Source organism: Lederbergia galactosidilytica, assembly GCF_017873565.1.
In the GTDB taxonomy this organism is placed as follows: domain Bacteria; phylum Bacillota; class Bacilli; order Bacillales; family Bacillaceae_C; genus Lederbergia; species Lederbergia galactosidilytica.
In genome coordinates, this window is record NZ_JAGGKH010000011.1 from 1 (window position 1) to 57,671 (window position 57,671).

Below are 57,671 nucleotides of genomic sequence, written 5' to 3' on the forward strand. Positions count from 1 at the left end.
CACGGTGGACACCCTTGCCTTAAGCTAACGGTTCCTACTGCCAAGCCTGTAGTGGACTTTCACCACCAAGTTATAGCCCATGCCGGGCGCACTAAAAAAAGAGCTTTCCCATTTAAATGAGAAAGCTCTTTTAATAAATTTTTTACATAATATGAATAGGTGTACCAAGAGCTACTTCTGCAGCTTCCATCGTAATTTCACCTAAAGTAGGATGAGCGTGGATTGTCATAGCAATGTCTTCAGCAGTCATTCCTGCTTCAATCGCTAATCCTAGTTCAGAAATAACATCAGAGGCGTTAGTACCAGCAATTTGTGCACCAATTACTAAACCATCCTCTTTACGAGTGATTAATTTCATGAAGCCGTCTGTGCTGTTAAGAGATAACGCTCTACCGTTGGCAGCAAAAGGAAACTTAGCGGCTTTGATATCAATACCTTCATCCTTAGCTTGTTGTTCAGTGTAACCAACTGTTGCAAGTTCAGGCTCAGAGAATACAACAGCAGGCATACCAATATAATCAACTTCAGAAGGTTGTCCAGAAATAGCTTCTGCAGCAATTTTTCCTTCATAAGAAGCTTTATGAGCTAATGGTAGTCCCGGAACAATATCACCAATCGCATAAATATTATTCACAGAAGTGCGGCATTGTTTATCTACCTCAATTAATCCTCGGTCATTTAATTTAACTCCAACTTGTTCAAGACCAAGTTCGCTTGTGTTTGGCTTTCGGCCCACAGTAACAAGAACGTAATCTGCTTCTACTGTTTCTTCTTTACCACCAGCTTCATACGTAACTTTAACACCGTCTTTAGTCTCTTCAACACCCTTAGCCATAGCCTTTGTTACAACATCAACATTTTTCTTTTTCAAACCTTTTTTAACAATTGATGTCATTTGCTTTTCAAAACCACTTAAGATATCGTCAGCACCTTCAAGGATAGTCACTTCTGTTCCAAGATTGGCATAAGCAGTACCAAGCTCAGTACCAACATAACCTCCGCCAATGACAACAAGTTTTCCAGGTCGCTCTTTAAGATTTAATGCTCCTGTCGAATCAAGAACACGATCAGAGAACTTAAAAGTAGGTAGTTCAATTGGGTGTGATCCTGTAGCAATAATAGCATTTTTAAAAGTATATGTTTGAGCTGATTTCTCATCCATTACACGAATGTTATGATCATCAACGAAATAAGCTTCCCCTTTAACAATCTCAACCTTATTACCTTTTAGTAATCCTTCTACACCACTAGTGAGTTTCTTAACTACACTACCTTTCCACTCTTGAAGTTTTGAAAAATCAAGACTAACTTTTTCAGTTTTGATTCCAAATTCTTCAGACTCCAGTGCGTTTTCATAGCGGTGAGAAGCTGAAATCAAGGCTTTAGAAGGAATACATCCTACGTTCAAACAAACACCGCCAAGATTCCCCTTTTCAACGATGGTGACTTTTTGGCCAAGTTGAGCGGCACGAATTGCCGCTACATACCCACCTGGTCCAGCTCCAATGACAAGTGTATCTGTTTCAATTGGAAAATCTCCTACTACCATTTCTTACCCCTCCATTAATAAAAGTTCAGGATCGTTTAGTAACCGTTTCATGTGGTTAAGTGCATTTTGAGCTGTTGCTCCGTCAATCATTCTGTGGTCAAAGCTTAAGGATAGAGCTAATACAGGGGCCGCAATAATCTCTCCATCTTGGACAACTGGTTTTTCTGCAATACGGCCAATTCCTAGAATAGCTACCTCTGGATGATTAATGACAGGTGTAAACCATTGGCCACCAGCAGAACCAATATTAGAAATTGTACAAGAAGCACCCTTCATCTCATTAGGAGCTAACTTCCCATCCCTTGCTTTCACAGCTAATTCATTAATTTCCTGTGAAATATTAAAGATTGATTTTGCATCTGCATTTTTAACAACAGGTACTAGCAGCCCTTTATCTGTATCTGCTGCAATACCTATATTGTAATAATGCTTATGGATGATTTCTCCAGCTTCATCATCAAGTGAAGTATTAAGTGCTGGATATTCACGTAGCGCACTTACTAGTGCCTTAACAACATATGGTAAGAATGTAAGCTTAATATCTTTCTCAGCAGCAACAGCCTTGAACTTCTTACGATGTGCAACTAGTTTCGTTACGTCTACTTCATCCATTAACGTAACATGAGGAGCGGTATGCTTAGAATTAACCATAGCCTTCGCAATTGCTTTACGGATACCACTCATTTTTTCGCGAGTTTCTGGATATTCTCCTTCAGGAACAGCTACAGACGCCGCTTTTGCTTCTTCTTTTACTGGTGCTTCAGCTTGTTTCGCTTCTGGAGCTCCACCTTGCAAGAAGGCATCAATATCTTCTTTTAGTACGCGGTTATTCTTACCAGAGCCATTTACTTGTTGAATATTAACGCCTTTTTCACGCGCATATTTTCTAACTGACGGCATGGCAATCACACGTCTATTTGGATCTACGTCAACTTCCACTTGAGTTCCAGCGCCCGTTGCTTCTGAATTTTGATCGGCTTGAACTTCTGCTTTTTGAACATCTTGACCAGCTTCAGCCGTAGATTGAACATCAGCTTCCGTTTTTTCGTCTCCATGATCCCCTTTAAATTGTAAATCTTCATAACCTGGAGCATCAAACTTAATTAAAGTTTGGCCTACTGTAGCTGTTTGTCCTTCTTCCACATAAATTTCTTCTACCGTACCTGCGACAGGAGAAGGAATTTCTACAACAGCTTTGTCGTTTTGAACTTCACAAAGCGTATCATCTTCCTCAATTTTGTCACCCGGCTTTACAAACCATTTAACTATATCGCCTTCGTGAATTCCTTCACCAATGTCTGGCATTTTAAATTCAAATGACATGGTCTTCACCCTCCTGTTAATTCTTTGTTAAAGATAATTTTGTTTTATGTTTGATTGGTACATTGTTGCTATATTTAAACAACGGGTGGAATCGTTTATATCCAGCGTCTAACGCTATTCATCTTTGTTGTTAAAAGTCTAGTACCTTTTTAGCTGTCTCCATAATATCTTTATGGTTTGGTAACCAAACTGCCTCAGCTTGAGAGAATGGATATACAGTATCAGGCGCTGTTACTCTCAAAACGGGAGCTTCGAGACTAAGAATAGCCCTTTCTGTAATTTCCGAAACTACATTCGCAGCAATACCAGCTTGTTTTTGTGCTTCTTGGACAACAATTGCACGATTTGTCTTTTCAACAGAAGCAATAATGGTCTCTATATCAATTGGGCTAACAGTTCTTAAATCAATGACCTCAACAGAGTGGCCTTCTTTTTCAAGCTCTTCTGCCGCTTTTACTGATTCATGTACCATAGCTCCATAAGTCACAATCGTTAAATCGGAACCTTCGCGTTTTACGTCAGCTTTTCCTAGTGGAATTGTATATTCTTCCTCTGGAACTTCTTGACGGAATGAACGATACAATTTCATATGCTCCAAGAAAATAACTGGATCGTTATCGCGGATAGCAGAGATCAACAATCCTTTTGCTTCATAAGGAGTGGACGGAATCACAACTTTCAATCCAGGTTGCTGTGCCATTAGCCCTTCAAGACTATCTGCGTGTAATTCCGGAGTATGAACACCACCACCGAATGGTGAGCGAATCGTAATTGGTGCATTTTTAGTATTACCGGAACGATATCTCCATCTAGCCATTTGGCCATTTACAGAATCCATTACTTCATATATAAATCCGAAAAATTGAATTTCGGGTACAGGTCGAAAACCTTCTTCTGCTAAACCAATCGAAAGACCGCCAATCCCCGACTCAGCAAGTGGTGTATCAAATACACGATTTTCACCAAATTCTTTCTGAAGCCCTTCAGTTGCACGGAATACACCGCCATTCACGCCAACGTCTTCACCGAACACAAGTACATTTTCGTCGTTGCGCAATTCAGTACGAAGCGCATCCGTGATAGCTTGAATCATTGTCATTTGCGCCATGGCTTACTTCGACTCCTTCTCTTTATAAATTTCATATTGCTCCTGCAAATTATTTGGTAATTCCTCAAACATATTTGAAATTAGGTCAGTTACCTTTTGCTTAGGAGTTTCATCAGCTTTTTTAATCGCTTCTTTGATTTCTTCCTTCGCTTGTTCAATCACTTCATTTTCTTTTTCCTCGTTCCAAATTCCTTTTTCAACAAGGAAATTACGAAGTCTTACAAGAGGATCTTTTTTCTCCCATTCATTATCAGTATCTGAAGTACGATAACGTGTAGGATCATCTCCTGCCATAGTATGTGGTCCATATCTGTAACATAATGTTTCAATTAGAGTTGGCCCACCACCGTTTACAGCACGGTCTCTTGCTTCTTTTACAACTGCATAAACCGCTAATGGGTCCATACCATCTACTAAAACTCCAGGAATTCCAACCGAAACGGCCTTTTGTGCAAGAGTTTTAGCAGCTGTTTGCAATTCCCGTGGTGTAGAAATAGCATATTGGTTATTTTGCACAATAAAGATCGCAGGTGCACCATATGCTCCAGCAAAGTTCATTCCTTCATAGAAATCTCCTTGAGATGTTCCACCATCCCCTGTGTATGTAACGGCCACAGTCTTTTTATTGCGTTTTTTCATTCCGAGCGCTACACCTGCAGTTTGCACATATTGCGCCCCGATGATAATTTGTGGTGAAGTCGCATTAACATCTTCAGGGAATTGGTTCCCGATAAAATGTCCTCTGGAGAATAGGAAAGCTTTATATAATGGTAGCCCATGCCAAATAATTTGTGGTACATCACGATAACCTGGCAAAATATAATCATCTTTTTCTAAAGCGAAATGAGAAGCAATTTGAGATGCTTCTTGACCTGCTGTTGGAGCATAGAACCCAAGTCGTCCTTGTCTATTAAGAGAAATACTTCTTTGATCTAGAATTCTTGTATACACCATACGGCGCATTAATTCTTCTAACTGCTCATCAGACAAATCAGGCATTAAATCTTTATTTACAACCTCGCCTTTTTCATTTAAAACCTGGACCATCTCAAATTGACTTTCAATTTTTTCGAGCGTCTTTTCAGCATCGAATTGTGCCTTCTTTGAAGCCATTGAAGCCACCTATCCTTTCTATATTGATATTTTGGAATGGATTAAAAGAGATTGTCATATTATGACAGCATTTAACACCATTTTAATTTTTCTTAGTATAAGTTTTCCACAATTCTATAAAGAATAACAAAAAATGAAGATTATGCTGTAAAAACAAACTGTATTAATCCATTTCACAAAAAAACTAAAACAACTTTTCACTTTTTCAGTTTACATGAAAACACATATTGCGTCAATAAATCTGCACAAAACAGAAAAGCATGAGGTACTCTTGAGTTAACCTGTATTATAATTTCCAGTTCAACTGTTATATATTTGTTTCCCTCTATGTTCTGTTATAGATTAGCTATTCTCATACATCGAACCTTATCGGAGTTGAGTATAACAAAGAAAAACAGGAATACGGGTAATCGCTTCCTGTTAATCTTCGCTGTCAGTAGTAATTTTAAATCCGGCCTTGTTGTAGAAGTCTAGTTTTTTCTCATTAAATTCTTCAGTTTTTTCATTAAATGTATCATTTGCATCTCGAACTTTTTCATACGCGTTATTGGAAGTTTCGATTTGTTCCTCGAGCTTTTCCATAGATAATTCTTCATCTTTCATGAGTTCATAAATCTTTTTATCTTCAGAAAGCCCTATAAGATAGGCTGAATAAAGCGTATCATAAGCACTGTAACGATCATCCATTAGAGTCGCCAGTTGTTGTGCTTCTTCCTTTAACTCTCCATCTTTAATTTTGTCCAACTCTGCCTTTGCCTTTTTAAATTCTTCTTTTGATTTTCCAAGAGCCTCTTTTTCCTTTTTTATGAGGTTTTCTCGTTCGTCTAAATTTGTCAAAGCTTCGTTAGATAATTTTTGAATTTGATCGAACTCTTTCATTCCTAGTTCCATAATCTCATCAAATAAAGCTTTTTCTTCCGATTCTAATTTGTTCATTGGCTTTTGCTGTTTTTCAAATGCGTTTTCTTGTGCTGCTGCATCTTCCATTATTTGATAGACATTTTCCTCCGGAGATGAGCATGCTGCAACCATAGTAGCTAATAAACCAATGGCCAGAAAAGTAATCAGTTTCTTCATCAAAACCCTCCTAACATCTTCCAATAAAACTATACCCTTATAACTAGAATTTGACAACTTTCTTGAGAATAAATAAGATTAATTTAGGCCAACAGGATGTTGGTCAGAACAGCGTTGCGCCAGGACGGCGTGAGTTTAGCTGTTCATCATATATATTTTTTGACTTGACTGGGGGAAATGGTTTTATGATTCGAATGAAAGATATTGTGAGAGAGGGCCACCCGGTTTTAAGAGAAACCGCACAAGAAATCAAAATGCCTCCATCGCAAGAAGATATTCGCATTTTAAAAGAGATGCAACAGTTTTTAGCTAATAGTCAGGATCCGGAATTGAGCGAAAAATATAATCTACGTGCTGGAGTTGGTCTTGCTGCTCCACAAATTAATATATCTAAGCGAATGATCGCGATTCGACTTGAAGAAGAGGATGGAAAGGAATATCTCTATTCCTTAATAAACCCGAAAATTATCAGTCATTCTGTCGAAAAGTCTTATTTGACTGCTGGGGAAGGCTGTTTATCCGTTGATCGAGATGTTCCCGGTTATGTCCCTCGCCATGCACGTATTACATTAAAAGGCTATGATATTGAGCGGGAAAGAGAAGTAAAATTAAGATTAAAAGGAATGCCTGCAATAGTGTTTCAACATGAAATGGATCATCTAAATGGTATTATGTTTTATGATCACATTAATGAAGACGATCCTTTTAAAGCACCTGAAGGAGCTATTCCAATTGATCGTTAGTCAACTCCTTTCATCAAAGACTGCTATCCACTTTGATGAAAGGAGTTTTTTACAGAAGAATCAATAACCTACTTTTTTCACTAGTTACCCACCTGTATTTATACCGTTACGTACGTAAAAACAAGCCAATGGGGTTGGCATTATACCAATCATATATTGTCTACAGTACGAAAACTTTATAATTTCATACTAAGCCAATGTCGAACTGATTGATGCTAGTTAGCTAAAGAATTGAACTTGCTCTTAAAGCAAACCAACTTTCTTTAACCCATTTGCTATACCATCTTGGTTTACATTTGTTGTGACAACATCCGCAACTTCCTTCACTTTATCCAAAGCATTCCCCATTGCTACTCCCGTGCCAACCGTTTTTAACATCTCAATATCATTTAATCCATCCCCAAATGCATAAACTTCCTCCATCTCAAATCCTAATTTTTCGATAAGCTTTTGTATCCCTTTTGCCTTCGATCCACCTTTTGGAATAACATCAACCGAATTCTCATGCCATCTAATAAAATCAAATTCAGTAAAATCTTCTGTATATGCCTCCTCTTGTTTATTGACAAATAGTAGAGCTTGATAGATAGTGGTTTCCCAATAAAAATCCGTATGAAATTGTGGATGAGCCAAATGCAATGTTCCCAAACTTTCTTCAATACGTTGATCATAATCCACATTTGCTTTAAGGGTTGAACGACTCATATAAACAATAGGGTGGCCTTTCTTTCTTGCTTCACTTTCCAGTTTGCTAAGATCTTTAGGATCCAATGGATTTTCGTAGATTACATCGCTATTAAACATAACAAACTGTCCATTAAAGCTCACATACGACTCCATACCTAGTTCTTTTAAAAGGGGTTCTACCATAAACGGCGCTCTTCCTGTTGCTAATGCCGTGTACACACCTTTTTCCTGCAAACTAACAATCGCTTCTTTAGTAGACTGAGGTAATTCTTTATTCTCATCTAGTAAAGTTCCATCGATATCAAAAAATACAATTTTGCTCATTTCTTAGTAGCCTCCAATTTTTTCCTTCTGTTGGTGATGATAGTTTTTAACCAAAAGCATATAATAAATTTACATAAATTGCACAAAAAGGAACTTCAACTAGATAAGTTACTTTTACTTTCGGCTTTAATCGGTTAAAATAGAATTAAGGAGTGAACCACAATGTTGAAGAAGCTCAAGAAAAAGCTTTTAAAACAGTGGAAAGATTTGCTTAGAAAGAAAACGATCGCTTGACTTGTTCATTCACCTTCCAATCAAGCCCCTCTGAAATAGGAGGGCTTATTCTTTATTTTCAATAGAGCCTGCCATTAAATTGACATAAAAAAATCAAAGATATGCACTAAGGAGAGGTAAAAAATGATTTTTAAAGTTTATTATCAAGAAGAACTTAAAGAAATGCCGGTTCGAGAAAAAACAATGACTTTATATGTAGAGTCAACCAGTGAACGAGAAGTAAGAAAATCTTTAAAAGAGTTTCCATTTAATGTTGAATTCGTTCAGGTTTTAGAAGGGCCTTATTTAGAATATGAAAAAAATAGCCCACATTTTAAATTACAGGAGAATCATTCATAATGAAATTTGTAAAAAATGATCAAACAGCAGTATTTGCCTTAGGCGGTTTAGGTGAGATTGGAAAAAACACTTATGGTGTCCAATTTCAAGATGAAATTATCGTTATCGATGCAGGGATCAAATTCCCTGAAGATGAATTACTCGGAATTGATTATGTTATTCCGGATTACACTTATTTAGTGAAAAATAGTGATAAAATTAAAGGCTTGTTTATCACCCATGGGCATGAGGATCATATCGGTGGCATCCCATACCTACTTCGCCAAATTAATATCCCGATATACGCAGGCAAACTTGCGATGGGCCTAATACGTAACAAGCTTGAAGAACATGGTCTATTACGTCAGGCACAACTACATGAAATTCACGAGGACGAAATTATTAAATTCCGAAAAACGTCTGTATCATTCTTCCGTACTACCCATAGCATTCCAGATTCATACGGAATTGTTGTTAAAACACCACCGGGCAACATTGTCCATACTGGAGATTTTAAATTTGACTTTACTCCTGTTGGAGAGCCAGCAAATCTTACAAAGATGGCTCAGATCGGAAAAGAAGGTGTACTTTGTCTCTTATCTGATAGTACAAATGCCGAAGTACCTAACTTCACAATGTCGGAAAGACGTGTAGGGGACAGTATCGACGAAATCTTCCGTAAGGTTGATGGCAGAATCATTTTTGCAACCTTCGCTTCTAATATTCATAGATTACAACAAGTTACTGATGCAGCGGTTGCTCACGGTCGAAAAATTGCTGTTTTCGGGCGCAGTATGGATGCGGCGATTGAGATCGGACAAAATTTGGGCTATATTCAAGCACCAAAAGAAACTTTTATTAGCCCACAACAATTAAATCGACTGCCTGCCAATAAAGTTACAATTCTTTGTACTGGCAGTCAGGGTGAGCCCATGGCTGCTCTATCGAGAATTGCCAATGGTACGCACCGCCAAATTCAAATACAACCTGGCGATACTGTTGTATTTTCTTCATCTCCTATTCCAGGAAATACGATTAGTGTCAACCGAACTATTAACTTGCTATATCGAGCTGGAGCAGATGTTATCGCCGGATCACTAAACAATATTCACACTTCTGGTCATGGGGGGCAGCAAGAACAAAAATTAATGCTTCGTCTTATGAAACCAAAGTTCTTTATGCCTATTCATGGAGAATTTAGAATGCAAAGGGTGCATGCAAAGTCTGCGGTTGAATGTGATGTTTTAGAAGAAAACTGTTTTATAATGGACAATGGAGAAGTCCTTGCGCTAAGTAGTGATGAGGCGAATGTCGCTGGAAAGATTCCGTCTGGTTCCGTCTATATTGATGGTAGTGGAATCGGAGATATCGGTAATATTGTTTTACGTGATAGAAAGATTCTTTCTGAAGAAGGTTTAGTTATTGTTGTTGTTTCTATTAACATGGAAACTCATCAAATAGTCGCTGGCCCTGATATTATTTCACGGGGATTTGTCTATATGAGAGAATCTGGAGATCTTATTAATGAGGCGCAGAAAAATATTACAAATCACTTAAATAAAGTTATGGATCGAAAAACAACACAATGGTCCGAGATAAAAACAGAAATTATCGATACTCTCACACCATTCCTTTATGAAAAAACAAAAAGACGCCCAATGATTCTACCTATTATTATGGAAGTTTGATTATAAAGGGTATTCGGTGTTTCATATGGAAAATACAAAATGATAGCCACATTAACAAATCGTGGGTATTGATTTTAAGTAATTAGACAATCCTCCGCACAGAGTGTAAACAAAAGGGTTGGAAATCAAAATGATTTCCAACCCTTTTGCTATTCATACAGGATCATTCTATGAAAAAGAGCCATAAAAGCTCTCCTTATGGTTTCTATTACGCCATGGTTGGCGTTTTCCATGTCCAGCTGGCCAGCTTCTTAAGATGTAAGGCAGCAAAAGTCAGCATCGCCTGCATGGACATTTTTTTAAGTCCCCTAAGGGTGTCCATCGTATGCCATGCTTTTCCCGATCTAAGTTGAGCTCCTCTTAGAGCCTCTTCTCATAAGCTCGCGTCTCTTTACGAACAACCTTCTTCTCAAATTTTCTTTTATTCGCGCTGGCTTTCACATGGGTTGAATCAATAAAGACATGGTCGGGCTGAGAAGCCCGCGGTTTGCCACCTCGTTTAGAACTTTATAGAAGATCTGCTCGAATAGGTCTGTATCCGCAAATCGACGCACATAGTTTTAAGGATCTATGCTGGATCTCCCAATGGTTGAGTAAAGATCTTCGACTAATGGATAGATAAAGAAGAAATCAATAGCCGCATCCAGTTTGCGCACCAGATGGTCTTGAGGAACCAACTGCTCTATTGTCAGCATTTCTAGCTGTTCGCGTTCATTAATTTGATTCTTCGTCATCATATCCATCACCTCATTCAGTTAATAGAAAATACCGCTGATTGGAGCGGAGAGCGGCGACTCCAGCGGGAACAGCGCGAGCTGAAGACCCTGGCCTGAGCGCAGCGAGGGAAGCGGCTGAAGCCGTGCCTGCGGAAATCAACCTTTCTAGCTTTATCTCCATTTTAAAAGAAAAAAGACTACAGACAAACACCAAAAATCATGGTGTTTGTCTACAGTCTGAGCGGAGGATAATCCCCTGCTTTTGCATTATAAAAATCGTTTTTATATTTTTTCTGTCTACAGTAAAGTATAAAAACTAACTTAACACCTTTTTTTCAAAGCGATTAATGTCTGTATCTGCCCCAATAACAATCAAAATATCTTCTTGTTGTAAAGGAGCTTCGGCTGGTGGAGTGACGATAATTTCCCTTCCCCTTTTGATTGCTACAATATTTATCCCGTATCTTGCACGCACATCTAAGTCAATTAAAGAATGACCAGCTAATAATTCATTTACCTTAATTTCCACAATACTATACTCATCAGAAAGTTCAAGATAATCGAGGATATTTTTTGAAACAATATAATGGGCTATTCTTCTGCCCATATCTCGTTCTGGATGGACTACATGGTCTGCCCCAATTTTGCGCAGAACTTTTGCGTGATGATCATTTTGTGCTTTAACAGTAATAAAGCGAACCCCAACTTCTTTCAAGATTAGTGTCGTTAAAATGCTTGATTGAATGTCATCACCGATCGCGACAATAACATGGTCAAAATTCCTAATCCCTAAATTTTTTAGAACCGCTTCATCTGTCGTATCAGCAATGGCCGCATGAGTAGCAATCGATGCATATTCATTTACCCTTTCCTCGTCCTTATCAATGGCCAAAACTTCCATTCCTTGCTCCAATAATTCTGTACAAATACTTCCCCCAAAACGACCAAGCCCGATAACTGCGAATTGTTTTTTCATCTTTCTCCTCCCTTGCGCCTACAAAACAATCCTTTATTCCTTATTGTGATCTTTTGCATATGTCCAACCATGTTCTTGATAAACTTTTCCTTCTTTTAATAGTTTTCCTAAAGCACGTTTGAAGGAGCCTTTGCTCATATTAAAACGTTTCTTAATGTCCTCAGGTTGACTTTTATCTGAATATGGCATTGACCCATTACGCCCTAATAAGTAATCAAAAATTTGCATGGCATCTTGATCAATCCGTTCATGCGTCCGTGGCAATAATGAAATATTAATGGTACCATCTGTTTTTACATCAATAACTCGCCCATTGATCTCTGCTCCAAGCCGTGGTTCTTCTTCTCTTTCCGATTCATGGATAAATCCTATTAGCCCTTCATCAGTTATAACCGAAGAACCAGCGAGGAGAACGCGAAACACTCGCCCATTAATTGATCGATTTAAATAACTATTATCAGCCTCTTTTACATTTGCACGCATCACTTCATCTGTTGCTGGCAATCCAAATAAGCGATCTTTATTATTTTTAATTAAAGTACAGAAGAGTTTGTCTCCTTCCCTCGGCCAGAGATGCATAGAATCTGGTAGATCATCCAGAGAGATAAGGATATCCTTCTTTAACCCGATATTAATGAAAATACCAAGTCCCTCTTTCATTCCAACGACTTCAACCCAATCATATTTTCCTACTTGAATAGACGGAATCGTCTGTGAAGCAGACAAACGTCCTTGGTGATCTTGATAGAGAAAGACCTCTATTTCCTGATCAAGTTCAATCGAATCGTTTATTTCAAGATGATGCAAGAGCACATCCTCCTCACCATCTGATAAAAAATAGCCAAAAGGTGCTTCTCGCACCACTTTTAATTGTACTGTTGTTCCAGCTTCCATTCGTTAATCCTCCGATCTAGTCTTCATCCCTGAATAGTGTTCATTATATCATGCCACGGTTATAAACAAAATTGTCATTGATTGATATTTAGGTTGCTTGCACTCGTTTTTGCAAACTTCTATCTTTCGCATATAAAATTATAAATAACACTGTACCAATAAAGGCTGAAATGGCCCCGATTTTATAAATAAAGCCTCCACCATACAGATCCATCAAATATCCTCCTGCTGCACTACCAATAATGGTAGCTAAACCATTAAATGTTGCATAATAGGCTGTTTGCCCTGTAGCGAGCATCTCTTCAGGTATGATCTTGGCAATATATTGTAGAGCAGAAACCATAAAGATAGCAAATGTCACACTATGTAATGCTTGTGAATAAATAATCATCATTGGATCACTTAGTAAACCATATAAAAACCATCTCCCTGTATAAAAGCTCCCTGCCATTCCCAATAGCACTAGCAATGGTATTCTCCTCATTAATAAATACATAATCGCCACCACTGGAGCTTCACTTAACGCAGAAAACGTCCAAGCTAAACCAATTCTTCCCTCCGAAGCTCCTAATGACTTTAAATAAAGCGCCAACATACTGTCATTCATCCTGTGAGGAATAGCGATAAATAAGATAGCAATTAAAAAGAACAGAAATCGTAAATTCCGAAAAGCTCGTTGAAATCCTATTTTTGTTAATGGTTTCCTTTCAACCACAGGATCCATAAGACGAGTCGCTAGAAATAAAACTCCAATCATTATAATGGAATAGATAATCCATAAATATTCAATACCTATTCCCCCAATAAGGTTGCCTAAGACAAATGAAGCAATCGCGAAACCGATGGATCCCCATACACGAATGGAGCCATAACTTATTCCTTTTTCTTTGGAAAAAACAGTTGAAAGACTATCAAGCAACGGTTGGATCGGTGACATAAAAAAGTGAAAAATCATCATCATTAAAATCAAGATTGACATTGTTGGGCTAAAGAAAACAGCTAGTCCTGTTATAAGCGTTGCTAATAGTAAAAATAAGATAATATTTTTAACAGTTTGTCTTTTATCAGATATCACTCCCCAGAAAGGTTGAGAAAAGATTGCCACTATCGGACCGACAGATAAAACAATCCCAATTTGGGCAGGACTCAACCCCTTGAAACGAAATAACAATGGTAAAAACGCATTGATCATTGACACAATCCAATAATAAAAGAAATTAAATAGAGATATTCTTAACATTGTCTAACTCCTTAGCTGAAGACATAAAAAGGAGGATGATCCACAAATTGATCAACCCCCTTTTTTAAAATAGAAATAGTGAGTATTAGTTTTAACTCTCTGTAGCCAGCAATATTCAGCTCTGTATCGTTGCATAGATTGACTGTGAGCAAGATTGAATGTACAGGCTATAACACTATTTTACCCTTAAATTGCTTTCATCACTTTAAACTGTGCTTCGATTAAACGATAATATTCGCCTTTGTATTCCATTAGTTCATCATGATTTCCTTCTTCAATAATTTCTCCCTGTTGAAGAACGAATATTTTATCGGAATCTCTAATGGTTGAAAGTCTATGAGCAATAATAATCGATGTTCTGCCTTCGAGTAAGGTTTGTAAGGCCTTTTGAATTTGAACTTCTGTTTCGGTATCAATACTTGCTGTCGCTTCATCCAATATAATAATACGGGGATCAGCCAAGAGCGCTCTAGCAAATGACAATAATTGTCGTTCCCCTACAGATAATATATTTCCTCTTTCTTCTACTTCTGTTTCATAGCCCATTGGTAATTTTTTAATGAACTTGTCGGCTCCTATCGCTTCTGCCGCTGCCTTAACCTGTTCATCTGTTGCGGCTGGATTACCAAAACGAATATTTTCCATGATCGTACCTGAAAAAATAAAGGTGTCTTGTAATACCACACTGATTTGCCGACGAAGTTCAGTTAAAGAGACATCTTGCAAATCTTTTCCATCAATACGAACAGCTCCTGCTGTTGGATCATAAAAACGTGTAATTAAGTTGGCAATCGTTGATTTTCCTGACCCTGTATGACCTACAAGGGCAATCGTTTGGCCAGGTAACATTTCTAATGAAATTCCATTTAATGCCTTTCTTTTATCGTCATATGAAAATTCAACTTTGTCAAACTGAATATGTCCTTCAATATGTCCCAATGCAAGTGGCTTTTCTTTTTCATGAACAATCGGAAGTTCATCCAAATATTCAAAGATCCGCTCAGAAGAAGCCATTGCCATTAACAATTGATTATATAGTTGCCCCAGTCTGGAAATTGGTTCCCAAAACATTCCAATATAGAAAGCAAAGGAAACAAATTGACCAAGGGAGAGGGAACCACTTTGAATCAAATGTGCACCATACCATAATAATATTCCAGTTCCTACGGCATTCGTTACATCGACTAACGGACGAAACATAGCGCTTTTTTTCGTTGCCACTCGCCAAGCTTCAAAGTTTTCAGTGTTGACTCCATCAAAAAAAGCCATATTTTCATGTTCCTGTGTAAAACTTTGTGTAACTCTGATACCTTGGATACTTTCATTTAAATGCGAATTCAGTTTTGATTGCTTTAATCGCATATATTGCCAAGATCGGCGAATGCTCTTTCTAAGGGTTGTAGAAAGTAAAAACATCAAAGGAAGTACAACTAAAACGGCCAGTGTTAACTGTGGACTCAATGTAAATAGAATAATAATGACCCCAAAAAGCATCAAGATATCCATAAATACATTAATAACCCCATTTGTAAATAAATCCTGTAACGAGTTCGTATCATTCATGATCCTGACAAGGATAGACCCTGCTGAACGTTGATCGAAAAAACGATGTGACAATCCTTGGACATGGGTAAAGAGATGTTTCCGTAAATCATAAATCACCTTTTGCCCTAATTCATTACTCCATTTGATACGATAAATATTAGCTATATAATTTAAAATATATAAGAGTGCGATACCACCTACAATCCACATTAAATAAGATATATTTTTCTCTTCATTAATCGCCTTATCTAAAGCATAGACACCAATCATAATAGGAATGATTAATCGAATCGCTGTTGTCACAAGTACGGTGATAATAGATGCAGGCAATAAATTTTTGACATATGGACCAAGGTAATTTAATAAACGATAGAGCTGTTTCCAATTAAATGGCTTATCAATCAATTGTTCCGTTGAGTAATGAAAGCGTTCCATTACAAGTGGATTTAGTTTTTTGTCTTTTTTCATCTATTACTCACCCTCTCTGCCCTTGCAAAATGGCCTTTTGATCTTGGAACTGAATTTTATATACACGTTCATATAGACCATTTCCATGAATAAGTTCTTCATGGGTGCCTCTTTCAACAATTCTTCCATTCTCTAATACAAGTATTTTATCTGCATGTTTCAATGAAGATATTCTGTGCGCAATGATAAATGTCGTTCTTCCCCGCATCACTTCTCTCATGGCCCCTTGAATTTTAAATTCCGTTTCCATATCAACAGCACTTGTTGCATCATCAAGGATTAGAATACTCGGATCAAGGCAAATCGCGCGAGCAATTGCAATTCGTTGTTTTTGTCCCCCAGATAATCCCAGTCCTCTTTCACCTAGTACAGTATCATATCCATCAGGCATTTGCGTGATAAATTCATGAGCATCAGCTCTTTTTGCTGCATCAATAATATCTTCCATACTTGCATCCGGTCGACCATAAGCAATATTCGCCTTTATCGTAGACGAAAACAGAAAGCTTTCCTGTAATACAAATCCGATATTACCTCTTAAAGCTTTTAATGAATAATCTTTTACATTTTTTCCATCGACAAGCACTTCGCCTGATTCTGCTTCATAAAATCTAGTAATTAGCTGAGTAATACTTGTTTTCCCTGAACCAGTTGCTCCGACAAGCCCGATAATCTCACCAGGTTCAGCATCAAAATTTATATCTGTTAAAGATAAGTTATCTTCTCCCGCATAGCGAAGAGATACATGATTAAATTCTACTTTTCCTTCAAGTCGTTCTGGTGAATATGCTCCTTCTTTATCTTTAATATCCTCTTGTGCCTCGAGAATTTCTAATAAGCGCTCACCAGATGCCTTGGATTGAGAAAACTGATTAATCGTGAATCCTAGATTCATAATTGGCCATAAAATATAACCAACCAAACTATAAAAAGCTACCAATTCACCAGGTTTCAAGGAACCATTGATTACAAAATATCCCCCAAGAGAGAGTAATGCGATCACACAGAAATTCCCCAAAAACTCCATTAACGGAAAATACTTTGCCCAAATATTAGAAGTGAAAATATTGCGATCTTTATAGTCTTCATTAGAATAATTAAATTTTTGATTTTGAAATTCTTCACGGGATAAAGATTTTACTGTATTAATCCCAGAAATACTTTCTTGAACATTTGTATTTAGCTTTCCAAATGAACGACGGATATTACGGAAGGCCGGATGAACAGCCCTATCAAACTTAAACACTACGAAAAATAAAAAAGGTAATGAAATCATTGTTGCAAATGTTAATGGGACTGAATAATAAAACATAACTCCAAATGTAACTGTTAATAATAGTACAAGTCTAATAATTTCTGCAAAGCCAAATGATAAAAAGAAGCGAAATGATTCAACATCAGCTGTTAAACGTGACATTAAATCTCCTGTTTTAGCATTATCATAATAACGGAATGGCAAAAACTGCAACTTACCATATAAGGCTTTCCTCATTCTATATACGGAGTTAATACCAAATAAATCCCCCATATATTGCTGAAAAAACGTTGCAACTGCCTTTACAAGCATGATCCCAAAAAAGGCAAGTGTTAACGGCATGATCCAATCGTATTGTTGATTTAACACAACATTATCAATCGTCAATTGAAGAATGATTGGATAAATTACTGTAATGGCCGTAACAACAAATAAAAAAATAGTTGAAATGATAAAGAACTTTTTATATGGCCAATAATATTTCCTTAACTTTTTAAACGTTTGCATAAAGTCCCCTCCTCAATGGCTTTCGGCCATGATACTTAATATATCGGTTTCCGAAATGAATTTCCACTATTTTTTTATAAATTATTACTATTCATTCGAATATCCGATTCACCCTACATCTAAAGTCTGAACAGGCATTTTTTAGAAGAAATCGGTCACGCTCCAATTAAAATAATGTATTTTTACCCTGACTATTATAATCGTTTTCAATTCGTCTTGCGAGGGAATTGTACAAAAAAATAAAAAAGATGCCCTTGAAATCATATGGGCATCTCAAAAACATATGAATAAATTTTAACGTAACTGAATCCATTTCATAATAGAGATTTTAACATTCAAATCCGAACAGCGTTGATTTACGCTTCAGGTTGACGCTTTCCGGGGGACAGCTCGGGATCTCCCCTGTCACGCTAATCCCTCAGGTGTCGCCACCTTCCGCTCCAATCAACTAAGTTAAGGTAATACATGGACTAACACTTCAATCTCCTTTAACAATAACGTTCGTGTATTGATCATTAATAAGCAATGATGAAATGGACTCAACTAAAAAATTTTAACTAATATTCAAATTATTGATTTCACATCTTAACTAATTTTAATTCGTGTGTAGCTTTTGTTACTAGTAGAAAAAATCTCTACACCAAAGCCTATTCAGTTCTTGTCGAGATAATTGATTGAACGACATCTACAAATGCTTTAACTTGCCGTAGTTCGAAAACAGATTCATATCCTAATAACCAAGTATCACGCTTTAATGCCTGCTGTTTATCATCTAATAATGGAATTTTATACACATCTGTTTCTGAGCCAGTAAGGGTAATAGCAGGTAATATCGCGTATCCAATGCCATTATATGTCATCTGCTTACAAGTCTCTATCTGGTCCACCACAATCGTTCGTCTTGGAAATATTTGAAATTGGCGATGCCACCAATCTTGAATTTCTTGATAATACGTGGAATCACTTTTGAATTGAATAAAAGGGCGTTCGGTTTCTAATACTTCTTCCACCTTTTGAATTTCCCGATCAACTAGATAAAGCTGATCCTCAAAAAGATGATGTTTAATACCTTTCCAATCGGTAGTCCCTCTAATGATCCCTAAATGAACTTCTCCTTCATACAAACTCTTTAAAATTTCACTACTCCAGCCCGTTATTAAAGAAACTTTTGCGTATGGATAAGTGCGCAGAAACTCTTTTAACACTTTTGGTAGCCAATTATGACCAACAATTGAAGCACAAGCAATTTTCAAGGTGCCATGCACATGGGTTTGGAGAGATTGGAGCTCTTCAAAAACACGATCTTGCTTTTCTAAAATATTTTTTGCGAAATTCACTACAATTTCTCCAGAAGGAGTCAGAATCAGTCCTTTTTGTGTTCTAAGAAATAAAGATACACCCCAATATTTTTCAATATTTTGCAAACGTTGTGATAATGCCGGTTGTGATACAAATAATTTTTCTGCTGCCTTACGCATATTCGCTTCTTTCGCAAGTACTACAAGCAATTGATAGTCGGATATTGACAATTGTATCTTCCTTTCAGCATTATAAGAAAAGCGCAAGCGCCTGTTCAGCGGCGTACAAATTTTGAATCCATTGTTTTGAACAAGGTTAAACAGCTAAAGCTACCACGTCCTGCGGCAGAAACAAACCGCGATGTCCTGTCGCTTTGACTGGAATAATACAACCCGTACATCGCAAGGCCGTTCTGACCAATGTCCTGTTGGCCCAAAAAGATTAGCTCCCTAAACGGGAGCCATATTTTATACATGATCTAATTTACCTAAATAATTTTTTAATTCCTTTAAAAGGATTCTTCTTGTAAAGATGCCTTCAAAAAAACCTTCACGATCTTCAACACATAAAAAAGGATAGTCAATCAGCAAATCAAGAGCTTTTTCAAACTCTTCATCCACACGTATTTTCGGAATTTGAATTTGCATAACATCTTCCACTTTTTTATCGCTTAATTTCTCAAATTCAATTCGTTCTAATCCAAGTATGGACTCCGTAATTAAAGGAGAACTAATCAATCCATGCAGTTTAAAACGTGCATCTAATACCGGAATTGCGGAATAACCACTTTTTGTCAAAACTAATAAAGCATGTTCTAGGTTATTTCCGATCTGGACATGAGCAACTTTTTCGGATGGGATTATATAATCACTTATTTGTGGGTTCATGTTTTGATGACTTTGTAAGGAAATCATTTCAATCCCTCATCTCTTTATAATCTTAACTCTTCCTCATTTTAACATAAACCCATTAGGAAAGCGCTTTATTTGATGTATTTTTAACGAATTTTTAAAAAGTGCTAATTTAAGATCGTTCTTTCTCTTCCTGAATCATTTCAAAAATCTCAATCGCAGCCATGTCGATATCATCAAATTGGTATTTCTGCTTGTCATGATCTTTACTATATTCCTCTACCTCATATGTATGAGAAGCAGGGAAGTATTTTACCTGGCATAAAACTTTTTGATTCACCTCAAATAACCGTTGAGGAACATCCTCTTGATCTCCATTATTTTGCATGGTTTGAAGCCTTTGTATAATGCTTACTAATTGTGACATTGTTAAACTCCTTTCTTAAAAGACAATGTAATTATAAAAGACTTAAGAACTTGAATGCAAACCTCATGACTAAAAGTTATTGAGAAATAATAAATTTCTTAAATGTAATAGCATATTTCTTTCAAAAAAAGAACGATCGTAATATTATATACAACCATTACCGATCGTCCCTTTAAAAGTTGTTTATTTGAAAAGTACTTCATTTTTATATTGCCAAAATACAGGAATTATATTATGAATAGTTGAAATTGGACTAATGAGTGGAGCGATCAAAATACCGGATTTCCCTTCAAACTCTTTAACATCTGTAGATTGAGCTTTTTTGATGATCTCTTTAGGTACTACCCATAATACATCAGCAATTTTCCAGCCATCTTCTTTCGTTAATCGTACTCCTTGATAACTTTCTGGAAAGGCAACAGGCCCTTCCTGTTCATCAAAGTTTTCAACAATATACACCTGATCTTTATATTCCACTAGTTTTGTTCTGTCACTATATGAAAAGTATGGAATATAATAGAGGGCAAAGTCTGAACCAAGGGTTTGATAACCTTCTTCCGTCTCCACTATATTTTCTTCTATAAATTGATCGATAAATGTTTCTGTAAAATAAGGCGATAATTTTTCTTCGATTTTCGAAATCGATCTCCCTTTTTCACTTAAACTGACTTGTACCTCAGAAGCATTCTTAGCAAACTGAAGAAAATTTGGTGCATTCCCTTCTGCAAATGCATTTGGAACATTTACTATTAGCAAAGTGATACTCATTAGGCATCCGATTACTATTTTTATTTTCATCTCTATCACCTCACAAAGTATATCTTTTGTATAGTATTCTTTACCCTTTTTTATATCTTTCTTTTCTAGTACTTTAGGCTAGTTTTTTATTAATCAAAATGGGTATTTAAAGTTACAAGTTCTCTTTTCCTTATCTTTCTTTTTAAGTTGATCGATGCTATAATATTATTAAATAAAAATGGAAAGGTGTACATTATATGGATGAACAAGCCAATAAAGCAATGGAACTCTCTATTTCCAATCTTTCGCAGGCTATTTTCACGGTCAATCGCCATGCCAAGACGGCACTGAATCCAAAATATTTATACATTTTGAAAAAGAATGCTCTTAATAAAATGATCCAAGAGCAGAAAGCCACGAAAATCGGTCTCCACTTTTCAAGAAATCCTAAGTTTAGCCAACAACAATCAGATGTCTTAGTTCAATGTGGAGATTATTTATTCCATATACCTCCAACTAAAGATGATTTTGGAGAACTTCCTCATCTCGGACATTTGAATCAGCATTCCCGCAACCCAAAAACCCGCATGTCCCTTAATATAGCCAAACGACTTCTTCAGCAATATACCGGAATAAAAGAAAATAAAAACCAACGACCAAACAATACGCAGAAACCTGTTTTTAAAAAATTGGGAGATAGCTTTTTTTAATGATAAAGGCTACCAGCTTTTTTCCATTCCCTTATTTTCTTATATTAAATATAATAAAATGGATCCCATTTTTTGAAAGGGATCCATTTTATTTTGCTTTTTCACTATAAGATATATTGATCGATTTTTGCAACGAGTTTATCTATTTCCGGCTTAGCGATTTGGTCAACTGCTCCTAATACTTGTCCCCTATGAAATAGATCCTCTGTAATCAATGATGAGAAGATTATAATAGGTAATCCTGACAAATGCGGATTTTCTTTCAGTCGTCTTGTTAAATGGTGACCATCCATCTGGGGCATTTCTATATCTGTAATCACTAATTGAACTTCTTTCAGAATATCTTTTCCTTCTTGAACCAACGACTCTAAATGATTTAAAGCATCTCTTCCATTTTCAAAAAACTCAATTTGTTCATAACCTGCAACAGTTAGTGTCTCTCCTAAAAGTTGTCTTAATAAAGGGGAATCTTCTACAACAATTAATCTTTTCTCCCTCCGCATGCTGTTTTCTATTTTTGTTAATTTAGAAGGATGAATCCCTGCTTCTGGATTAATATCGACCATAATTTTTTCAAAATCTAACATTAGAATCATTTCATCCTTCTCTTTAATCACACCGATTACATTTGAAGAATCTAAAGCATATAAATTAGAAGGTTTTTCTATTTTATCCCATGATATCCGCAAAATTCGATCTACGTTATGTACATGAAAAACAACTTGTTTGCTATTAAACTCTGTCACGATAAACTTATCCTGTGAAGAATCACGCTCAGATTCCCTCTCCATCCCCAGAGCACGTTCTAGGCTTACAACCGGTAATACTTCTCCACGCAATTGAACAATTCCCAATAAATACGGATGTGAGTGAGGTATAGGGGTTGTAGGGCTTGGTAGAATAATTTCCTTGACCTTTAATACATTTATCCCAAATATATGATTATTGATCTTAAATTGAATGATTTCTAACTCATTAGTACCACTTTCTAATAATATTTCTTGCTGATTCTTCACTGTTGTTTTCCTACCTTTCTTTGATCCCTCCATCTTCCATGGATAGATCCCAATATTTCATCAAGGCTTGTGTGCCACTATTTTCTTCACCTTGCTTAGCAAGAGAATCATATAACTTCTTTGCCAGTTCTAATCCAGGTAAACGCAGGGACATTTTCTCCGCTTCTTCAAGTGCTATTCCCATGTCTTTAATAAAATGTTTAATAAAAAATCCAGGTGAGTAATCTTTTTTTATTACCCTAGGAATTAAATTAGACATAGACCAGCTTCCCGCTGCACCATTACTAATCGATTTTAATACGGTTTCTGGATCTAATCCTGCGTATTTAGCATAAACGAAAGCTTCTGTCACGCCAACCATATTAGAAGCAATCGCAATTTGATTACACATTTTCGTATGTTGCCCTGCTCCACACGGACCTTGATATACAATATTCTCTCCTAGAGCAAATAGAAGCGATTTACACTCTATGAAAGTTTGCTGATCACCTCCGACCATGATCGATAAAGTTCCCTTTTCGGCTCCAATATCCCCACCTGATACAGGTGCATCTAATGCGCTAACGCCCCTCTTTTTTCCTTCTTCATAAATCTTCTTTGCCAATGACGGCGTAGATGTCGTCATATCTATTACAATAGAACCTGCTTTTACTCCAGCGTAAATACCCTTATCACCAAAATAGACATTTTCAACATCTTTCGGATACCCAACCATTGTAATTATTATTTCGGTATTTATAGCAATTTCTTTAGGATTTTCTGACCATATCGCTCCATCTGCAATTAATCTCCTAGCCTTTTCTTTCGTTCTAGTAAATACATAAACTTGATAGCCTTTCGCAATTAAATTTCTTGCCATACTCTCTCCCATTACACCTAAACCAATAAATCCGATTGTTTCTTTTCTTTGATTCATTTTTTCTGGCCTCCCCATTTACATTAAATAGATCTTAATTTTCCTCCATCTACAAAAAAGCTGCTACCTGTCATATATGTATTTGCCTCTGAAGAGAGAAAGATCACTACCTTAGCAAATTCCTCTGGTGTTCCTGATCTTCCCAGTGGAATACTATCTTCAGCAGTTTTTTTAATTTCTTTAACAGACGCTTTCTTTTTATCCGCATTTATTTTATCTAGTTGAGACACTCTGTCTGTTAATATTCTACCAGGAGCAACCGTGTTGACTAAAATATTATAAGGGCCTAATTCATCAGCTAATGTTTTCGCTAACCCTACTATTCCCATTCTGAATGTGTTGGATAAAATAAGGCCAGGAATCGGTTCACGGATTGAAGAAGATGCTATATTGATAATACGTCCTCCTTGCTCTTTTAAATGAGGTAACGCCATACGAATAATTCGCACATAAGATAATAAGTTGAGTTCAAATGCGGATTGCCAGTCTTCATCCTGGAAATCCTCAAAACCACCAGCTGGAGGGCCACCAGCATTATTAATTAAAATATCCAGTCCACCAAACTCCTTAATTGTTTTATCAATCGTCTCTTGAATTTGTGTTGGTTGTGTAATATCACAGATTGTAATCTTCACTTTCCCTTGCTGAAAGCTCTCAAATTCCGCTTGTACTTCTTTAAGACGATCAATATTTCTACTTGCTAACATTACATTGGCCTCTTCCTTGACAAATAATTCGGCAATTGCCTTGCCTAAGCCTTGGCTGGAAGCCATTACCAATACTCGTTTTCCCTTTAATCCTAGCTCCATCCAGATCATCCTTTTCTTTTTATAAATAACTTTTAATATTTTATTGAAAAGATTTTTGACATAAAAAAACGCTGGATATTTGTCCAGCGTAAAAAAGGGGGAAAAATGAGAATGAATGAATCTGATCATTCAATCATAGTATAGTGTATACCACTTATTACCAATATATACACATGAGTTTCAGTTACAATTAGATTACATTTCTGTTTCTGTTTTTACAAGTTCCTAAACTTCCATTGCTATTTGCATGGATAAAGCTTTCGCTGCCAAAGCCTCCATGTCTTCTTGATTAAGTTTTTTATTTGGCTCCTAGCCTTTAGGATAGTTGAAAAACTCATTGAAAATTCCGCAAGGCCAAGCCCAGTAAAATTGGAATCGCCTATTCATCTCCCCGCCACCTTTCCACACATCCCTGCCCCTTTTCCCTTGCCGTGCGTGCTGTTCACTACTCGCAAAATTGCGGGATTAGAACGTGGTAAAGGTAGAGTACTTGTTCATTCATCCGATCATATGCATACATAATAAAGACGGACGTTGTGTACGAAAGATAAATTGTTCTTCAAGGCATAATCCAATCGCTTCTTTGCTTTTCCTAGCACGGCATCAAAATCTTCAGAGAACCAATATTAGTAGGTTGAATTCTTAAGTAAAACTCATTCTGTTTTTTTCTTTTCATAATCTTTTTGCGCCTCTTTATAGCGTTGAACAATTTCTGGTGTCGGATTAATGTGTACATCACCATTAACCCCGTCAACGATAATTAAATCCCCTTGCTTTATAGCGACTGAAGCTTCTATTGTACCCACAACAGCTGGTAATTCAATCGACTTCGCCGTAGTAATTGAATGTGAGGTAGGACCACCGTTATTTGTTGTAAAGCCTTTTACAAACTTTTTGTTTAATTGCGCTGTATCTGAAGGAGTTAAATCTTCTGCTACAATAATCACTTCCTCAGCTACTAATCCGGGATTTGGGATCCTTACTCCTAATAAATGACTTAAAATTCGCTTTGAGACATCCTTTATATCTCTAGCTCTTTCTTTCATATTTTCGTTATCAAGTTGTTCGAAAATACTAACAAAATGGTTTGTTGTATCAGTTAGAGCGTTTTCAGCATTTACTTTCTCTCTAGATATTTTTTCTGTAATCGCTGTCATAAATTCAGGATTATTTAGAACTAGGAGATGAGAGTTAAAAATAGCCGCCTCCTCTTCTCCTACAAATTTTATCGTCTGTTGACATATTAATTCTAGGTCAGATTTAGCGGCATTTAATGCTGAGTGAAGACGATTAATCTCTCCCTCAGCATCCGAGATAGCGATTTTCTCAAAAGAAAAATCTGGCTGAACAAGTAGATATGCTTTTCCGATGGCAATCCCACTAGATGCTGCTATCCCTTTTAAAATTGTTGACATTACTTCGCAAGGCCTTCTTTTTCAAGCAATTCTTCAATACCGGCCATTGCTTCTTTCTCATCACTGCCATCTACACTAATTGTAATAACAGTATCCTTGCCAATTCCTAATGACATAACCCCCATGATTGATTTAAGGTTCACTTTTTTGTCCTTAAATCCTAATTGAATATCTGAGGAATATCTGCTTGCCGTTTGAACAAGTACTGTTGCCGGTCTTGCATGAATTCCAGTATCCGCTGTTACAGTAAATTGTTTTTCAATCATTTACATCGTCTCCTTTTGACTAAGTTAAAAGTACCCTCAGTACAAAATTAGCTAATTTTGGCTGTTTCGTCAATCTTTGAGCAACAAAAATCAAAGAAATTTTATCTTTATTTATCTTTTCCCCATTTTACTCATAAATATTGATAAAAAGTAGCTTTATTTCTCGTTCACTAAAAGCACCGCTATGATCCATTAAATAAAACAATATATTTAATTTTTATATACTAACTATCTATTGGTTCGGTAAACTGAAACATTTTATTCAAAACGTCAAAAAAGCACACGGCTTACTTTAACTTTCACATATCCTATACAAGTCATGGATTATATGCTAATCAAATAGAAAGTAGACTTTTAAAAGCCTTACTTTTCTTCTTGCACTTTTTTTAAAAGTAGTGCAGAATATGAAGAAATAATTAATAAATGATTTTAGAAAAATCATCCAGATACCTTAAAAAAATCACGTTAAGCGGATAAATAAACAAGGGAGAGATTGGATTGAAAATTGCTGAAATCGGAGACATCGTTGAATTTAAAGACGGTCTTCAAGGAATAGTCGAAAAAGTAAATGAAAACTCTGTTATTGTTGATTTAACGTATATGGAAAATTACCGGGATTTTGACCTAGAAGAAAAAACAGTCGTCAACCATAAAAACTATAAAATTATTAAAGGTTCTCTTAGTGTATAAACCATTGTCCAAGTAATTGAGAAACTATTCTTAGCTTCCCCCTTCTACATAATGTCATATCTGAAGTAAGCAGATATTCTCAAAATCTTAGATTGTCGTTTGCGCTCATAGACCGGAAAATGCAAGCTTTGTGCTTGCATTTTTTACTATTCCAATTTCTCCCTTATAATGGTAGAGTTGAAGAGATTTATAACTATGAGAAAGGAACTCGTTATGGCAAGATATTTGAAGGATTGGAAACTTATAGGTGGTCTGCTTTTAGCATATTGTCTTATTTTTATTACTTTTGATTATAAACAACAAGTTTTTTGGTATTTATATACAGCGACTATGTTATTTCTTATTAGTATTACGATCATAACTGAGAAAATTGATAAACAAATTTCAACCAAACAAGCTCTTCTTATCGGGATACCTTCAGGTGGATTATTGTATCTAATCTTTGTATTAGGCCATTATCTTTTATCCCTTCTACCCATGAATACTGTGAAACAAGTTAATATGCTCTATAAGTATTTTGCTTTAGATTGGTTATGGCAATATATAGTACTCATTTTAATTATCATTCCTGGGGAAGAGTTTTTCTGGAGAGGCTTTGTACTGAAAAGATTGGAAAGAGAGATTAAACCTGTATTGGCTGTCATATTGGCAGCTGGATTGAACGCTTTAGCTTTTAGCTTTACTGGCTATTTCCTTTTAATTTTCGCTGCCTTCTTTAGCGGATTAATATGGGGTGCTCTTTACATATGGAAGCGAAGCTTACCACTTTTAGTAATTTCTCATTTCATCTTTGACCTGTTTTTATTCATTATTTTCCCCCTCATATAAAAATTTGTAACATTTTTCTACTGATTTCGTCTTATTGATTGAACGAATAAAATCAGCTTAGAATCAGGAGGAAAATGAATGTTTTCTAAAATGAAGTTTTTCACCATTTGTTGTATCGGTTTACTGTTACTTGCATCCTGTGGTGATACATCCAACAACTCTGATCCATCTACAGGGAATGCTGATTTTCTAAAAGATAGCGGAGTTGCTGATAAGGAGCAAAGTACAGCAGATACAAATACAGATACAATACAGAATAGTAACAAACCAGAGAGTAATCAACCGGAAAAAGAAGAGTCTGTTCTGGACGAAAACGAGAAAATTTTACATTATGCAAGCAATGACAATCTAAAAAGTGAGACTGCAAATCTAAAGAAAAGTGACACTCAAAATTATGCTCTCTATGTACTTCCCGGCTATACGCTAACAGGTGAGGAACCAAATAAAGACGTACTTTATCTTGAAGAAAATAGCGAGCAATTTATGCGGATTGAACTATTACCGAAAGATACTGTTATGGATGAGGCTATTTCGACCATTAAAGAACAACTAACCTCAATAAATGGAACCATTCGTGAAACTCCCTCTGAAAACCGGGGAGATTGGTTAAAGAACGCCAATGTTTATCAAACCCAAAACAATGAAGAGCTTATCATCGGTCTGTTAAAAGAAGATAAAGATTACGTTCTTAAATTAACTATCTTTACACGAATCAAGCAAGACTACGCCAATGTCTTCTTAAATATGGCTGAAACCATTTATATGCCTTAATCCTTATGCGACTATGGAATTCCATAGTCGTTAATTCAGGTTCCATCACTTTCATTATCCTTCGATCATCGTTCAGCAGAAATATCGTGAATACCTAACCATTGACATTCTGTATATCAAAATTATGCTTTACTTTTAATAATGAGAGAAAACAGCGACATTTGGTTTTTAACTTTCATTATTTTTCATAGGTTTTATCCATAATAATAATAAAAATATTAAACTAATATACCCAAATAAAGGATATAGAAAACCGAGAAGCTGACCATATTCAATTCTACCGATTATATAAACGATTATAATCACGGCGATATGAACCCAAATACTCCTTAGCTTAAAAAATTGACTAATTTGTCTTTCAATCCCATACATATTCCCAATTAAAGAAGTAAAGATCTCTCCATAAATAATAAATAGATACACAAAATATATTCCACTCATCATATTTTTTACGATTGTTGCCATGGGAATATCATAGACTAAAAGGTCTGGAAGAGTTGATAAAGTTATATGACTAGAAATCAAGATGATCGTTAAAAGCGCTCCGCCGATAAATCCCCCCAACCTAATAATTGCTTTATTATTAATCTCTGTCGCAACTGGAACTAGTACTGCTTGAGCAAGTGTTAGATTGAAAGCTGCATATGAAAAGGCTGAGCCTACTGCCTTCCAGGCGTAGTCAATCGACTCGATAGTGAATAAATTCGGCCATAAAAAAGGCTGAGAAAGAGAGTTATACATTAATATTAAGTTAAAAATAACAAGCGTAGGAACAACAAATGTGTTAACGGCAAATAATCCTTTTACACCTGCCCATAAAACGATCAAACATAGAAGAATTGTTAGCAGAGATCCAACTGCCTGTCCCCAGCCTAATTGCTCTACAAATAAAGCCTCTGCTCCCGAGAGCATAACTCCACAGACACCTACCAACATTGCGGTCATCAAGATATTCATCACTTTTCCGAATGTTTGTCCAAATAAATCATTGTTTAACTCCATAAAGGATGTCGCCTGTATATCGATCGCCTTCGTCATCACCTTCATTCCAAAGAAGATAAATAAATATCCGGCCAACAATATTGATATTAGCCCATATAAACCATATTGAGTGAAAAATTCTACAATCTCTTTTCCTGTTGCAAAGCCTGCCCCAATTACTGTACCAACATATACTGCCGCTATCTGAAAAGCCCCTGTCCACTTATTCAATTCACTGCCCCACTTCATTGTTTTCTTATGTTACACCTCAAAATTTACGAGAATAATACACCCATTATTTTTTAGAAAAGATAGAAAATAGTATCTGATCATACATTCACTACTAAATCTATGTCATTCCAGATTTTAACGTATACTAAGGTATTAATGGCAACTGACTTCTGTTTGAACAACACAAGATAATAAATTCATTTTTTATATTTATATGTTGCTTTTGAAAAAAAATCATAAAAAAGTATTTTTTACTTGAAAGTCAAAGATAGTCAGTGTATAATAAAATCACAAAGTCAAAGTTGGTCAAGATATTCTCTGTTGACTTTTATTTTTATAACTAATTGGTCAAAGATAGTTAAAATCAAATATTAATTAAATTATGGAGGATTGATGATTTATGCTATGTGCTAAATGTCAAGCAAACCAAGCAAACATTCATCTTCACCTAAATGTAAATGGACAAAAACAAACAATGGCTTTATGTCAAGATTGTTATATACAGGAAAAAGAAAAATTAGGATCTTCTATGGGGAATCCTATGTTAGGTTCTAGTTTTAATGGTTTCGGTGGTTTTGAAGATTTATTGGCAAACTTCTCTCATGGTAGCCAAGCTTCTCCACAACAAACCGTAAAACCCCAAACAAAAGGTGGCGGTTTTCTGGATCAATATGGACGTAACTTAAATCAAGCAGCAAAAGCTGGTTTAATTGATCCAGTTATCGGAAGAGATGAAGAAATAAAAAGAACGATTGAGATACTTAATCGTCGAAATAAAAACAATCCAGTACTAATTGGTGAACCAGGTGTTGGTAAGACCGCCATTGCCGAAGGATTAGCTTTAAAAATTATTCAACAAGAGGTACCTGCAAAATTAAAAAATAAAGAAGTTTACCTCCTTGATGTAGCTTCATTGGTTGCCAATACCGGCATTCGTGGTCAATTTGAGGAACGTATGAAACAATTAATAAGCGAATTACAAGAACGCAAAAACGTTTTGGTCTTTATCGATGAAATTCATTTATTAGTTGGGGCTGGATCAGCTGAAGGTTCTATGGATGCTGGGAATATTCTTAAGCCTGCACTTGCTCGTGGTGAATTACAAGTTATTGGAGCCACAACTTTGAAAGAATATCGACAAATCGAAAAGGATGCTGCTCTTGAACGTCGTTTCCAACCAGTGCAAGTTCTTGAGCCTTCCTTGGAAAAATCTCTTGAAATTTTGCTTGGTTTAAAAGAACAGTATGAAAAATACCATCAAGTTCAATATAGTGATGAATCGTTGAAAGCATGTGTTGACCTATCTGCAAGATATATCCAAGATCGATACTTGCCTGATAAAGCTATTGATTTAATGGATGAAGCTGGTTCTAAGCTTAATCTAACAATTAAAGAAGAGTCTCATGAGGCTATTCATCAGCGTCTTGCTGAAATTGAAAAAGAAAAACAAAACATATTAAAGCAAGAAAACTATGAACTGGCAGCAAAATTAAGAGACGAAGAAGCAGAACTTGAACGAAAATTAAATAGCCATTCTTCCGAAGTAAAGCTTACTGTCCATCCAGAAGATATTCAAAGTATTATTGAAAGTAAAACAGGAATTCCAGTAGGTAAATTACAAAGTGATGAACAACAAAAAATGAAAGAACTCGAAAAGAATTTAGCAACAAAAGTAATCGGGCAAACTGAAGCTGTAAAAAAAGTTGCTAAAGCCATCCGGCGCAGCCGCGCTGGTTTAAAAGACGAATACCGTCCAATTGGCTCATTCCTTTTTGTTGGTCCTACCGGGGTCGGAAAAACAGAATTAGCGAAAACTTTAACAGAAGAACTATTTGGTACAAAAGATGCTTTTGTTCGCCTTGATATGAGCGAATACATGGAAAAACATAGTGTGTCAAAATTAATCGGCTCCCCCCCTGGTTATGTTGGTCATGATGAAGCAGGACAATTAACTGAACGGGTCCGACGCAATCCTTATAGCATTATTCTGCTAGATGAAATTGAGAAAGCCCATCCTGATGTTCAGCATATGTTTTTACAAATTCTTGAAGATGGTCGACTCACAGATAGCCAAGGCAGGACCGTAAGTTTCAAAGATACGGTCATTATTATGACTAGTAATGCAGGAGTTGCCGAAAAAGCCATTCATGTTGGTTTTAATCAAAGTGAAGCAATACAAGAGACAAATATCCTTCAATCTCTTGGTTCATTCTTTAAACCAGAGTTCTTAAATAGATTTGATAGCATTATTGAATTCAATTCATTAGAAAAAAATGATTTACTACAAATCATTCAATTACTATTAAATGAGCTTCAAGATAAATTGCTTGCTCAAGACATCCATTTGGAAATTACTGAAGAAGTTAAAGAAAAATTACTTGAAGTTGGCTATCACCCTAATTTTGGAGCACGTCCATTACGGAGAGCGATCCAAGAACAACTTGAAGATCAAATGGCTGATTATATACTAGATCATAGTGAAGATAAAAAATTAAGAGCGATTATGGAAGATCAAGCAATAACTATTATTTCACAGAATGAATAAAGTAAGTTTTTATCAGTATGATGGCAGAGATCTGCGTAGACTCTTCTGACAACCTTTGAGACATAAACAGAAGAATTGTTAAAGATATATTATAAAGACTCACAAAGAGATTGCCGTTTCCTCATCTAGGATGGCAATCTCTTTTTAAATTAGTTCTACTTCTTTTAACATTTGGGGATAGAAAGGAAAAATTATAATAATGTTTCTGCACCATCAATATAAATTTCGGAACCTGTAATATGACTGGAAGCATTTGATGCAAGAAAATGTATGAGATCAGCGACTTGTTCTGGTTGTCCAGGCGCATCTTCAAGTGGGTGGCTTCCTTCGGGATATTTTACAGGGATCTTAACTTTTTGCAATTTATCTTGCTCCGGATGAGTATTTTCACCAATATTCGTTTCAATTGCACCTGGGCAAATGATATTCACACGGATCTTGTAAGGTGCCAATTCCAAAGCAGCCATTTTTCCAAATGCCATTTGTCCTGCTTTTGAACTGCTGTATGCTGACATGCCGGTTCCAGAAAACTTTCGATTACCATTAATAGAACTTGTGATGATGATACTTCCTCCGTTTGCTTTTAAGTGGGGGATCGAATATTTAACTGTTAAAAAGGTACTCTTTAAGTTCGTTGTTAATGTATGATCCCATTCTTCGGGATCAAAATCCTCAATTGGGGTCACAACACCGTTAATACCAGCATTTGCAAAAACAATATCAAGTCTACCAAATTCCGACATCACTTGTTTGATCCCGGAATCTACTCTATCTGGATCTGATAAATCAACATCTACAATTATAGCTTTGGAACCTAATTTCTCAATTTCTTGCTTTATTTTTTCCGCTTTTTCTTCTTTTAAATCTAAAAGGGCTACAGAGGCTCCAGCTTTCGCTAATTGGATCGCGCTGGCAGCCCCAATTCCAGAAGAAGCACCTGTGACAACGGCAACTTTACCAGCTAAGGACATTTTTGTGCTTTCCATATAAAACTCCTCCTCTGCGGTAAGTTTACCCAAACTACAAAATTTTACTCTATTTGTAAAATATTAAAGCTCCGCGATCCATTTAGGGGAATCCGGAGCTTTAAATACTGCAAAAATCAATTGTGTATGTGCTTTTTAGTATAGACATCTTTATTTTAAAGAGAAGCAATCCTTCATCACACTTAACTGCCAAGAAACCTAGTAATAGCAGATTCATTTTCTCTCCAATATATGATCGCTTCTAAATCTCTTATATGTAAAACTGTCTATTTTGCTGTTTGTAATTTTTGTTGTTTAACGAATTGATTATTCACGCTTTTTCTTGGAATTCTGCTTTGAGTGGAGTTTCTTGTCACTTGGTACGCTTGATAGTATTGATTCATCATTGAATCTAATTCTTGGCTGCAAATTATTGTCTTTTCTGCGTTCAAGCCATATAACTCACCAAATAAATACATTTCTTTACGCTTTTCTTGAATTTGCGCTAATAACATTTTTTGATCTCTTGCGCTATAATACATACCCCGTTCTCCTCCAATTAATTTCCTCAAAACTCAACTATGACATTATCTCAACATTATTATTAAAAGTAAATAGATTCGCAAAAGTAGACATTTTTTTTAACCTTTATCATCAAATGTTCACATTTTCCTTTAATTTTGCTTAGTTTCTTAGTCATTTTAGCAAAATTATTCCTTTATTTTATTTTTGACAAAAAAAGCATCAGTTTTTGTCGTTTTTATTTTTTCTATAGAAAGAAAGACTTTTGTCATCTAAACTTTACTGAACCGTAATGTTATTCCTTTATAATGAAGGGTAGAATGAAGACATCAAGAGAAAAAGCGGTGAATAATATGGCAAATAGAGATTCTTACTTTGATAATGCAAGATTTATCTTGATTTTTTTAGTGGTATTTGGCCATTTAATTCAGTCTTATATCGATGCAAATACGTTTGTAGCAACAGTGTATAAATTTATCTACTCCTTTCATATGCCAGCCTTCATATTAGTTTCAGGCTTTTTCGCCAAAGGTATTTATAAAAAAGGCTATATAAAGAAGATAACAAAGAAACTTATTATACCGTATCTGATTTTCCAAGCCATCTACTCTATTTTTTATTACTTCCAATTTGGTAAATCCTCATTGGAGTTTGATTTACTAAATCCACATTGGTCACTTTGGTTCTTGCTTAGCCTATTCTGCTGGCATTTGATGTTATTAGTTTTCAATAAATGGAAACCAGTATATTCAATTGGTATTGCGCTAGCAATAGGATTGGCCGTCGGCTATATTGATTGGATTTCAAATTATTTAAGCCTATCAAGAACCTTTGTGTTTTTTCCCTTCTTTCTTATAGGCTATTATTTGAAAAAGGAACATTTTCAAAAGGTCATTTCCCATCAGGTGAAATTATTGGCTGCTATTCCAATTATAGCTGTTATCATTTTACTCGTAATCTTCCCTAATCTGAATGAAACGTGGTTGCTCGGTTCTAAGCCTTATAGTCAACTGCAAGACATCACCATTCTCGGTATATTTACGCGAACAGGAGTCTATGCATTAAACTTTATTATGGCGGCTTGCTTTTTCGCATTTGTCCCTCGTAAAAGGCTATTTTTCACAAAATGGGGCAGAAATACCCTTTATGTGTATTTATTACACGGATTTATCATACGCACATTCAGAGGAAGCAGTGTAGAAACCTATTTGGAGCCTATGCAAAGTATTATCATATTAGTAATTGCTTCCTTTATACTCACTCTCATTCTTTCAAGTAAATTAGTAACAACAATCGTTCAACCGTTTATTGAATTAAAATGGTCTAAATGGAAGCAGCTACTGAACAATCTAAAAGATTCCAAAAGTAATGCATACAAAAACACAACAACTGACTAATCAAGTTGTTGTGTTTTTTTGGCTCTTTGGAAGAATTTTGGCCGAATTTGAATAAAGGCGATCTGACTGTTTAGAGAAGAACATCTTTCTCTCTAAACAGTCTTTTTTTCTTTTTAATGGAAGGTCCATTCCTATATATCGCTACAGAAGTTCACTTCGCTTACCGTGGGGAGTGCGGTGAGGCTCACAGGATGTGAGTCACAAAGGCGTTTCGCCAGGACGGCGAGCTCTTTAGCCTTTGATCCTCATCTTTTGACTACGCCACTGCGGGATTTCACCTTCCCTCTACTTCCCACAGGTGTCTTCGTGAATTTCTTCCGCTGGTAAAATCACCTTCCGGAATTTCCGAGAAGGTGATTTTCTTTCATCAACGTTATTTATTATAGAACCGTTTTTTAAAACTAAATATATTCTTAATCCCGCGTCCAACCATTAAATTGGTAACATTTCTTCCTCACTTCGCCCCTAATCTAACCATAGACTTGTGCTAATATCCCTTGAATCCCCACGGACCGAGGCCATGGGAGTTAAAAATAGCCAAGTATATTTCCGAAGCAAGTAATTCGGGTTTTTGGTGAACGTACTTCGACCTCTTGTTTTTTCTTATAAAAGTTCTTTTCGTAATGTTGCTGGAGATTTTGCGGATAAGAGTCCGATTGGTACATCCAATACCGTTTTAGCACCACGATCTCCGCTTTGGTTCAATTTATATGCTGCACGCGCATAAGCAACGAGTACGCTAGCTGTGTATTCAGGATTACTATCCAATTTCAAAGAGAATTCCATTATTTGAGTATGTGCTTCCCCTGTTTTTCCACTTCTAATCACAAAACCACCATGAGGCATTTTAGTATGGTTAGCATGGAATTCATCTTCAGTAATAAAATGAACAGTTGTATGATAATCTGCAAAGTAATGCGGCATTGTTTTGATGGTTTCCTCAATTTTTTCTGTATTGGCCCCATCTTCTGGTACTACATAACATTCGCGCAAATGTTTTTCATTTGTTGCTAAATCCGGGTGTTCTCCGTTACGAACACGATTTACGGCTTCATCAATTGGTATAGTGTATTGAACAGCGAATTTTACACCTTCCACACGACGGACAGCATCAGAGTGCCCTTGACTCAATCCTTTCCCCCAGAATGTGTATGTATCACCAACCGGTAAAATAGCTTCTCCCAATAGTCGATTCATAGAAAACATCCCAGGGTCCCAGCCAACAGAAATAATGCTCACTGTTCCTGATTTTTTCGTTACCTCATCCATCTTGGCAAAGTAATCAGGGATTTTTGCATGAGTGTCGAAACTGTCAATGGTATTAAATATAGTAGCCAATTCCGGCCCTTGTTCAGGTAAATCAGTTGCAGAACCACCACATAGAATCATCACATCAATTTTATCTTTATATTGCTCTACATTTGTAACAGATTCTACCTTCACATTTGCTCCAAGAGTATTAACACTTGAAGGCTCTCGTCTTGAAAAAACAGCAACAAGTTCCAAATCATCATTTACTTGGATGGATTCTTCCACCCCTTTTCCTAAATTACCATAACCTACAATGCCAATTCTAATTTTATTTTCCATGAAACGATAACCTCCCTAAATAATTTCTCAAACAAACTAACCAATTATGACCCTTTCCTTTGGATAATGAAAATCTGGTTCTTTTTCATTACTAGACATTGTTAACAAAAACGATAAAATGCCTATTCTTCCAATAAACATAAGCAAAATCAATATTGATTTGCCTAAAACTGATAAATCAGCCGTAATTCCCATAGAAGCACCACAAGTACCAAACGCAGAAGCGACCTCAAAAATAATCGCCGTTAAACTTGCATCTTCAGACAGAGATAATATAAAAATCGATACTCCTGCCAAAATAACAGCTAACATTAATACAACTAAAGATTTTATCACATCTTCCTGGTGAATTTCTCTATTGAAGACTTTTATATCTGATCTTCCTCTTGCAAAGTGAATTAAAAACAGAATATTCAAAGCAAATGTTGTCGTTCTTATTCCCCCTCCTACTGAACTTGGTGAAGCACCAATAAACATAAGGGTAGCCATAAATAACGCTGTTGAGGGTGTTAGTTGATTGACGTCCAAAGTTAAAAGCCCTGCACTCCTCATAGAAGTTGATTGGAATAAAGAATAAAAAAGAGCTTCATGCCAAGATTTCCCGATAAAAAAATGACTATACTCGATTAATAAAATGATTATTGTCCCAACAGCTAATAATATAAAATATGTAGTTGTTGTAATTTTGGTAAATAAAGTAAAGCGGAAGCGAATATTCTCCTCCTTATGCATTAGAAAGTTCTTCACTTCGATCCAAACCGGAAAGCCAATCGCACCTAGTATAATTAAAATCATTGTCACAAATTGAACAAAATAATCATTAGCGAAAAGTACTAATGAGTTTCCCGTTATATCAAAACCAGCATTTGTTGTTGCACTAATTGAAGCAAATAAACCATGTAAATAAGCATCCTGCCAAGAAGGATACATTCTTAAAAAATATGTCCCTAGCACCAACGCCCCAATAAGTTCGATAGCAAAGATAATATACACAATTTGCTTTAGTAAGGCCACCATCCCAGATAGATTTAACTGGTTTTGGTCAGTCCTAATTAATTGTCTTTGTTTTAGGCCTACCTTCTTTCCAATTAATAACCAGAAAAAAGTACTGATAGTCATAATACCAATTCCACCGATTTGTAAAACAATCATTAAAAGAAAAATGCCTGGGGTGGTAAAAGTATCGACAATACTAACCGTTGTCAAGCCAGTAACACTTACTGCACTCGCTGCTGTAAAGATAGCATCCATAAAAGACCAATCTGCCCCAGGTTTGCGAGCAAATGGCAAACTTAATACAACAGCTGATAAAGCTACTGTTATAAAATAATAAGTAACTAACATGCGAAACGGGGTAATTTTTGTTATTTTTTGTTTTTTCATTTGTCTCATTCCATGTAATCCTCCAAATAACCAAAGCATTCCTCTATCATAATGGAAATCATTATTCAAGAAAAGACGTTTTATCAAGTATCTTCCTGTTAATACATATATAACAAATTCTATTGCAAATTACCATGAATCCTTTTAATTCTTCTAACCATACTAAAGATAAGTTATCGTAAAGGAGGAGTCATAATGGCTAATCAAAGTAATAAATTATTAGTACCAGGAATTGAACAATACATGGATCAAATTAAATATGAAATTGCTCAAGAATTCGGTGTATCACTCGGTTCAGATACTGTCTCAAGAGCAAACGGATCAGTCGGCGGGGAAATCACTAAAAGACTTGTCAAGCAAGCCCAAGCACAGTTAAATGGAAAACAGTAGAAATCTGATTTACCACTCAATAAATTAAAGCAAGCGATAAGAACAACTCATTTGTTCTTCGCTTGCTTTTAAATTTCCGTTAAAAGGAACGGCATTAACATGGATTTGTTATTATTACTTTTCTCTCGCTTTTTTATTCATTTTTCTTGTCTCAGAATCAAACAAACTATAGACAACTGGAATCACAATTAAGGTTAATAAGGTACTACTTAGGAGTCCACCAATAACTGTAACGCCCATCGGCTGATTTAATTCCGTTCCTTCCCCAAGACCAAGCGCAATAGGGACAAGTCCTAGTATCGTTGTCAAGGCTGTCATAAAAATAGGTCTAGCCCGATCTTTTACTGATTCCACAAGTGCCTCCACACTTGACATTCCTTGTTCCTTCTTTTGATTAATATAATCGACAATCACAATTGCATTATTTACTACAATTCCAGCAAGAATAATCACCCCGATAAAAGCTGGTATACTCATTGGCAAATGGGTGACGAACATAGAAATAGCAATTCCCACGACCATTAAAGGAACAGTGAACATTATAACAAAAGGATACTTAAAAGATTCAAACTGAGCAGCCATCACCAAATAAATTAAAATGATCGCTAAAATCAACGCCATAATCATATCTGTTTTCGATTCTTGCAAAAGTTCTTGTTCCCCACTGTAACTAATTTGAGTATCATCGGAAAGATTTAAATCTGAAATTATTTTGTTTGCTGCTTTTGTCACAGTCCCTAAATCAGTATTCGAATTGTACTTTACCGTAAAATGCACTGCATCCTGTTGGTTAATTCTTTGTATTTCAACAGGGCCTTCCCCTATGTCTATTGTTGCCAAATCTCCAAGCTTCACGTATGTGCCATCAGGTTTTCTAATTTGTAAATCCTTTAACTCATCGACGTCCCTTGTAATGCTTTCATCAAGTGAAACAAAGATCTCAAATACCTCAGAGTTCTCTGTAACCATTTGTGAAGCTTGTACACCTCTCGTCATATCATGAACGATTGTAGCAATTGAGGCCGGCGCCAATCCAAGGTCAAAAGCCTTATTTTGATCAATTTTTATTTGGATTTCTTCCGAACTATCCGCCGTACTTAATTTCAATTCTGTCACATATTCTAGTTTATTAAGGGCATCGTAAATCTTTTTCGTGTCTCTCTCTAATCTTTCCTTATTTGTATCATGTACGTTAAAGGTTAATGTCTGTGGTGCTAAGCCAGAAGCGGCTTCCACATTAAAATTAAGGATAGCAGAAGGATTGATTTGTTGTACTTCTTTTTTTATTTTCGGCTTTACAGTATCGACAAATTCAAATAATGTTTGTGTTCGTTCCGCAAGTGGTTTTAATTTTACATACATTTCTGCAGTATTGGCTTTCCCTTCACCTTGAAAAGATGCTTCCTGTGTCGAGCCAATTAAGCTAACATAAACTTCCACATCATCTTCTTTATTAAGCTCACGTTCTACTTTGCTAACAATTTCTTCTGTTTTCTTTAAAGCTGCACCATTCTCTAATTGGATATTGATCCGGAAGAAGCCTTCATCTGTCGGTGGTAAAAACTGTGTTCCTAATGTTCTAAGACCAGCAATTCCTCCTATAAAGAAAATGATTGCAAGAAATAATACGACAATTCGATGTCTTAATGCCCAACGTATAGAACGATCCAGCATATTTAGTGACTTGGAGCGTCTTCTTTTTGCCTCATAATTTCCTTTCGGAGTTTTAAGCCACCTACTCGCAAACATGGGAATCACTGTCAAAGCAACAAATAAAGATGCAAGCAAGCTGAAGGATATTGTAAAAGCAAACTCTTTAAATAAATCTCCAAGTATCCCGCTGATAAAAACTACCGGAAGGAATACTGCCACGGTTGTTAACGTAGAAGCTGTAATTGCACCAGCCACTTCCTTGGCACCTTCCTCGGCAGCCACTTTTGGATTTTTCCCCATTGATAAATGACGATAAATATTTTCGATTACAACAATCGCATTATCTACTAACATTCCTACACCTAAAGCAAGCCCGCCTAATGTCATTATATTAAAAGCGAAATCGGCAAAATACATTAACACAAAAGTAACGATAACGGAATAGGGGATCGCCACACCAACAATAAGAGGACTTTTAAAATTACGTAAAAACAAAAATAAAACGATCATGGCCAGTAATCCACCCACAATCAAAGATGAAGCAATATTTCCAATTGCGATTTTGATATACTCACCTTGATCAAATAATATATTTGATTGAACTTGTTTAAATTGTTCTCTCTGTAATTGGTCGTTTAATTTTTGCTGAAATGCTTTTGATACACTTGCTGTATTCGCATCACTCTCTTGTAAAACGCTTAATAGTACAGATGATTGTTGATTGGCTCTTGTAATACTAGTAGATCTTTGTGGTTGCTTTTTCACTTCAGCTACATCTTTAATAAGTATTTTATCGCCCGTCCGTGGATCACGGGTAACTGGGATATTGGCAATTTCTTCTGGTGAGTAAAAGATACTTAAAACCCTAGTTGTTAATTCTTGTCCTTCCGACAGAACCGTATCACCTGGCAGAGAAATTTGATTGGCTTGAATTGCTTGCACAATATCAGATTGAGCCAGTCGATATTTTTTTATTTTATTTTGGTCCAATATGACTCGCACTTCTTCAACAACCGTTCCTGAAACGTTGACATTTGCGACCCCTTCAACCTTCTCTAACTCATCGACCAAATCATCTGTTAAAGTTTGTATATCTGCATCCCGCCCAGTCTGCAATGATAATTGAATAACAGGAAATTGCGATGGATCAAATTTCATAAATTTTGGTCTAGCTGCGTCCTTCGGAACTGGAGTCATGTCAATCCTCTGTAACACATCATTTTGGATAGCATCAATCGAGGTAGACCAGGAAAATTCGAGTAACACTAAACTTGATCCTTCCTCTGAAAAGGATCTTACATTTTTAATTCCTGGTAAGGTTGATAAAGTTGCTTCAAGCGGTTTTGTCACCTTTTCAACCACTTCATCTGGACTTGCTCCTTGATACGAGGTAACGACAACTGCGATTGGGGGATTAATATTAGGTATTAAGGTTAACGGAATTTTCACGAGTGAAACTATTCCTAAAAAAATGATAAGACACATAGTTACAATAGTAAAAATTGGCCTTCTAATTGAAAATCGACTTATATTCACTGCAGAACCCCCTTTCAGTCTTTGCCTGTGCATATATTATTTTAGCTTAATCATAATAAGCTTGTGGTAATGAATCTGTTCACGAAAGGCTAGAAGCGATCATTTCCTACTAGTACTACATTATTATTTCAAAAAAATCCCTATTCTAACCTTAAAGGTTCTGAATAGGGATTTCGGTTTACTGTTTATTCGTGGTCATCCATTGGATTACTTAATTTTATAGCTGGATTTTTATCTTGGAACCAGCGAAGCGCAAATTCATTCTCAAACAAAAATAGTGGTTTGTCATAGCGATCCTTTACTAACATACTCCTACTACTTGATAAGGATTCGTCGATTTTATCATTTTCAATCCATCTAGCAATTTTCGTTCCCATCGATTCCATAATGACATCAGAATTATATTCGTTCTTCATCCGATGTTCGAATACTTCAAACTGTAATTGTCCGACTGCTCCCAATATATAATCTTCAGTCCGGAAAGTTCGGTACAATTGAATCGCTCCCTCTTGCACCAGTTGCTGGATTCCTTTATGGTAACTTTTCTGCTTCATAACATTTTTTGGTGTTACACGCACAAAAAGCTCTGGTGTAAATTGAGGTAATTTTTCATATTGAATCTTTTGTTTTCCTGCAAATAAAGTATCCCCAATTTGATAAGTGCCCGTATCATATAACCCGATAATATCACCACTTACAGCTGAATTCACTGTACTCCGATCATCTGCTAAAAACTGCGTTGACTGGGACAATTTAATCGGCTTTTCCGTTCTTGCTAATGTTACATTCATACCTCGTTCAAATTGTCCGGAGCAAATTCTCAAAAAAGCAATCCGATCGCGATGGGCCGGGTTCATATTAGCTTGGATTTTAAAAATAAAGCCAGAAAATTGTTCAGTTGCTGGCTCAACAGGCCCATCAATACTTTGACGTGGCTGTGGAGCTGGCGCAAAATCCAGGTAACTTTCGAGGAATGTTTGCACTCCAAAATTTGTTAAAGCACTGCCAAAAAAGACAGGGGTTAACTTACCTGATTGGATTTTTTCTTCAGAAAATTCATTCCCTGCCTCGTCTAATAGCAGGACTTCTTCCAACACTTGCTGATATAAAGAGGTTTCTTTAATTGGATAATCTCCTATAATATCACCTGTTTCATCTAATTCGAGAAACCGCTCTTGATCCTCTACACGAAATTGCTCAACTCGTTTATGATAACGATCATAAATACCATAAAACTCTTTACCCATCCCGATTGGCCAATTCATGGGATAAGATTCAATTCCTAAAACCTCTTCTAATTCTGCCAATAATTCTAAAGGCGTCCGTCCTTGGCGATCAAGCTTGTTTATAAAAGTAAAGATTGGGATACCTCGCATTCGACAAACTTTAAATAATTTTAACGTTTGTTCCTCAATCCCTTTCGCAGAATCAATTATCATCACAGCACTATCTACAGCCATTAATGTACGATACGTATCTTCACTAAAATCTTGGTGTCCAGGTGTGTCTAGAATATTTATCCGCACATCATTATAGTCAAATTGCATGACCGAAGAGGTAACAGAAATTCCCCGTTGTTTTTCAATCGCCATCCAATCTGATGTAGCATATTTTCCCGTTTTCTTCCCTTTTACGGTTCCAGTATCACGGATCGCTCCACCAAAATATAAAAGTTTTTCTGTCATCGTCGTCTTCCCCGCATCCGGGTGGGAAATGATGGCAAAGGTTCTTCTCGATTCTATTTCTTCCTTTAAAGAATGTTTTTCCATTATGATTTTCCTTCCAAATTTCAGTCTTGTATTATCATATTCCCTCAGGAAAAGAAATTCAAGGAGAAATACATAAGATGCAATACTTCCACTCTTTAACGGATTGTGCAAAATTCCAAAATTCCTCATGATTACTTGCAAACAATCGGATTAAGTAGATTTTTATTAAAAGAACGAGTAACTAAAGAATATTGATCCAAAAGAGGAGTTCTTGTTATTCGATATTAGGAGAATTTGTAAAAAGCTTAAGCAAAAGAGGCTGGGACATAACTAAAGTGCTAAGCCTCAAAAGCGAATATTGCATTACCTTAGCGGAAGAAATATACGTAGACTCTTGAAGGAAGTAAGAGTTCGACAAGACCCCGGAAGGCGAAGCCTGAGAAGGCTTGACACTAGGGAACGCAGGCTAAGTTCGCGCCGTCCTGGCGCAACGCCTGCATGACCCACATCCTGTAGGCCTTCGGAAAGCGAGTAGTTCGGACTTTACTTAAGCGAAAACACTTTTGTCCCAGCCTCATTAATATCTTTTAGACATTTTTTACCTCACTCAATTGTTGTGATAGGCGACAAAACATAGGCATAGAGCAATTTTTCCGTATTGATCAGCGAAGTTTCATGGGTCCGTTCAAAAGCATGTGAAGCTTCTATTCCTGGCCCAACCAAACCATGCACAATATCATAACCAGAACGGATCGCAGCTGAAGCATCTGAACCATAATAAGGATAAATGTCTACCTTATAATCAACTTTATTTTCACGTGCCAACTGGATAAGATGTTTTCTTAATTCATAATGGTAAGGGCCACTCGAGTCCTTTGCACAGATAGAAACGGTATATTCATCAGAGGCCTGTCCCTCACCCAAGGCTCCCATATCAACAGCCAAATATTCAACCGTCTCCGGAGAAATACTTGCATTTCCACCGTAACCAATTTCCTCATTATTCGATATTAAAAAATGAGTTGTATAGGGGAGTTCAATCTCATTCTCTTTGAGAAAGCGGATCAATCGTAATAATATTGCTGTACTTGCTTTATCATCCAAATGACGTGATTTAATATAGCCACTATCTGTCACCTGTACTCGCGGATCAAAGGAAACAAAGTCTCCCACTTGAATCCCCAGCTTTCTTGTTTCTTCAGCAGATTCAGTTCTTTCATCGAGGCGAACTTCAATATTGTCCTCATTCCTTTTTGCTTCTCCAGCATCCTTATATACATGCACAGAAGTTTGCTTCATCAGAATTGTACCTGAGTAAGATTTTCCCACTTCTGTTTCAATTTGACAGTATTCTCCTTCAACTGAGTTCCAACGGAATCCCCCGATCATCGATAATTTTAATCTTCCATTTGCCTTAATTTCTTTCACCATCGCCCCTAAGGTATCAACATGGGCAGTTAGCATCCGATGTTGATTTGTGACTTTTCCCGGAAGAGTAACTAATAATCCCCCTTTACGATTCCGCTTCATATCAAGCTGTAGTCCATCTAAATATTGTTCACAGAAATCAATAACTTGCTTAGTATTTCCCGATGGACTTGGAATTGAGACAAGTTCTTTAATAAGCATAAAAGTTTCTTTACTATTTGGCTGAAAATTCATATTGACAATTCCTTTCCTAAAAAGGTTCTCACTTTATTAAATAGTAGCACATCTATTTCTGTTTTTAACAGTTTTTAACTTGATCCCAAAGTGAAGATTTGCGAATATTAACCTAGGAAATCATAAATAATTGAATAAAAATGTGGATTATTATAATTGGAGCAAATTTATCCATTGAATATGCTCACTGACCGCGAGCCTACAAAAAATCCGGTATATGTCAGACCTCTTGGATCATGTATATTGAACAGGACTTATAAGTTTTTCCAGTAAGCCAATTACACAAAAAGAAGGCTCTTTGCCAAATAACGCTGGTGAAGAATTTTAGCCGAATTTGAATGAAGGCTATCTGACTATTTAGAGAAGAACATTCTCTCTAAACAGTCTTTTTTTCTTTTTAATGGAAGGTCCATTCCTATATATCGCTACAGAAATTCACTTCGCTTACCGTGGGGAGTGCGGTGAGGCAGGATGTGAGTCACAAAGGCGTTTCGCTAAGACGGCGAGCTCTTTAGCCTTTGGTCCTCATCTTTTGACTACGCTACTGCGGGATTTCACCTTCACTCTACTTCCCACAGGTGTCTTCGTGAATTTCTTCTGCTGGTAAATACTGAATTTCCATCACCTTCCCAGAATTTCTGAGAAGGTGATTTTCTTTCACCAACGTTATTTATTATAGACCAAAAAGAAAAGCTCCCTTTTTGAAAAGTAGCTTTTCTCGATTAACCGCTATAACTTATTGTTCATTATCAATATAATATTCAACAAAGCGAGCAATAATCTCTTTGTTTTGTACATTGATAGGAGTAAAGAGAATTTTTTCCTCGTCTTTTTGAATAAGTCCATCGAAGATAGAATTTGAGTTAATTTTTATTCCAGTCACACCATTGTCATTCCCAGATACCAATTGATCTTCTGGAAGATTCAGCTCTGACGTTCCCTCAAGTTCATTAAATGGTAATAATTGTCCATCCTGGTTCATTTGATCAAAATATTCTTGATCCGCAATAAAGAAGTCAATGTCTCCAGCGGATAATTGGGCTGCTAATTTTTGCATTTCTACCCCTGCCTGCATATCTTCGCTTTTTAGTCTTAAAGTCTGGATAATAATATTAGAAGACTCTTTCTCTTCCTCTGTTAGTAGGTTCTGATAGATATTTTCTTTTACTTCTTCAACTTGTTCAGGATTTGCATAGTCAGTAATCATGACAATATTCAATATATCTTCCTTTTTATTGGCCACACTATAGACTGTATAAACTACGAATATCACTAATACGATGAAGCCAATAATATAATATTTATAATACTCCCATATGTATTTTATTTTTTCATTGGTCGACATTTCTGATAAAATTTCTTTTAGTGGCCTTTTCATCTAGATCCCTTCTCCCCCTATGGTTAAAAAATACTCAATGCAATATAAATAACAATTGTGAGTGTAAACGAACTTAGTAAAGTTGAACCAATAACCGTTTGTGCCGCAAACTCAGGCTCATTATTATACTCTTGCGCAATTATGGAGCTATTAACAGATGTTGGCATCGCAGTTGAAATGAGCAACGCCTGTGCAACTATCCCATCAACCCCAGCCAACCATAATCCGGCCAGTGCAATCGCTGGACCCATTAGCAATCTAAAGAACATGCTAAGATATAGTGGTAAATACGCAAATGAAACACGTATATGTGCTATTTGCGCTCCTAAAGTCAATAAGGCAATTGCTATTAATGCATTCGATATGTAAGAAATCGGTGTTAATAAAAATTCCGGTAAAGAAACATGGAATATATTCAATAAAATACCTAATGTCATTGCATAAAATAGTGGCATTTTAAAATAATCTAAAATGGCTCTCCATTTTCCCATTGTCATAGATTTCAATGACACCACACCATACGAAAAAAGGAAAGTATTTTGAAAAGCAACAACAATCACTTGAATAGACATTGCGAAAGGATCATGCTTAAAAACTAAGTCATTCACAGGAATACCGTAATTAGCCGAATTATAGAAAACAACACTATTCGTAAAAGTTAATTTCTTTGCTTTCTCCATTTTCGAGAATTTAGCCACCAATGAACTTAAAACATATAATAGAAAAACAAAAAGCAAACAAAAGAAAATTACGCCAAAGAATATGGCCGGAGAGAATACACTTTCATAAAGCTTAATAAAGATAAGAGCAGGACTCAAATAATAAATATTGATTTTCGCAAGCGTATACAAATCTAGTTTGAATTTACGCTGTAGAATAACCCCTATTAAAATTAAAATAAAAACTGGTAAAATAATTTCCGTGAAAATTATAGACAGATTTGATAGCAAATAACCTTTCCTCCATTTTACATTGTATGAAACTAAAATTCGACAAAAATTAAAAAATTCCTGCTAAACTTTTATAAAACGAGAATACTAGGCTGCTATTTCTTAGATGCTATTCGATTTCAATCTCCATGTTTCGTAAATCAGCTACCGATGGCAACTGAAAGAAGCTTGGGCTTTGAATTAGCTTGATTAAGGCTTTTGCCGTTTGATCAGCTGTCTGCAGTTGATTATTCTCCTTATATCCAATAAATTTATCCACTAATTCAAAGTCTTCCGCCTTAACAGATCGGATTTTTTCCTGCATTTCCGTATCTATGATCCCAGGAGCAATAGAGATTATCTTTATTTCATTTTCCTTATTTGCCTGTTCATTAGATACAACCCTAGTAAAATGATCTAGCCCTGCTTTTCCAGCACAATAACTACTCCAACCATTATATGGATGGCGACCAGCTCCAGAAGAAATATTGATAATTTTCTTCCCGATTGGTTTATTTTCTAATCGATTAATAAACATTGATGTGAGGATCATGGGGGCTGTTAAATTCACAGCGATATTATTAGCAATCGCTTCTGAAGAAAGGCTTTCTACTTTTCCAATCGGCTCAATCATTCCTGCATTATTAATTAAGGTAATCGTTTCAAAATTATTAGGGATCACTTGCCAGATTCGCTCCATTAGGTATGAGAGTTCATCTGTCTGCGCTAAATCTTGCTCTATGTAATATAGTGGATAATCCCCTTGATTAGCTATCTTTTCCAACTCTTCATTTTTTGTTCGAGATATACAAATCAGATGATGATTTTTTCTAAGTAATTGTTTACTTAAAGCGAAACCGATTCCTTTTGAGGCTCCAGTTATGATATAAATATCCACTTAACACACTCCTATCAATTATATAAATACAATCACTACGACATAGGTAAAAAAAAGAACCCAGCATTTTGGGCTCTTAACCATCTTTGTTCTGTTCTAGTAGCAAATAAACGTATTAATTTAATTCTTTATTTATTTTAGAAAGAGGGAGCGTAATAATCTTCCCGCCTATTTGGACATGAACAGTATCTTTGAAAATAGCTTTGACAATGCCTTTCAACGAGATGGTTGAGTTTACCGTATATTTCCCAGGATCTGCGCTTGTCGTCATAATGCGAACCTCCACAATATATTTTAAATAATCTATAAATCTTACTAAAGAGCAAAAACAAATGCAATTTAAGGATATGTGATGAATCACTTCCCATAGTACAATAAGATTTTATTTCATTATGACATGTTAAATTCATCAGTGTCAATGAATAAGATTACTTTTCGCAGAACATATTCATACTTGATACGACAAAATTTAATCCTTCCTTAATACTAATATATACTTATTATAATTAAGCATTTTCTCTTTGGAATTTAGTCATTTCTATGTGTGAAAAAGCCTAGATAACGAGCCGATCAGCAAGTGCTGATCGGCTCAAAATTATTAATTATTACTCTCCTGCAATTACACGATTTGCTATATCAACTGTGCGTTTTGCTTGATGTTTAACAGCTGCTTGAACATCTTCAACCATTTTTCCATCTTGGCCTTGTGTAACACTCGTGCCATATGGGTTTCCTCCAGCAGCAAATAAAACTGGATCTGAATAACCTGGAGGTACGATAATTGCGCCCCAATGCATCATAGATGTGTAAAGTGATAGAATCGTTGCTTCTTGTCCACCATGTGGATTTTGAGCAGAAGACATTGCACTAACAACTTTATTAACTGTTTTTCCAGTTGCCCATAGTCCACCTTGCATATCAATGAATTGTTTAACTTGTGATGCGACATTTCCAAAACGAGTTGGAACACTAAAGATAATGGCATCTGCCCATTCAATGACTTCAGATGTTGCTTCTGGAACATCTTTCGTTGCCTCTACATGTGCTTTCCATGCCGGGTTAGATTCAATCGCTGCTGCTGGTGCAAGTTCTGGTACCTTCACAACGCGAACTTCTGCACCTGCTTCTTTCGCACCTGCTTCAGCCCATTTTGCTAATTCATAGTTTGTTCCTGTTGAACTATAATAAATAACTGCTAATTTAACGTTTGCCATGATTCATTTCTCCTTTATATTGTTTTTTAAACTGAGATAAACGCTTCTTCTTAAGTAGTTAATTACTTTTAGTAAGTATGAAGTTAAAAATAACGCATACCTTTAAGTATGTCCATACACGACATGTTCCCCTACTGAGGATCATTCTTCCAATTTGAACAATAGAATGATGATACAAACCTATAAATGATTCAACAAATAAGGTAAGTCAGGTCTACGACTTTATCTCAACTTCATTTATCTCGATTTCAAACTAATTATATATTACAATATTCACCATTGTCAACCCTATAACTAAATCTTTTTGTTTGGAGTAAGGATAGGTTAATGATGTTTCAAAGAATGATAACCAAATGCTGTGTTTGGTAATCTATAGTTTGAATCAGCTTTTGGCCGCTCTTGGTTAATCCCTATGTTTTTATTTGTCCCTACCAGTTCATCATCACTGTCCACTGTTTTTTCAAATACAGCGAATGTACTGAAATGGTCGGTTTCGGCGCTGATCGATCCATCTTTATAAACACCACCAACCGCCTCCCAATTCTCTATTTCTGAATTAAAATGGTAGATATCGACCTGATCTGGTGATATAACCCTTTTTGAATCTACTACAAATGCAATCCCTATATCTTTATTAAACTCAGTTATAGCCTGCCCTCGCTCCAAAATCTCGAAGTCATAAACAGCACTTAATGCGGTCGCGATATCCTTTAGTCTTTCCATTTTGATATCAATTGCTTCTTCTCCAGATACGTTCGAAATGGGAACCTGTAAGGTGATTTTCTTCATTTTAATAATGATCATGGTATTTTTCTCTTTCAATTTTTTAATCTGTTTTTTTGAAAATGAAACTATTATTGATGCATCATGATCGCTTAAATCCACAATGAAGGTTCCATCTTGTGCCAATTGATCAATACCTTGATCCTTCACTTTTACTTTGTGATCCTTTTTAATTAATATCGCATTGACAACCTGTTTTAAATCAGATGCGACTTCTTCGTTACCAGCATCATTCGGATCCCTTGTTTCAGCATTATCTTCATTTGGCTGTTCAATATCAGGATCTTCTATATCCGGATTCTCTGTTTGTTCTTCTGGCCATTTTACAATTTCTTCAAAAGTTCTCCATAAATGCTCCCACTTAATATCTCCGTTACTTGTTATCACTTTCTCAATACCAGAATTAGAAAATTGTTCGATAAAATGTTCAATCGTTTCTACTAATTCCCGCGGAACAACTTCCCCTTCTATATTAATGGTTTTTTCACCATCAAAAAAGTAATTAATAGGAGACTCTAACTGTTGCGGAAACTGATCTTTTTTCCCTTTTTCTGTATCTGTTTGTAAAGAAACAAATCCATCAATTGTAAAGTCCTGATGAATATCGGTATAACTAGTAAAACTCAAGTTGGTACCATTATTAACACTAATATTATTTCGTGCTATAACACCGGGATTACTATTACTTGTAAAGCCAAGAGCACCGTTACCAAATGCAAGGCTATTCTTAATCACATGGGGAACATGAATTCCTTCTCCTCCTAACTTAAAACCATTTTTATCCCCGGCTCCTGCCTCTCCATTTCGGTAAAATCCGTTGTTGAAGGCAATACTATTTTCAATCGTAACAGCCCCGATTGCTCCTGATCCCACCTTCGTATACAGATCCCATCCGTCATCAATATTATTAAAAGCGATCGTTCCTCTAAAGACATTTCCCTCACCAACGGTTAATTTTGCTGCAAATCCATCGGCATTATTTTCTGATGGATCCCGATTTTCAAACGAGAGACTGTTTAAGATTAAGTTATGGGATGGCCATTTTGAAATATCGTTATCATTCGCGTCTGTTCGACTAATTTGTAATCCTGTGTCACCATGCTCATATGTCCATACATTTTCAATGATATTATGATGACCACCAAGTGTATATCCCTTTGTATTTGGTGCTGATTTTGTAAAATTAAGTCCCTTTACATGCCAATAATTTCCACTGTGAACGACACCTTCTGACTGATTGTCAAAATCAATAACAGGACGTGTATTTGCTTCAGGGTCTGCTATTAAATATTTCATCGCGTCACCTTGGCCATCGTTATACTTTTTTACTTCAAGTTTTGTAGAACGCTTATATGTTCCCTCTTGAACAAAAATTTGTTGTCCTGGTTGGACAAAGTCAATGGCCGTATCGAGATCAAGCGGATTTTCTTTTGAGCCATTCCCTGTTGTTGTTCCACTAGGTGAGACATAAATAGTACTATTGTTTTGAAATGTCTTCATTTGCACCTTAAAGTTGCGAACAATCTTATCAGTTGAAGTTAAAAATTGCGTATCATCTGGATAAAAGGTCAAGCTAAACGGAGTCGTTTGCTCTGCCGGTATTTCAGTTGGAATTTCAATTACCTCACCTGCAGTGACAGTTTTCGGATCGTATTGCTCCGTTTGCCCTTCTTTTACAATGAGCAGTCCATCCACATTGGCCCGTACCCTAAGTATATAATCTGTAATAGATGTCTTGTCTAAGGATAAAATTTCAAATTTAGGAGAAGTGGTTCCGCGGGAGCCTCAACTTTTGGTGGGTCTGTAGCTGCTTCTGAAATTATCAGATCAATATTACTTATTTCGATATCCGCTAAGCGGGCAGCATAAAAGCCTACATACATTTTATTATCTTGCACATTCAAGATATCTGGTTCATAAAGGATGTCTTCCTCTCCATTATTTAGTCTTCCAGTAATACCACTATTTGTTTTTGCTAATGTCAGACGGTAGTGTCCCTTAGTATTTTCTGCATTTGGCTGTTCTTGTAGTAGCATCCTATTCTGAATTCCTTCGCTTCCTTCCCCATCAGCTGCAATAACACCCGTCCTAGCAAACAATTGGGTACCATTTTCAGCATTTGTCCCTCCACTATATCCACCAATAGCGGCAATATTAGAAGCAAACACACCCGAATTTCCTGCTTTACCAATCGCATCCCTTGCCATAATTCCAAATGATTCTTGTCCATCATGTGGAGACTTTGCATATTCATTCACTTTAATATCGGCTGAAAGGATAAAATTATCTTTTTCTGCATTAAGTTCAGTATAGTAGAAAGAAATACCATCATGATCACCTGTAACTTTTCCACCACCTTCTTCGGCTACTATTCTGATGGCCCCATTTTTTTGTTTTTTGATGTAGTTTTTATCATCTGAAGTAGATTGTCCAAAACGGATCTCCTGCCAATTTAAAGTAGCCTTTTCCCGTACAGTTACATGAAAAGTGATGGACGCCAACTTCTTGTTATTTGCAGTCACATGGACTGTATAAGTCCCTGGTTGATTTCGGTTAAAATCATTTGTCTTAAGAGTATAATCTTCTTTACTTAATGCCTCTTGATCTCCGTTATCATAAAGCAACCCAATTTTTAGCCCTTCCTCAACAAACTTTTCGCCAACTACATAGGTTGTCTTAGGATAGCTCATGATTGTCAATCCTTCAATTTCTCTTTCCTTTACATTTACTGAAAAAGTTACTGTTTTATCTTTATGATGAATTGTCAGTTCTTTCTTATCTGGAAGAGATGAATCAAAATCTGAGACCGTATATTCATCCCTTGTTAAGAGCACATTTTGTCCGTCACTATATTTGGCATTGACCTGTAATCCATCTAGATTCAATGACTCCCCAATAAAATACAGTTGCTTTATTGGAGCACGAACAATGCTTACTCCAAGCAATTCAGACTCCTGAACATAAACATTGAAAGTCGTTGATTTTTCAGGATACTTTTTTGGAATAATCTTCAGTGTAATATCCCCTGCTCTATCAAAACGATAATGTTCAAGCTCAATTCTCTCCCCCTCAATTTCAAAGAAATACGCGTCTTCAGAAAGTTGTGATGTTTGATATCCCTCATTATAGATAGCATCGATCACTAAACCTTGGGGATCAAAAGAATCTCCCAGATAATACGTTGTCTTAGCCGGATAATAACGGATGTCTAGTTCGGTTATTGTTAATTCTGAAATGTACAGATCTACTCGTTCAACGATACCATTATACTGAATATTTATCGTATTTTTCCCAGCCTGACTACTATCAAATCCTGTTATCACATAGTCAGACTCTAATAATTCCTCTGAGCTACCATCTGAATAAACGGCCTTTACTTTTAAACCTCTCACATCAAACTCTTCATTAACAAGATAATTAGTTTTCATCTTAGAATCATCCACCTGAAGCGACTCTACCTCTTTATGATCAATATTCAGAGTAAGATCACTAAATGTGATTTTTGCTTCACGTGCTACAAAAATTCCTGCATATAATTGTTTCGAAAAGAGTTTTTCAAGTGTGAGCGTTTCAACCACTTCTCCATTGACGGATAGAATATAGACATCCCCTGTTTTCTTTATTTTGAAATTATACTGATTCCCTTCTACAGGAATTTTCTCATCATATGCCTTTAACTTCTTTTGCGTATCCTGCTTATAAAAGCCCTTAATCGATTGATCTAAGGTACCAATGGAAACGTAATTTGCTTCATGTCCACTTGAATCCTGATGTTTACCAACTTCATCACGCAACATGATTCCAAAAGATACTTGATTATTAGCTCCGAATTGATGAACTATTGCAGTCGCGTTTATTTGAAAATTAGCATCTATCGGCAAAGCCTGATAAAGAAAAGAAATACCATCAACAGAACTAGAGATTTTCCCACCCTGTGCCTCCATTGTGATCGAGCCATCATTATTGTAGATAGGATTGGGATTTTCGTTCGCTCCATTACCAAAAACAACAAAATCCCAATCAGCAAATTTTTCATTTTCTCCATTAGCAGCAGCAAGTACAGATATATTCATATTTGTCAGCATCAGCAGGATTATAGACAAATATATACATATTTTTTTCAAAAAAAATTACCTCCATATTACATATTATTCTATTAGTTTCTGCAATTTTTAACGGATCCCCCTTGTTTGTAAACGCTACCATTTTTTTATGTAAAAATGATTAATTCCTCCCTTCAATTATCTATCTTATTAAATCACTACTGTAAATTCAATAACAACGTTGTTATTATTAATAGTAATAGAATATTCTTTAAATAACAATAGTTTTCTCTAAATTTAGACATTTATCTTAGTAATATTATTAACTATCCGCCCTTTCTATGTCTGATTTATTAAAAACTGAATCAAATAAAAAGCAGGAGAATAATATGCCTTATAAGTCCTCATAATAAAGTCTGAGGTGATTTGACATGGAGATTTTTAATAAAATAACTAATAAAATTTCTGAATGGAACGCTACTCAACTTGAGAAGAAGATAAATACGAATCGCGATAAGGGTACATGTCCCGACTGTTCTGGAAGAGGTTTTTTTGTTATGGATGCATTTCTTGATCCAACTTGTCCCAGTTGCAATGGCACCGGCTCATTTTCGGATTGGGTGGAAACTACTCAGCAGCAGTTAGAGTAGCTATAACTCTGCTCTCTTCCCCCCATCCCTTTCCTTCCTCTTTACCTCATGTTTTTGTAAGTATCCATATTGAGTTTAAGCTTTCCCTGCAGTTGAAATGCCTAGATTATAAACAAATTACTTCTTCCATTGCTAAGCAAAGAAAGTATTAGCTGTTTACGGATGATGGAAAGTATATTTTTTTCTTCTTACGGATAAAACAAGGAACCTTATACCACCGAAGCAATCGCAACTGGTGTCATAGATATCCCACCAGCCACCCTCTATTAGTCAAGACGTACAACGCCTAGACCATGCAGATAAAAAACAACCATGAATATTCATAGTATAAAAACATACTGATGAGTCGGGGACTAAAAAATTAGATGAGTCCTCCTAGTTGAACGAAAAAGGAATAATAAAATCTATCTACAATCACCATAAAATAGCGTTTTGCTAGCAGATTATCGACAAAAACAGCTTTCTAACATACCACCTGCTACAAAATTAAAAACGCTCATCCCTAATGGGACAAGCGTTTGGCTAGTGATTCTGACTGGTCTCGAACCAGCGACCTCCACCCTGTCAAGGTGGCGCTCTCCCAGCTGAGCTACAGAATCAAGTTATTATGATTAAGACATTATTTATTGTATAAGATAAACATAATTAAGTCAATACCTTTAATTTTTCCATTTAAATACCTAAGATAGAACAAAATACTTTTTAAAAAATTCGCCCTTTTTACATCTTTTTTTATTTTTCTGAGGTAAGATAGATAGATTAATAATAAGATAAATGGGAGGTTACTATGGCAGTAAGAAATTCAGCAAAGGCTATTATTATTCAAACTAATCATATATTAGTTATAAAAAAACAAGATACAGAAGGTTATTATTATATTTTACCAGGCGGCGGGCAGGAACATGGGGAAACACTTCATGAAGCACTTAAAAGAGAATGTATAGAAGAAGTCAATGCAACTGTGGATATTGGGAATCTTCTATTTATTCGTGAATATATTGGGAAAAATCATGAACATTTTGCATTTGATTCAGAAGTTCACCAAATAGAATATATGTTTTTATGTAAAGTTATAGAAGGTGCTACGAATATAGGTAATGGGACTGCCCCAGATGATGGGCAAATAGGTGCAGAATGGTTGCCTATCCCAGATTTATTAAACTATAGACTCTACCCTCAATCAATACGCCAAAATGTTATTGACCATGTATCTGGTAAAGAATTACCTGTTTATTTAGGGGACATCAATTAAATAAACATTTATCTCTTTTATAATGTTAGGGGGATTTTATGGTCCAAGCGATATTTTTTGACTTGTATGAAACTTTGATTACTGAATGGGAAAATAATCAAAGAAAATCAATATACTCTATTGAAGAATTGGGGATTGATACAAAAGTTTTCAAAAAGGCATGGTCTGCAAGAAGGGAAATGAGAATGAATGGAACTTTCTCTGACCATCAAACCTGTCTTAAAGATATCATGCAATCACTCGGCCAGCCAATTAATGAAAATGTGATCAACGAAATTCACCAGCGCAGAGTTGAGGCCAAATTAGTACCTTTTATGGAAATTAACGATGAAATAATACAAACACTTCAATTATTAAAAGATAGGAAAATAAAACTTGGATTAATCAGTAATTGTACAGCGGAAGAAGTCATCGGTTGGGATAATTCTTCATTAGCCAAATATTTTGATGATGTAATTTTTTCATATAGGGTAAAGCAAGCAAAACCAAATGCCGAAATATATCTTACAGCGTGTCAGCGACTAAAAGTTTCCCCAGAGCAAGCTCTTTTTATTGGTGATGGAGGTTCAAATGAATTATATGGTGCTTCCAAAGCCAAATTGAAGGCTTATCAAGCGACCTGGTTTCAACCTCCTTTTATCAGTGAAAAAGTGACAGGATTTCCAAGGCTAGCCAGCCCGATGAAAATCTTAAAAATTATTGAAGTGTAAATCACCGATGAAACTTGGATTCTATGCGGAGGTATAAAAATGTTTTTAGTAAATGTCGAAGGGGCCATTTTTAGAAATCATAAATGGTTGATCATTGAACGAAGTAAAAAAGAAGAGCATGCTGGTGGCCTCCTTTCTCTAGTTGGAGGCAAAGTTGAGCAGATAGAAGATACTTCATTAGATATATTAGAAAAAACTGTGAGCGTGAGATTTATGAAGAAGTTAAGATAGTAGTGAAAGAACAGTTACACTATCTGTATAATTCTTCCATTGTCTCAGATAGCGGGTACCATATTGTAAACATCGTATTTCTGTGTGAGTATGAATCTGGCAAGGCAGTTGCCAGTAGTCTTGATGAAGTGGAATCTGTATATTGGATGACAAGCGCGCAAATATATGACCATTCTAATGCACCTGTCTATTTAAAAGAAAGCATAAAACGTGCTGAAAGTTTGATAGATCGAATCATATAATCTAGGAAAGTCTGAACATTAGACTTTCCCTTTCTTTAATAATGTCGAACATAAAATATTTCCCTTCTCGAAGAACTATCGTATAATGTGTAAAGAATGCCGAAATGCCGAAAATGAATTTGCAGTATTCCTAAGGAACTTTTTTTATTATTAGAGTTTATCTTTGCAAAGGAAAGGTGTTTATAATTTGAAACGTTTCGATAAAAATTCAAGGATTAAATTAGCTTTGTTACTTGGGTCGTTGGCAGCTTTAGGTCCCCTTACCATCGATATGTA

The 57,671-nt window shown here is 36.0% G+C and carries 48 protein-coding genes, 1 tRNA gene and 2 pseudogenes (1 of these 51 running past the window's edge); 14 read left to right on the top strand and 37 right to left on the bottom strand.

The annotated features are described in order from the left end of the window. Positions 1 to 142: 142 nt before the first annotated feature. The 5 genes from lpdA to J2Z23_RS12465 all read right to left on the bottom strand — a co-directional run bounded on the left by lpdA (position 143) and on the right by J2Z23_RS12465 (position 6,170). Positions 143 to 1,549: a dihydrolipoyl dehydrogenase gene (gene lpdA, locus J2Z23_RS12445; protein ID WP_064467863.1), complete on the bottom strand. Its 1,407-nt coding sequence runs from the start codon at positions 1,547 to 1,549 to the stop codon at positions 143 to 145. A 3-nt stretch (positions 1,550 to 1,552) separates the two neighbouring features. Beyond that, complete coding sequence (locus J2Z23_RS12450) at positions 1,553 to 2,872, bottom strand: dihydrolipoamide acetyltransferase family protein (protein ID WP_057982401.1); 1,320 nt, start codon at positions 2,870 to 2,872, stop codon at positions 1,553 to 1,555. Positions 2,873 to 3,002: 130 nt separating this feature from the next. Then, a complete protein-coding gene (locus J2Z23_RS12455; RefSeq protein ID WP_209974118.1) occupies positions 3,003 to 3,980 on the bottom strand; it encodes an alpha-ketoacid dehydrogenase subunit beta in 978 nt (325 codons plus the stop codon). 3 nt (positions 3,981 to 3,983) lie between these two features. Next, positions 3,984 to 5,093 (bottom strand): pyruvate dehydrogenase (acetyl-transferring) E1 component subunit alpha, encoded by a 1,110-nt coding sequence (gene pdhA / locus J2Z23_RS12460; RefSeq protein WP_057982397.1) that lies wholly within the window; start codon positions 5,091 to 5,093, stop codon positions 3,984 to 3,986. 420 nt (positions 5,094 to 5,513) lie between these two features. Then, positions 5,514 to 6,170, bottom strand: coding sequence for a YkyA family protein (locus tag J2Z23_RS12465; RefSeq protein ID WP_209974120.1), 657 nt, complete (start codon positions 6,168 to 6,170; stop codon positions 5,514 to 5,516). A 185-nt stretch (positions 6,171 to 6,355) separates the two neighbouring features. Between J2Z23_RS12465 and def the strand changes: the two genes are divergently transcribed. Beyond that, positions 6,356 to 6,913, top strand: a complete 558-nt coding sequence (gene def / locus J2Z23_RS12470; RefSeq protein WP_057982393.1) for a peptide deformylase — start codon at positions 6,356 to 6,358, stop codon at positions 6,911 to 6,913. 243 nt (positions 6,914 to 7,156) lie between these two features. On the opposite strand, the gene J2Z23_RS12475 is transcribed toward def, so the two are convergent. Next, positions 7,157 to 7,924: a Cof-type HAD-IIB family hydrolase gene (locus J2Z23_RS12475; RefSeq protein WP_209974122.1), complete on the bottom strand. Its 768-nt coding sequence runs from the start codon at positions 7,922 to 7,924 to the stop codon at positions 7,157 to 7,159. A gap of 357 nt (positions 7,925 to 8,281) precedes the next feature. On the opposite strand from J2Z23_RS12475, the gene J2Z23_RS12480 reads away from it, so the two are divergent. Beyond that, a complete protein-coding gene (locus J2Z23_RS12480; protein WP_057982390.1) occupies positions 8,282 to 8,497 on the top strand; it encodes a DNA-dependent RNA polymerase subunit epsilon in 216 nt (71 codons plus the stop codon). Continuing rightward, complete coding sequence (gene rnjA, locus J2Z23_RS12485; RefSeq protein ID WP_064467861.1) at positions 8,497 to 10,164, top strand: ribonuclease J1; 1,668 nt, start codon at positions 8,497 to 8,499, stop codon at positions 10,162 to 10,164. Before J2Z23_RS12480 ends, rnjA begins: the two co-directional genes overlap by 1 nt. 363 nt (positions 10,165 to 10,527) lie before the next feature. Here rnjA and J2Z23_RS12490 read toward each other — a convergent pair. The 10 genes and pseudogenes from J2Z23_RS12490 to J2Z23_RS12535 all read right to left on the bottom strand — a co-directional run. Beyond that, a pseudogene (locus tag J2Z23_RS12490) lies at positions 10,528 to 10,901 on the bottom strand (transposase); the annotation flags it as partial. A 295-nt stretch (positions 10,902 to 11,196) separates the two neighbouring features. Then, positions 11,197 to 11,856, bottom strand: coding sequence for a potassium channel family protein (locus tag J2Z23_RS12495; RefSeq protein ID WP_057982384.1), 660 nt, complete (start codon positions 11,854 to 11,856; stop codon positions 11,197 to 11,199). Between the two features lie 33 nt (positions 11,857 to 11,889). Continuing rightward, positions 11,890 to 12,750, bottom strand: coding sequence for a CvfB family protein (locus tag J2Z23_RS12500; RefSeq protein WP_057982382.1), 861 nt, complete (start codon positions 12,748 to 12,750; stop codon positions 11,890 to 11,892). An 88-nt stretch (positions 12,751 to 12,838) separates the two neighbouring features. After that, positions 12,839 to 13,990, bottom strand: a complete 1,152-nt coding sequence (locus J2Z23_RS12505) for an MFS transporter (RefSeq protein WP_057982380.1) — start codon at positions 13,988 to 13,990, stop codon at positions 12,839 to 12,841. A 186-nt stretch (positions 13,991 to 14,176) separates the two neighbouring features. Then, entirely contained in the window at positions 14,177 to 16,003 is a 1,827-nt protein-coding gene (locus tag J2Z23_RS12510; protein ID WP_057982378.1) for an ABC transporter ATP-binding protein, read from the bottom strand. Between the two features lie 7 nt (positions 16,004 to 16,010). Then, positions 16,011 to 17,765, bottom strand: a complete 1,755-nt coding sequence (locus J2Z23_RS12515) for an ABC transporter ATP-binding protein (RefSeq protein WP_057982376.1) — start codon at positions 17,763 to 17,765, stop codon at positions 16,011 to 16,013. A 647-nt stretch (positions 17,766 to 18,412) separates the two neighbouring features. Continuing rightward, positions 18,413 to 19,294, bottom strand: a complete 882-nt coding sequence (locus tag J2Z23_RS12520) for a LysR family transcriptional regulator (RefSeq protein WP_057982374.1) — start codon at positions 19,292 to 19,294, stop codon at positions 18,413 to 18,415. A gap of 237 nt (positions 19,295 to 19,531) precedes the next feature. Next, positions 19,532 to 19,978, bottom strand: a complete 447-nt coding sequence (gene cbpB / locus J2Z23_RS12525) for a cyclic-di-AMP-binding protein CbpB (protein ID WP_057982372.1) — start codon at positions 19,976 to 19,978, stop codon at positions 19,532 to 19,534. 109 nt (positions 19,979 to 20,087) lie between these two features. Then, on the bottom strand, positions 20,088 to 20,342 hold the full coding sequence (locus J2Z23_RS12530; protein WP_057982369.1) for a YkuJ family protein: 255 nt from the start codon (positions 20,340 to 20,342) through the stop codon (positions 20,088 to 20,090). A gap of 183 nt (positions 20,343 to 20,525) precedes the next feature. Continuing rightward, the gene (locus J2Z23_RS12535; RefSeq protein WP_082881268.1) at positions 20,526 to 21,140 is read right to left on the bottom strand and encodes a DUF3993 domain-containing protein; all 615 of its coding nucleotides are present in this window, start codon (positions 21,138 to 21,140) and stop codon (positions 20,526 to 20,528) included. 197 nt (positions 21,141 to 21,337) lie between these two features. On the opposite strand from J2Z23_RS12535, the gene J2Z23_RS12540 reads away from it, so the two are divergent. Beyond that, a complete protein-coding gene (locus tag J2Z23_RS12540; protein WP_057982365.1) occupies positions 21,338 to 21,790 on the top strand; it encodes a YkyB family protein in 453 nt (150 codons plus the stop codon). Positions 21,791 to 21,894: 104 nt separating this feature from the next. Here the strand turns inward: J2Z23_RS12540 and J2Z23_RS12545 are convergent, their stop codons facing one another. The 5 genes from J2Z23_RS12545 to J2Z23_RS12565 all read right to left on the bottom strand — a co-directional run bounded on the left by J2Z23_RS12545 (position 21,895) and on the right by J2Z23_RS12565 (position 26,212). Continuing rightward, on the bottom strand, positions 21,895 to 22,806 hold the full coding sequence (locus J2Z23_RS12545; protein WP_057982421.1) for a chemotaxis protein: 912 nt from the start codon (positions 22,804 to 22,806) through the stop codon (positions 21,895 to 21,897). A gap of 10 nt (positions 22,807 to 22,816) precedes the next feature. Then, positions 22,817 to 23,722 (bottom strand): NAD(P)-dependent oxidoreductase, encoded by a 906-nt coding sequence (locus J2Z23_RS12550; protein ID WP_057982363.1) that lies wholly within the window; start codon positions 23,720 to 23,722, stop codon positions 22,817 to 22,819. 23 nt (positions 23,723 to 23,745) lie between these two features. Next, positions 23,746 to 24,531, bottom strand: coding sequence for an SDR family oxidoreductase (locus J2Z23_RS12555; RefSeq protein WP_057982361.1), 786 nt, complete (start codon positions 24,529 to 24,531; stop codon positions 23,746 to 23,748). Between the two features lie 653 nt (positions 24,532 to 25,184). Then, on the bottom strand, positions 25,185 to 25,946 hold the full coding sequence (locus J2Z23_RS12560; RefSeq protein WP_057982359.1) for a phosphoenolpyruvate-utilizing N-terminal domain-containing protein: 762 nt from the start codon (positions 25,944 to 25,946) through the stop codon (positions 25,185 to 25,187). Continuing rightward, positions 25,946 to 26,212: a phosphocarrier protein HPr gene (locus tag J2Z23_RS12565; protein WP_057982357.1), complete on the bottom strand. Its 267-nt coding sequence runs from the start codon at positions 26,210 to 26,212 to the stop codon at positions 25,946 to 25,948. The genes J2Z23_RS12560 and J2Z23_RS12565 overlap by 1 nt, the downstream gene beginning before the upstream one ends. Positions 26,213 to 26,710: 498 nt before the next feature. On the opposite strand from J2Z23_RS12565, the gene J2Z23_RS12570 reads away from it, so the two are divergent. From J2Z23_RS12570 to J2Z23_RS12580, 3 genes are all read left to right on the top strand, one after another. After that, positions 26,711 to 26,902 carry a YkvS family protein gene (locus J2Z23_RS12570; protein WP_057982355.1) on the top strand — a complete coding sequence of 64 codons (192 nt, stop codon included), beginning with the start codon at positions 26,711 to 26,713 and terminating at the stop codon, positions 26,900 to 26,902. A 213-nt stretch (positions 26,903 to 27,115) separates the two neighbouring features. Further along, entirely contained in the window at positions 27,116 to 27,730 is a 615-nt protein-coding gene (locus J2Z23_RS12575; protein WP_057995673.1) for a CPBP family intramembrane glutamic endopeptidase, read from the top strand. Between the two features lie 78 nt (positions 27,731 to 27,808). Then, positions 27,809 to 28,501, top strand: a complete 693-nt coding sequence (locus J2Z23_RS12580) for a hypothetical protein (protein ID WP_057982353.1) — start codon at positions 27,809 to 27,811, stop codon at positions 28,499 to 28,501. 168 nt (positions 28,502 to 28,669) lie between these two features. On the opposite strand, the gene J2Z23_RS12585 is transcribed toward J2Z23_RS12580, so the two are convergent. Then, positions 28,670 to 29,713, bottom strand: coding sequence for a YkvI family membrane protein (locus J2Z23_RS12585; protein ID WP_209974124.1), 1,044 nt, complete (start codon positions 29,711 to 29,713; stop codon positions 28,670 to 28,672). 400 nt (positions 29,714 to 30,113) lie between these two features. Here J2Z23_RS12585 and J2Z23_RS12590 point away from each other — a divergent pair, with 400 nt between their 5' ends. Next, positions 30,114 to 32,258, top strand: coding sequence for an ATP-dependent Clp protease ATP-binding subunit (locus J2Z23_RS12590; RefSeq protein WP_209974126.1), 2,145 nt, complete (start codon positions 30,114 to 30,116; stop codon positions 32,256 to 32,258). A gap of 191 nt (positions 32,259 to 32,449) precedes the next feature. On the opposite strand, the gene J2Z23_RS12595 is transcribed toward J2Z23_RS12590, so the two are convergent. Together J2Z23_RS12595 and J2Z23_RS12600 are read right to left on the bottom strand one after the other, a co-directional pair. Continuing rightward, on the bottom strand, positions 32,450 to 33,244 hold the full coding sequence (locus J2Z23_RS12595) for an SDR family oxidoreductase (protein WP_209974128.1): 795 nt from the start codon (positions 33,242 to 33,244) through the stop codon (positions 32,450 to 32,452). Positions 33,245 to 33,510: 266 nt separating this feature from the next. Continuing rightward, positions 33,511 to 33,765, bottom strand: a complete 255-nt coding sequence (locus tag J2Z23_RS12600; protein ID WP_057982344.1) for an aspartyl-phosphate phosphatase Spo0E family protein — start codon at positions 33,763 to 33,765, stop codon at positions 33,511 to 33,513. A gap of 333 nt (positions 33,766 to 34,098) precedes the next feature. Between J2Z23_RS12600 and J2Z23_RS12605 the strand changes: the two genes are divergently transcribed. Continuing rightward, on the top strand, positions 34,099 to 35,142 hold the full coding sequence (locus tag J2Z23_RS12605; RefSeq protein WP_057982417.1) for an acyltransferase family protein: 1,044 nt from the start codon (positions 34,099 to 34,101) through the stop codon (positions 35,140 to 35,142). Positions 35,143 to 35,745: 603 nt separating this feature from the next. Here J2Z23_RS12605 and J2Z23_RS12610 read toward each other — a convergent pair. Both J2Z23_RS12610 and J2Z23_RS12615 read right to left on the bottom strand, forming a co-directional pair. Next, positions 35,746 to 36,732 carry a diaminopimelate dehydrogenase gene (locus J2Z23_RS12610; protein WP_057982342.1) on the bottom strand — a complete coding sequence of 329 codons (987 nt, stop codon included), beginning with the start codon at positions 36,730 to 36,732 and terminating at the stop codon, positions 35,746 to 35,748. Between the two features lie 36 nt (positions 36,733 to 36,768). After that, complete coding sequence (locus J2Z23_RS12615; protein WP_209974130.1) at positions 36,769 to 38,124, bottom strand: TrkH family potassium uptake protein; 1,356 nt, start codon at positions 38,122 to 38,124, stop codon at positions 36,769 to 36,771. 186 nt (positions 38,125 to 38,310) lie between these two features. On the opposite strand from J2Z23_RS12615, the gene J2Z23_RS12620 reads away from it, so the two are divergent. After that, complete coding sequence (locus tag J2Z23_RS12620) at positions 38,311 to 38,505, top strand: alpha/beta-type small acid-soluble spore protein (protein WP_057982340.1); 195 nt, start codon at positions 38,311 to 38,313, stop codon at positions 38,503 to 38,505. A 114-nt stretch (positions 38,506 to 38,619) separates the two neighbouring features. Here J2Z23_RS12620 and J2Z23_RS12625 read toward each other — a convergent pair whose 3' ends face one another. The 11 genes from J2Z23_RS12625 to J2Z23_RS12675 all read right to left on the bottom strand — a co-directional run bounded on the left by J2Z23_RS12625 (position 38,620) and on the right by J2Z23_RS12675 (position 55,559). Beyond that, entirely contained in the window at positions 38,620 to 41,694 is a 3,075-nt protein-coding gene (locus tag J2Z23_RS12625) for an efflux RND transporter permease subunit (protein ID WP_209974133.1), read from the bottom strand. A 185-nt stretch (positions 41,695 to 41,879) separates the two neighbouring features. Continuing rightward, entirely contained in the window at positions 41,880 to 43,463 is a 1,584-nt protein-coding gene (locus J2Z23_RS12630) for a peptide chain release factor 3 (protein ID WP_209974135.1), read from the bottom strand. A 543-nt stretch (positions 43,464 to 44,006) separates the two neighbouring features. Further along, positions 44,007 to 45,065: a M42 family metallopeptidase gene (locus tag J2Z23_RS12635; protein WP_057982336.1), complete on the bottom strand. Its 1,059-nt coding sequence runs from the start codon at positions 45,063 to 45,065 to the stop codon at positions 44,007 to 44,009. A gap of 736 nt (positions 45,066 to 45,801) precedes the next feature. After that, a complete protein-coding gene (locus J2Z23_RS12640; RefSeq protein ID WP_057982335.1) occupies positions 45,802 to 46,443 on the bottom strand; it encodes a hypothetical protein in 642 nt (213 codons plus the stop codon). 23 nt (positions 46,444 to 46,466) lie between these two features. Then, positions 46,467 to 47,393 carry an AEC family transporter gene (locus J2Z23_RS12645; RefSeq protein ID WP_057982333.1) on the bottom strand — a complete coding sequence of 309 codons (927 nt, stop codon included), beginning with the start codon at positions 47,391 to 47,393 and terminating at the stop codon, positions 46,467 to 46,469. 109 nt (positions 47,394 to 47,502) lie between these two features. Further along, positions 47,503 to 48,270, bottom strand: coding sequence for a (S)-benzoin forming benzil reductase (locus J2Z23_RS12650; protein ID WP_057995660.1), 768 nt, complete (start codon positions 48,268 to 48,270; stop codon positions 47,503 to 47,505). Positions 48,271 to 48,385: 115 nt separating this feature from the next. Next, complete coding sequence (locus J2Z23_RS12655; RefSeq protein ID WP_165589567.1) at positions 48,386 to 48,541, bottom strand: hypothetical protein; 156 nt, start codon at positions 48,539 to 48,541, stop codon at positions 48,386 to 48,388. A 334-nt stretch (positions 48,542 to 48,875) separates the two neighbouring features. Next, positions 48,876 to 49,484 (bottom strand): NAD(P)H:quinone oxidoreductase, encoded by a 609-nt coding sequence (wrbA, locus tag J2Z23_RS12660; RefSeq protein WP_057982329.1) that lies wholly within the window; start codon positions 49,482 to 49,484, stop codon positions 48,876 to 48,878. A 324-nt stretch (positions 49,485 to 49,808) separates the two neighbouring features. Further along, positions 49,809 to 51,962: a right-handed parallel beta-helix repeat-containing protein gene (locus tag J2Z23_RS12665; RefSeq protein ID WP_209974137.1), complete on the bottom strand. Its 2,154-nt coding sequence runs from the start codon at positions 51,960 to 51,962 to the stop codon at positions 49,809 to 49,811. 44 nt (positions 51,963 to 52,006) lie between these two features. Further along, positions 52,007 to 54,352: a bacterial Ig-like domain-containing protein gene (locus J2Z23_RS12670; protein WP_209974139.1), complete on the bottom strand. Its 2,346-nt coding sequence runs from the start codon at positions 54,350 to 54,352 to the stop codon at positions 52,007 to 52,009. A 1,134-nt stretch (positions 54,353 to 55,486) separates the two neighbouring features. Further along, positions 55,487 to 55,559: transfer RNA gene (locus tag J2Z23_RS12675), tRNA-Val, on the bottom strand. 188 nt (positions 55,560 to 55,747) lie between these two features. Between J2Z23_RS12675 and J2Z23_RS12680 the strand changes: the two genes are divergently transcribed. The 4 genes and pseudogenes from J2Z23_RS12680 to J2Z23_RS12695 form a co-directional block, all read left to right on the top strand. Continuing rightward, positions 55,748 to 56,212, top strand: coding sequence for an NUDIX domain-containing protein (locus J2Z23_RS12680; RefSeq protein ID WP_064468684.1), 465 nt, complete (start codon positions 55,748 to 55,750; stop codon positions 56,210 to 56,212). A gap of 38 nt (positions 56,213 to 56,250) precedes the next feature. After that, positions 56,251 to 56,922: an HAD family hydrolase gene (locus J2Z23_RS12685; RefSeq protein ID WP_057982319.1), complete on the top strand. Its 672-nt coding sequence runs from the start codon at positions 56,251 to 56,253 to the stop codon at positions 56,920 to 56,922. Between the two features lie 39 nt (positions 56,923 to 56,961). Beyond that, positions 56,962 to 57,395, top strand: a pseudogene (locus J2Z23_RS12690) (NUDIX hydrolase). Positions 57,396 to 57,582: 187 nt separating this feature from the next. Then, on the top strand, positions 57,583 to 57,671 hold the 5' end (the start) of the coding sequence (locus tag J2Z23_RS12695) for a Bcr/CflA family multidrug efflux MFS transporter (protein WP_057982312.1). The gene runs 1,129 nt beyond the window's last position; the window shows 89 of its 1,218 coding nt (coding positions 1–89); its start codon is at positions 57,583 to 57,585; its stop codon lies beyond the right edge, outside the window.

What these genes read in the sequence shown, in the direction of transcription:
- J2Z23_RS12595 (WP_209974128.1), bottom strand. Translation starts at nt 33,244, where the DNA reads ATGGAAAGCACAAAAATGTCCTTAGCTGGTAAAGTTGCCGTTGTCACA.
- def (WP_057982393.1), top strand. Translation starts at nt 6,356, where the DNA reads ATGATTCGAATGAAAGATATTGTGAGAGAGGGCCACCCGGTTTTAAGA.
- J2Z23_RS12630 (WP_209974135.1), bottom strand. Translation starts at nt 43,463, where the DNA reads ATGGAAAAACATTCTTTAAAGGAAGAAATAGAATCGAGAAGAACCTTT.
- J2Z23_RS12575 (WP_057995673.1), top strand. Translation starts at nt 27,116, where the DNA reads ATGGCAAGATATTTGAAGGATTGGAAACTTATAGGTGGTCTGCTTTTA.
- J2Z23_RS12655 (WP_165589567.1), bottom strand. Translation starts at nt 48,541, where the DNA reads ATGACGACAAGCGCAGATCCTGGGAAATATACGGTAAACTCAACCATC.
- J2Z23_RS12640 (WP_057982335.1), bottom strand. Translation starts at nt 46,443, where the DNA reads ATGAAAAGGCCACTAAAAGAAATTTTATCAGAAATGTCGACCAATGAA.
- rnjA (WP_064467861.1), top strand. Translation starts at nt 8,497, where the DNA reads ATGAAATTTGTAAAAAATGATCAAACAGCAGTATTTGCCTTAGGCGGT.
- J2Z23_RS12540 (WP_057982365.1), top strand. Translation starts at nt 21,338, where the DNA reads ATGGATGAACAAGCCAATAAAGCAATGGAACTCTCTATTTCCAATCTT.
- J2Z23_RS12560 (WP_057982359.1), bottom strand. Translation starts at nt 25,946, where the DNA reads ATGTCAACAATTTTAAAAGGGATAGCAGCATCTAGTGGGATTGCCATC.
- pdhA (WP_057982397.1), bottom strand. Translation starts at nt 5,093, where the DNA reads ATGGCTTCAAAGAAGGCACAATTCGATGCTGAAAAGACGCTCGAAAAA.
- J2Z23_RS12495 (WP_057982384.1), bottom strand. Translation starts at nt 11,856, where the DNA reads ATGAAAAAACAATTCGCAGTTATCGGGCTTGGTCGTTTTGGGGGAAGT.
- cbpB (WP_057982372.1), bottom strand. Translation starts at nt 19,978, where the DNA reads ATGATTTCCTTACAAAGTCATCAAAACATGAACCCACAAATAAGTGAT.
- J2Z23_RS12465 (WP_209974120.1), bottom strand. Translation starts at nt 6,170, where the DNA reads ATGAAGAAACTGATTACTTTTCTGGCCATTGGTTTATTAGCTACTATG.
- J2Z23_RS12615 (WP_209974130.1), bottom strand. Translation starts at nt 38,124, where the DNA reads ATGAGACAAATGAAAAAACAAAAAATAACAAAAATTACCCCGTTTCGC.
- J2Z23_RS12680 (WP_064468684.1), top strand. Translation starts at nt 55,748, where the DNA reads ATGGCAGTAAGAAATTCAGCAAAGGCTATTATTATTCAAACTAATCAT.
- J2Z23_RS12555 (WP_057982361.1), bottom strand. Translation starts at nt 24,531, where the DNA reads ATGGAGCTAGGATTAAAGGGAAAACGAGTATTGGTAATGGCTTCCAGC.
- J2Z23_RS12450 (WP_057982401.1), bottom strand. Translation starts at nt 2,872, where the DNA reads ATGTCATTTGAATTTAAAATGCCAGACATTGGTGAAGGAATTCACGAA.
- J2Z23_RS12685 (WP_057982319.1), top strand. Translation starts at nt 56,251, where the DNA reads ATGGTCCAAGCGATATTTTTTGACTTGTATGAAACTTTGATTACTGAA.
- J2Z23_RS12620 (WP_057982340.1), top strand. Translation starts at nt 38,311, where the DNA reads ATGGCTAATCAAAGTAATAAATTATTAGTACCAGGAATTGAACAATAC.
- J2Z23_RS12475 (WP_209974122.1), bottom strand. Translation starts at nt 7,924, where the DNA reads ATGAGCAAAATTGTATTTTTTGATATCGATGGAACTTTACTAGATGAG.
- lpdA (WP_064467863.1), bottom strand. Translation starts at nt 1,549, where the DNA reads ATGGTAGTAGGAGATTTTCCAATTGAAACAGATACACTTGTCATTGGA.
- J2Z23_RS12610 (WP_057982342.1), bottom strand. Translation starts at nt 36,732, where the DNA reads ATGGAAAATAAAATTAGAATTGGCATTGTAGGTTATGGTAATTTAGGA.
- J2Z23_RS12455 (WP_209974118.1), bottom strand. Translation starts at nt 3,980, where the DNA reads ATGGCGCAAATGACAATGATTCAAGCTATCACGGATGCGCTTCGTACT.
- J2Z23_RS12515 (WP_057982376.1), bottom strand. Translation starts at nt 17,765, where the DNA reads ATGCAAACGTTTAAAAAGTTAAGGAAATATTATTGGCCATATAAAAAG.
- J2Z23_RS12635 (WP_057982336.1), bottom strand. Translation starts at nt 45,065, where the DNA reads ATGAATTTTCAGCCAAATAGTAAAGAAACTTTTATGCTTATTAAAGAA.
- J2Z23_RS12500 (WP_057982382.1), bottom strand. Translation starts at nt 12,750, where the DNA reads ATGGAAGCTGGAACAACAGTACAATTAAAAGTGGTGCGAGAAGCACCT.
- J2Z23_RS12530 (WP_057982369.1), bottom strand. Translation starts at nt 20,342, where the DNA reads ATGTCACAATTAGTAAGCATTATACAAAGGCTTCAAACCATGCAAAAT.
- J2Z23_RS12590 (WP_209974126.1), top strand. Translation starts at nt 30,114, where the DNA reads ATGCTATGTGCTAAATGTCAAGCAAACCAAGCAAACATTCATCTTCAC.
- J2Z23_RS12600 (WP_057982344.1), bottom strand. Translation starts at nt 33,765, where the DNA reads ATGTATTATAGCGCAAGAGATCAAAAAATGTTATTAGCGCAAATTCAA.
- J2Z23_RS12510 (WP_057982378.1), bottom strand. Translation starts at nt 16,003, where the DNA reads ATGAAAAAAGACAAAAAACTAAATCCACTTGTAATGGAACGCTTTCAT.
- J2Z23_RS12565 (WP_057982357.1), bottom strand. Translation starts at nt 26,212, where the DNA reads ATGATTGAAAAACAATTTACTGTAACAGCGGATACTGGAATTCATGCA.
- J2Z23_RS12480 (WP_057982390.1), top strand. Translation starts at nt 8,282, where the DNA reads ATGATTTTTAAAGTTTATTATCAAGAAGAACTTAAAGAAATGCCGGTT.
- J2Z23_RS12670 (WP_209974139.1), bottom strand. Translation starts at nt 54,352, where the DNA reads ATGCTGACAAATATGAATATATCTGTACTTGCTGCTGCTAATGGAGAA.
- J2Z23_RS12605 (WP_057982417.1), top strand. Translation starts at nt 34,099, where the DNA reads ATGGCAAATAGAGATTCTTACTTTGATAATGCAAGATTTATCTTGATT.
- J2Z23_RS12580 (WP_057982353.1), top strand. Translation starts at nt 27,809, where the DNA reads ATGTTTTCTAAAATGAAGTTTTTCACCATTTGTTGTATCGGTTTACTG.
- J2Z23_RS12505 (WP_057982380.1), bottom strand. Translation starts at nt 13,990, where the DNA reads ATGTTAAGAATATCTCTATTTAATTTCTTTTATTATTGGATTGTGTCA.
- wrbA (WP_057982329.1), bottom strand. Translation starts at nt 49,484, where the DNA reads ATGGCAAACGTTAAATTAGCAGTTATTTATTATAGTTCAACAGGAACA.
- J2Z23_RS12550 (WP_057982363.1), bottom strand. Translation starts at nt 23,722, where the DNA reads ATGAATCAAAGAAAAGAAACAATCGGATTTATTGGTTTAGGTGTAATG.
- J2Z23_RS12535 (WP_082881268.1), bottom strand. Translation starts at nt 21,140, where the DNA reads ATGAAAATAAAAATAGTAATCGGATGCCTAATGAGTATCACTTTGCTA.